This is a genomic window from Segetibacter sp. (genome assembly GCF_025963695.1).
Lineage (GTDB): Bacteria > Bacteroidota > Bacteroidia > Chitinophagales > Chitinophagaceae > Segetibacter.
The window spans coordinates 115,343-163,235 of record NZ_JAOQAH010000068.1; the positions used below are offsets into that span (position 1 = coordinate 115,343).

General features: G+C 40.1%; 45 protein-coding genes. 17 read left to right on the plus strand and 28 right to left on the minus strand.

Going from position 1 to position 47,893, the window contains the following annotated elements; translation table 11 throughout:
• The first annotated feature begins 117 nt into the window (after positions 1 to 117).
• Positions 118 to 735, plus strand: coding sequence for a DUF4142 domain-containing protein (locus tag JWR87_RS12145; protein WP_297820339.1), 618 nt, complete (start codon positions 118 to 120; stop codon positions 733 to 735).
• A gap of 372 nt (positions 736 to 1,107) precedes the next feature.
• Here JWR87_RS12145 and JWR87_RS12150 read toward each other — a convergent pair whose 3' ends face one another.
• Positions 1,108 to 1,689 carry a DUF3347 domain-containing protein gene (locus tag JWR87_RS12150; RefSeq protein WP_297820342.1) on the minus strand — a complete coding sequence of 194 codons (582 nt, stop codon included), beginning with the start codon at positions 1,687 to 1,689 and terminating at the stop codon, positions 1,108 to 1,110.
• Positions 1,690 to 1,844: 155 nt separating this feature from the next.
• Between JWR87_RS12150 and JWR87_RS12155 the strand changes: the two genes are divergently transcribed.
• The gene (locus JWR87_RS12155; RefSeq protein ID WP_297820345.1) at positions 1,845 to 3,818 is read left to right on the plus strand and encodes an ABC-F family ATP-binding cassette domain-containing protein; all 1,974 of its coding nucleotides are present in this window, start codon (positions 1,845 to 1,847) and stop codon (positions 3,816 to 3,818) included.
• Between the two features lie 95 nt (positions 3,819 to 3,913).
• Here JWR87_RS12155 and JWR87_RS12160 read toward each other — a convergent pair whose 3' ends face one another.
• The 9 genes from JWR87_RS12160 to JWR87_RS12200 form a co-directional block, all read right to left on the minus strand.
• The gene (locus JWR87_RS12160; RefSeq protein WP_297820348.1) at positions 3,914 to 4,960 is read right to left on the minus strand and encodes a formimidoylglutamase; all 1,047 of its coding nucleotides are present in this window, start codon (positions 4,958 to 4,960) and stop codon (positions 3,914 to 3,916) included.
• A 389-nt stretch (positions 4,961 to 5,349) separates the two neighbouring features.
• Entirely contained in the window at positions 5,350 to 6,165 is an 816-nt protein-coding gene (locus JWR87_RS12165; protein WP_297820351.1) for a CHRD domain-containing protein, read from the minus strand.
• A 76-nt stretch (positions 6,166 to 6,241) separates the two neighbouring features.
• A complete protein-coding gene (locus tag JWR87_RS12170) occupies positions 6,242 to 6,811 on the minus strand; it encodes a hypothetical protein (RefSeq protein WP_297820354.1) in 570 nt (189 codons plus the stop codon).
• 127 nt (positions 6,812 to 6,938) lie between these two features.
• A complete protein-coding gene (locus JWR87_RS12175; protein ID WP_297820357.1) occupies positions 6,939 to 8,147 on the minus strand; it encodes a hypothetical protein in 1,209 nt (402 codons plus the stop codon).
• Positions 8,148 to 8,211: 64 nt separating this feature from the next.
• Positions 8,212 to 9,027 (minus strand): N-acetylmuramic acid 6-phosphate etherase, encoded by an 816-nt coding sequence (murQ, locus tag JWR87_RS12180; protein WP_297820360.1) that lies wholly within the window; start codon positions 9,025 to 9,027, stop codon positions 8,212 to 8,214.
• Between the two features lie 650 nt (positions 9,028 to 9,677).
• Positions 9,678 to 10,535 carry an N-acetylglucosamine kinase gene (locus JWR87_RS12185; RefSeq protein WP_297820363.1) on the minus strand — a complete coding sequence of 286 codons (858 nt, stop codon included), beginning with the start codon at positions 10,533 to 10,535 and terminating at the stop codon, positions 9,678 to 9,680.
• 40 nt (positions 10,536 to 10,575) lie between these two features.
• A complete protein-coding gene (locus JWR87_RS12190) occupies positions 10,576 to 11,985 on the minus strand; it encodes an aromatic amino acid ammonia-lyase (protein ID WP_297820365.1) in 1,410 nt (469 codons plus the stop codon).
• A gap of 193 nt (positions 11,986 to 12,178) precedes the next feature.
• On the minus strand, positions 12,179 to 13,666 hold the full coding sequence (locus JWR87_RS12195) for a family 43 glycosylhydrolase (RefSeq protein WP_297820368.1): 1,488 nt from the start codon (positions 13,664 to 13,666) through the stop codon (positions 12,179 to 12,181).
• Positions 13,667 to 13,709: 43 nt separating this feature from the next.
• Complete coding sequence (locus tag JWR87_RS12200; RefSeq protein ID WP_297820371.1) at positions 13,710 to 14,792, minus strand: glycoside hydrolase family 43 protein; 1,083 nt, start codon at positions 14,790 to 14,792, stop codon at positions 13,710 to 13,712.
• Positions 14,793 to 15,376: 584 nt separating this feature from the next.
• On the opposite strand from JWR87_RS12200, the gene JWR87_RS12205 reads away from it, so the two are divergent.
• A complete protein-coding gene (locus JWR87_RS12205) occupies positions 15,377 to 15,658 on the plus strand; it encodes a DUF721 domain-containing protein (protein ID WP_297820373.1) in 282 nt (93 codons plus the stop codon).
• A gap of 331 nt (positions 15,659 to 15,989) precedes the next feature.
• Here JWR87_RS12205 and JWR87_RS12210 read toward each other — a convergent pair whose 3' ends face one another.
• Positions 15,990 to 16,754 carry an SDR family oxidoreductase gene (locus JWR87_RS12210; protein WP_297820375.1) on the minus strand — a complete coding sequence of 255 codons (765 nt, stop codon included), beginning with the start codon at positions 16,752 to 16,754 and terminating at the stop codon, positions 15,990 to 15,992.
• A gap of 27 nt (positions 16,755 to 16,781) precedes the next feature.
• Entirely contained in the window at positions 16,782 to 17,291 is a 510-nt protein-coding gene (locus tag JWR87_RS12215; protein WP_297820378.1) for a GNAT family N-acetyltransferase, read from the minus strand.
• A 170-nt stretch (positions 17,292 to 17,461) separates the two neighbouring features.
• On the opposite strand from JWR87_RS12215, the gene JWR87_RS12220 reads away from it, so the two are divergent.
• On the plus strand, positions 17,462 to 18,775 hold the full coding sequence (locus tag JWR87_RS12220; protein WP_297820381.1) for a gluconate:H+ symporter: 1,314 nt from the start codon (positions 17,462 to 17,464) through the stop codon (positions 18,773 to 18,775).
• 433 nt (positions 18,776 to 19,208) lie between these two features.
• Here JWR87_RS12220 and JWR87_RS12225 read toward each other — a convergent pair whose 3' ends face one another.
• The 5 genes from JWR87_RS12225 to JWR87_RS12245 form a co-directional block, all read right to left on the minus strand.
• Positions 19,209 to 19,670 (minus strand): YqaE/Pmp3 family membrane protein, encoded by a 462-nt coding sequence (locus JWR87_RS12225; protein ID WP_297820384.1) that lies wholly within the window; start codon positions 19,668 to 19,670, stop codon positions 19,209 to 19,211.
• A 93-nt stretch (positions 19,671 to 19,763) separates the two neighbouring features.
• Positions 19,764 to 20,585, minus strand: coding sequence for an MOSC N-terminal beta barrel domain-containing protein (locus JWR87_RS12230; protein WP_297820387.1), 822 nt, complete (start codon positions 20,583 to 20,585; stop codon positions 19,764 to 19,766).
• Positions 20,586 to 20,598: 13 nt separating this feature from the next.
• On the minus strand, positions 20,599 to 21,645 hold the full coding sequence (locus JWR87_RS12235; protein ID WP_297820390.1) for an ABC transporter permease: 1,047 nt from the start codon (positions 21,643 to 21,645) through the stop codon (positions 20,599 to 20,601).
• A 199-nt stretch (positions 21,646 to 21,844) separates the two neighbouring features.
• Complete coding sequence (locus JWR87_RS12240) at positions 21,845 to 22,963, minus strand: BT_3928 family protein (RefSeq protein ID WP_297820393.1); 1,119 nt, start codon at positions 22,961 to 22,963, stop codon at positions 21,845 to 21,847.
• A gap of 2 nt (positions 22,964 to 22,965) precedes the next feature.
• The gene (locus JWR87_RS12245) at positions 22,966 to 23,505 is read right to left on the minus strand and encodes a DUF1599 domain-containing protein (RefSeq protein ID WP_297820395.1); all 540 of its coding nucleotides are present in this window, start codon (positions 23,503 to 23,505) and stop codon (positions 22,966 to 22,968) included.
• Positions 23,506 to 23,612: 107 nt separating this feature from the next.
• Between JWR87_RS12245 and folP the strand changes: the two genes are divergently transcribed.
• Complete coding sequence (gene folP, locus JWR87_RS12250; RefSeq protein WP_297820398.1) at positions 23,613 to 24,443, plus strand: dihydropteroate synthase; 831 nt, start codon at positions 23,613 to 23,615, stop codon at positions 24,441 to 24,443.
• Positions 24,444 to 24,691: 248 nt separating this feature from the next.
• Here folP and JWR87_RS12255 read toward each other — a convergent pair whose 3' ends face one another.
• Both JWR87_RS12255 and JWR87_RS12260 read right to left on the minus strand, forming a co-directional pair.
• Positions 24,692 to 25,708, minus strand: coding sequence for an FKBP-type peptidyl-prolyl cis-trans isomerase (locus JWR87_RS12255; RefSeq protein WP_297820400.1), 1,017 nt, complete (start codon positions 25,706 to 25,708; stop codon positions 24,692 to 24,694).
• 6 nt (positions 25,709 to 25,714) lie between these two features.
• Positions 25,715 to 26,722, minus strand: a complete 1,008-nt coding sequence (locus tag JWR87_RS12260) for a bifunctional oligoribonuclease/PAP phosphatase NrnA (RefSeq protein ID WP_297820402.1) — start codon at positions 26,720 to 26,722, stop codon at positions 25,715 to 25,717.
• 131 nt (positions 26,723 to 26,853) lie between these two features.
• Here JWR87_RS12260 and JWR87_RS12265 point away from each other — a divergent pair, with 131 nt between their 5' ends.
• Positions 26,854 to 27,270, plus strand: coding sequence for a nucleoside-diphosphate kinase (locus JWR87_RS12265; protein ID WP_297820404.1), 417 nt, complete (start codon positions 26,854 to 26,856; stop codon positions 27,268 to 27,270).
• A 63-nt stretch (positions 27,271 to 27,333) separates the two neighbouring features.
• Here JWR87_RS12265 and JWR87_RS12270 read toward each other — a convergent pair whose 3' ends face one another.
• The 6 genes from JWR87_RS12270 to rpmB all read right to left on the minus strand — a co-directional run bounded on the left by JWR87_RS12270 (position 27,334) and on the right by rpmB (position 31,111).
• The gene (locus JWR87_RS12270) at positions 27,334 to 27,651 is read right to left on the minus strand and encodes a hypothetical protein (RefSeq protein ID WP_297820407.1); all 318 of its coding nucleotides are present in this window, start codon (positions 27,649 to 27,651) and stop codon (positions 27,334 to 27,336) included.
• Positions 27,652 to 27,899: 248 nt separating this feature from the next.
• The gene (locus JWR87_RS12275; RefSeq protein WP_297820409.1) at positions 27,900 to 29,111 is read right to left on the minus strand and encodes an MFS transporter; all 1,212 of its coding nucleotides are present in this window, start codon (positions 29,109 to 29,111) and stop codon (positions 27,900 to 27,902) included.
• 145 nt (positions 29,112 to 29,256) lie between these two features.
• Positions 29,257 to 30,219, minus strand: a complete 963-nt coding sequence (gene ftsY / locus JWR87_RS12280) for a signal recognition particle-docking protein FtsY (protein WP_297820412.1) — start codon at positions 30,217 to 30,219, stop codon at positions 29,257 to 29,259.
• A 203-nt stretch (positions 30,220 to 30,422) separates the two neighbouring features.
• Positions 30,423 to 30,596: a DUF4295 family protein gene (locus tag JWR87_RS12285; RefSeq protein WP_297820415.1), complete on the minus strand. Its 174-nt coding sequence runs from the start codon at positions 30,594 to 30,596 to the stop codon at positions 30,423 to 30,425.
• Positions 30,597 to 30,670: 74 nt separating this feature from the next.
• Complete coding sequence (gene rpmG, locus JWR87_RS12290; RefSeq protein WP_297820418.1) at positions 30,671 to 30,853, minus strand: 50S ribosomal protein L33; 183 nt, start codon at positions 30,851 to 30,853, stop codon at positions 30,671 to 30,673.
• Between the two features lie 21 nt (positions 30,854 to 30,874).
• Positions 30,875 to 31,111, minus strand: a complete 237-nt coding sequence (gene rpmB, locus JWR87_RS12295) for a 50S ribosomal protein L28 (RefSeq protein ID WP_297820421.1) — start codon at positions 31,109 to 31,111, stop codon at positions 30,875 to 30,877.
• 138 nt (positions 31,112 to 31,249) lie between these two features.
• Between rpmB and rocD the strand changes: the two genes are divergently transcribed.
• Positions 31,250 to 32,482, plus strand: a complete 1,233-nt coding sequence (gene rocD, locus JWR87_RS12300; protein WP_297820424.1) for an ornithine--oxo-acid transaminase — start codon at positions 31,250 to 31,252, stop codon at positions 32,480 to 32,482.
• 49 nt (positions 32,483 to 32,531) lie between these two features.
• Positions 32,532 to 33,233 carry a VIT1/CCC1 transporter family protein gene (locus JWR87_RS12305; RefSeq protein WP_297820427.1) on the plus strand — a complete coding sequence of 234 codons (702 nt, stop codon included), beginning with the start codon at positions 32,532 to 32,534 and terminating at the stop codon, positions 33,231 to 33,233.
• A 78-nt stretch (positions 33,234 to 33,311) separates the two neighbouring features.
• Here the strand turns inward: JWR87_RS12305 and JWR87_RS12310 are convergent, their stop codons facing one another.
• Positions 33,312 to 33,695 (minus strand): hypothetical protein, encoded by a 384-nt coding sequence (locus JWR87_RS12310; RefSeq protein ID WP_297820430.1) that lies wholly within the window; start codon positions 33,693 to 33,695, stop codon positions 33,312 to 33,314.
• 294 nt (positions 33,696 to 33,989) lie between these two features.
• On the opposite strand from JWR87_RS12310, the gene JWR87_RS12315 reads away from it, so the two are divergent.
• The 9 genes from JWR87_RS12315 to JWR87_RS12355 all read left to right on the plus strand — a co-directional run bounded on the left by JWR87_RS12315 (position 33,990) and on the right by JWR87_RS12355 (position 42,494).
• Positions 33,990 to 34,175: a hypothetical protein gene (locus JWR87_RS12315; RefSeq protein WP_297820433.1), complete on the plus strand. Its 186-nt coding sequence runs from the start codon at positions 33,990 to 33,992 to the stop codon at positions 34,173 to 34,175.
• A gap of 176 nt (positions 34,176 to 34,351) precedes the next feature.
• On the plus strand, positions 34,352 to 35,695 hold the full coding sequence (locus JWR87_RS12320; RefSeq protein ID WP_297820436.1) for an APC family permease: 1,344 nt from the start codon (positions 34,352 to 34,354) through the stop codon (positions 35,693 to 35,695).
• Between the two features lie 171 nt (positions 35,696 to 35,866).
• Positions 35,867 to 37,045, plus strand: a complete 1,179-nt coding sequence (locus JWR87_RS12325) for an aminotransferase class I/II-fold pyridoxal phosphate-dependent enzyme (protein WP_297820439.1) — start codon at positions 35,867 to 35,869, stop codon at positions 37,043 to 37,045.
• Positions 37,046 to 37,077: 32 nt separating this feature from the next.
• On the plus strand, positions 37,078 to 37,416 hold the full coding sequence (locus tag JWR87_RS12330; protein WP_297820442.1) for a VOC family protein: 339 nt from the start codon (positions 37,078 to 37,080) through the stop codon (positions 37,414 to 37,416).
• A 134-nt stretch (positions 37,417 to 37,550) separates the two neighbouring features.
• Positions 37,551 to 38,018, plus strand: coding sequence for a nuclear transport factor 2 family protein (locus JWR87_RS12335; RefSeq protein ID WP_297820445.1), 468 nt, complete (start codon positions 37,551 to 37,553; stop codon positions 38,016 to 38,018).
• Positions 38,019 to 38,368: 350 nt separating this feature from the next.
• Entirely contained in the window at positions 38,369 to 39,505 is a 1,137-nt protein-coding gene (locus JWR87_RS12340) for a Gfo/Idh/MocA family oxidoreductase (protein WP_297820448.1), read from the plus strand.
• Between the two features lie 144 nt (positions 39,506 to 39,649).
• The gene (locus JWR87_RS12345; protein ID WP_297820452.1) at positions 39,650 to 40,948 is read left to right on the plus strand and encodes an acetylxylan esterase; all 1,299 of its coding nucleotides are present in this window, start codon (positions 39,650 to 39,652) and stop codon (positions 40,946 to 40,948) included.
• A 115-nt stretch (positions 40,949 to 41,063) separates the two neighbouring features.
• On the plus strand, positions 41,064 to 41,912 hold the full coding sequence (locus JWR87_RS12350) for a sugar phosphate isomerase/epimerase (RefSeq protein ID WP_297820455.1): 849 nt from the start codon (positions 41,064 to 41,066) through the stop codon (positions 41,910 to 41,912).
• 66 nt (positions 41,913 to 41,978) lie between these two features.
• Positions 41,979 to 42,494, plus strand: a complete 516-nt coding sequence (locus JWR87_RS12355) for a glutathione peroxidase (protein WP_297820458.1) — start codon at positions 41,979 to 41,981, stop codon at positions 42,492 to 42,494.
• 114 nt (positions 42,495 to 42,608) lie between these two features.
• Here JWR87_RS12355 and JWR87_RS12360 read toward each other — a convergent pair whose 3' ends face one another.
• Both JWR87_RS12360 and JWR87_RS12365 read right to left on the minus strand, forming a co-directional pair.
• Positions 42,609 to 44,447: a RagB/SusD family nutrient uptake outer membrane protein gene (locus JWR87_RS12360; RefSeq protein WP_297820461.1), complete on the minus strand. Its 1,839-nt coding sequence runs from the start codon at positions 44,445 to 44,447 to the stop codon at positions 42,609 to 42,611.
• A gap of 22 nt (positions 44,448 to 44,469) precedes the next feature.
• Positions 44,470 to 47,685, minus strand: a complete 3,216-nt coding sequence (locus JWR87_RS12365; protein ID WP_297820464.1) for a TonB-dependent receptor — start codon at positions 47,683 to 47,685, stop codon at positions 44,470 to 44,472.
• Positions 47,686 to 47,893 lie beyond the last annotated feature (208 nt).

Consider the following 47,893-nt stretch of genomic DNA (forward strand, 5'->3'; position numbering starts at 1 on the left):
GACTGTGTAATCTTTTCCTTGGTAATAATGAAATCCTTTTGTCAAAATTCGAAATAGTATCCATATAGCTTAGTGGCATACTTCTTTAGCTATCAATTTCCGATAAAAACATTGATCATGAAAAAAATACAGCCTTTGGGCCTGCTGGTCTTTCTTGTTTTCGCAGTTAGTTGTGGTGGTGGTGACAGTACTGAAACAACAAACAGCGACAGCACTACAACCATAAGTAAAACAACCGATACATCTACAGACGCATCATCGTCGAACAACCCGATAATAGGTTCTGATACCGATACCAGTATGGCTGCTGATAGAGAATTTGTAATGGAAGCAGCTAGCGGAGGGTTAATGGAAGTTGCCCTTGGAAAGCTTGCAGCTACCAATGCATCATCAGTCCAGGTAAAAGAATTTGGGCAAATGATGGTGGCCGATCACACGAAAGCAAATGCAGAATTAAAAGCTGTTGCCGCCAGGAAAGATGTAATGATTTCTCCATCACCAATCGAGAAACATCAAAAGCACATAGACGAGTTGAAAGCTAAAAAAGGTGCAGATTTCGACAAGGCTTATGTTAAGCTGATGGTTGAGGACCACAAAGAAGATATCGAACATTTTGAGGATGAGTCATCCGAGGGAAATGACGCAGACGTTAAAGCGTTTGCTACAAAAACTTTACCGGTTCTAAAAAAGCACCTGGAGCATATTCAAAAAATTCAGGACGGCATGAAGAAGTAGGTTAGTTACTTTCTATGAAGTTTTAGTTTCAGAAATGAAAAGAGGACAGATACCCGTCCTCTTTTCATTTCAATCAATACTTGTTTTCGCTCTATCATAATAGCAGCTTACTCTACGCCGGCGCAGTAAGATACTGTGCAAAAGCTACCCGTGTGGACACATTTAGAACAAAGAAATCTTCCACTCCTACCTTCTAAACGTTCCGCTGGAACATTTACATCTGATATCACGAAAATATGTCCACGGTAAGTACAAGAAAGTTGACACAACAAAAGGTTCACAGAAAACAAACGCCTGCACAAAAAAGCCCTGTCTTTAATAGACAAAGCTTTAATCTATCTCGATATAATTCTTTACAATAACTCTATTCACTTATTTCCCCCTGAAATCTATTGAATCTTTAACCTCGCCACAAGTCAGCATTTTTTTTCCGAAGTAGGGATTTTTAATATCAGCAGTAGCACTCAACCAGTAGGCTCCGGCATCGTTAAAAGCCATTGGACAAAACTGGTGATAAACAACATCTTTGTCAAAACGAACGGTTCTTACAAGGTCGTACATCGCGTCGCTAATCATTTGAAAAGATTTGCGCTTCGCCTCAATATCCTTCTCCTGACTTAAAGCTTTTGCTTCTGCAGAAACGGTCTGCAAGTACCCCTTAGCCATTTCGACTATACTACTATCTGCCTTTACTTCCTCTACTTTAAAACCGTCTGCGCTGCTAACAAGCAATTTTGCCGAAGAAGTGGCCATTTCACTATTTGATAGCACAAACGCATCTTTTAAGTGGTAATAGTTATTTAATAAATCAGTGAATTTTAAGTTGAAGTCAGACGAATTTTTTGATTGAGCCAAGGGCTCATCCTTTTTAGTCTCCTCGACAGGGCTATTTGCCGAAGATCCACCGCAGGATGTTAAAACAGCGAATGCTGCTATTGCTACATATTTTCTCATGTTAAAAATCGTTTACACAAAAGTAAATGAATTTGCTTTCCAAACTCGTTGCCATACTTTTGCAAATTGCCCCTAAAACCGTTAAAACGGAAATAAAGTGTAAGGGGATATTATTATCAATCTAAAATTTAGATCCTTGATGGGTCAGGGTAATTATGTTATTAGGTCTTCAAAATGTTACGTTTGAATTTGGTGCCAGGGTAATTGTAAGTGATGCAACATGGCACATTCAGCCGGGGGATCGTATTGGTTTGATTGGCTACAATGGTACAGGGAAGTCAACGTTGCTGAAAGTATTAGTAGGTCAATATTCCCCTTCAGCAGGAACTGTTGAAAAAGGCAGGGAAACTACGATCGGCTACCTGCACCAAGACTTGCTAAGCTTCGACACCAACGATAGCATTACAGGTGTTGCCCTTGGTGCCTTTGAACGGGTACAACAACTTGAAAAAGACATTGAAAGGCTGGGAAAGGAACTGGAAGCCAACCCTGAGAGTGAAGAAATACTACTGAAATATACAGACGCTCTACATGAAATGGACGTATTGGACGGATACAACGTTCACTACAAAGCAGAGGAGGTATTGCATGGGCTTGGCTTCTCAAATGAGGACCTTGATAAACCATACAAACAATTCAGTGGTGGTTGGAGAATGCGCGTGCTGTTGGCGAAAATGATCTTACAGGCTCCCGATGTTTTACTCTTGGATGAACCGACTAACCACCTTGACTTACCCTCTATCGAATGGCTTGAAAAATACCTGCTGAACTACAAGGGAAGCGTGGTAATTGTGAGTCACGATAAGTTTTTTCTAAACCGGATGGTAAATAAGATAGTAGAACTCTACCAAAGACAGTTGCACATCTACTCTGGCAATTACGATTATTACGAGCGGGAAAAGGACATCCGAATAGACATGCAACAGCGTGCCTTTGAAAATCAGCAGGATTACATTCGCCAGCAGGAAAGGTTTATTGAGCGATTTAAAGCCAAGGCAAGTAAGGCGGCCCAAGCGCAAAGCGTACAGAAGCGATTAGACAAGCTTGATGTAGTCGAAGATGTTCAGTTGGAACGACCAGATATCAGGATCAATTTTCAAATGGATAAAACACCAGGTAGAGTGTTGGTTTCTTTAAAACATATCAATAAGAAGTTTGGTGATAACGTAATTCTTGAAAATGCCTCCGCTGAGATTGACCGGGGAGATAAGATTGCGCTAATTGGTGCAAATGGTAAAGGTAAATCTACTCTTCTACGCATAGTTGCCGAAGTTGAAACCTTTGAAGGTGAAAGAATTTGGGGTCATAATGTAGATGAGAGTTTTTATGCACAGCACCAGTTGGAAGCATTGAACCTTAACAACACTATTCTCGATGAAATGAAGGAATGCGGAAGCCAGAAAACTGAAATGGAATTGCGCAGCCTGTTGGGCGGATTTTTGTTTGGCGGTGATGATGTAGAAAAGAAAATAAAAGTATTGAGTGGAGGTGAAAAGGCTCGTGTCGCCCTGGCAAAGACAATCATTAGTAAAGCAAACTTTTTGATGCTGGATGAGCCTACGAACCACCTGGACATGCACTCAGTGGAGTTGTTAGCTGGTGCGCTAAACAAATACCCCGGTACTTTTATTCTCGTGAGCCACGACCGTTTTTTCATTTCTAAAACTGCTAATAAGATTTGGGAAATTGTTGATCATAAGATCAAAGAGTTTAAAGGCTCTTACCAGGAATGGGTAGAATGGAACGAACGGATGACGAAAATGGAAGCTGAGAGAAAAGCTGAGAATGGAAAATCTAAACCTGAAAGTGAAAAGAAAGCAGAAGTGAAGCCAGCTCCTGTCCAGCAGTCCGCTGTTAACAATGCTCCTGTCAATCGCGAGCTTCAGAGAGAATTGCAGAAGCAACAAAAAAGATTAATAAGCCTTGAAGCAGAAATAAGCAAAGCCAGTAACGAGAGAACGAAATTGGAGCAGGCACTCGGTGCTCCGGAAAATTATTCTGACAAAAAGAAATTCGCGGCTGCCGAAAGTGATTATAAGAAAGCAAACCAGATGTTGCAGTCTTTGAATAAAGAATATGAATCGCTTTTTGAAAAAGTGATGGAGCTGGAGACGCAAGCAGCGGGATAGGAGAAGTTGTAAGTTGTGAGTTTGTACATGACGGCTGCAAGTTAGACGGATACAGTCTAAGCTTGCAGCTGAAGGCTAACACCTCGAAACTTTCCTTACTCTTTTGCCTTTAGAAAATCACTTACCAGGTATGCTATTAACTTACCTGTAGTTTCGCTGCTGCGTCCGTCGGATAATCTCGAAGCTCCTTCGCAAATATGCAGGTAAGCAGTTTTACTGTCGGCAGAAGCATATGATATAAATTGACGCGCGTGTAAAGGTTCAACGCCGCTTGGAGTAGCGGCACTACTTAAAGTATTTTCTATACAATCCAAATCAAGTTCAATACCCGTATAAGTATCCTCTGTAAAAGTGGTTGCATGGGCAATTGCTTCTAAAAAGTTTTTCTTTTCGTGAATGAAAATGTCTTCATAAGTTATAAAGTCTATGAAAGGATTATTTACAACATCCATCCATATATTTTGAGTAAGGTAGTTTTCATGTATCCCAATCACACAGTACTTCTGAAGAAATCCATCTTCCTCAGCGTATGAAAAAGCATTGCCGCTGTGACGACCTTCTAAAGGCCTGAAATCAGCATGCGCATCGAGGTTTATACAATTGATAGATGCTAACGGAATGAGACCAGATTTGTATAATCCTTTTGCAGCACCTTTGATGAGAGGATATGCGTTATTGTGTCCTCCTCCAATAACGATGGGAATTTTATTATACTGCGTAATTAGCTTGACTAATGGTTCAACAGCTTCATCTACCTCATTAACCGCATGGCGATAAGCATCTACTTTTTCTTCAAAGTTGTGCGCATTGCTTTCTATTAATGCTTCTATTTCAGTAAAATCAAATCTTCCAAGTAATAGTATTTCACTGCCTTCCAAAAAGTCATTGCTTTGAATATTGACAAAAGAAGATAGAAAAGGTTGCCATGCCGTTCCTGTTCCGCCCATGCCAAAATTTGCTCTTACACCAATATCTTCCGGAACACCAAAAATTACAAATTTAGCTTCGGACTCTTTCAGTGACTCTTCCAGCCTTTTCGGGTCCGAAATGGCTTGTAGCCGTTCTCCTAACTTAGTTTCAAAGCGGCGGGTATTGGTAACAGACAAAATATCCTGCTTATTGTAAAATTTGAAATACTTCATATGGTTGATTTGGCTTTGCTTCTACTGGAATTTACGAGCTTTATCGGCTTCTGTAACAATAATAAGCAAGTAAATGTATAAATTTTATGACATCTCCCTTTACTATAAAAGAAATTCCAATCCATATGAAATATGTAGGGCAGCAACAGACGTATACTCCGAATCCTTTGTATTTTTTTGAAACACATCCAGGAGCCGCTATGCCCTTAATGCTTTAATTCAGAGTAAAAAAAAGCATTAAAAAAACAAGTTAGCTACGCACCAAGCTTCACTAAAAGTGAAACCTGTGGCTGTAGAAGAGTATATATCGAGCATATAAAAAACCAGCAAATTTCCTATTTACCGTGGAGGAACGATGGCAATCTGATAACTAAAATACTACGTTTTTTTTATCTTATCTGCCCCCTCAATTTTCCACCTGGTCTAAGCCCTGAGCTTAGCGTAACATATGTGCTACTACTTAAAAGCGCAGAATAAGCCGAAGCACTTACTGTAGCTTTTTTGCCGACTCCAAATTCCTGGGGAGTAGATGCAAGAGTCAAAAGCACCGGGCCCGCAGCTGTAGAAATCCCTTGATTAATAGTTGCAGCGGTAACAGGATCAGAAGGATCATTATTGTTTACAATAATTTTACTGTATAAAACATTGTCGGCGGTAAGCCGGAGAAAAGCTATACCCGTTGTTGTTGTGGACACAGCCGGCAGCACAGAACTTCCTGATAAAACAACATTTCTTGATAGTACCAGGTTGGAGTTTAACTGGCCGCGAACTAAACCGAAAGGAGCTTTATTAGTTGTAATATTTATATACTTTTCTATGTTATTATTAAGTAAGGTATCCATCAGGCCCGAACTTAAACCAGTTAAAATTCCACTGGCATAGGTACTATACACTCTTACAGGAAGATTTACCAGTAAATTACCATTGCTAACGGGGTCGCCTAATTTTATGTGTGCAGCAACAATTCTGTCTGCACTATCTATTTGTACATCGTACCTAATGCTGTTATCGGCCAGGGCAACCATGTGAAAAGTGGCATTTGTCTCAATTGGGGAGGTCGCATGGTTTTCATTAAAAGAAGAAAGTGCAAATTTCCATTCTTTTATAACTTCAACATTTCCATTATAATCATTTTTTTTATTACAGGAAGTAGTTAGAGTAATGCAGGTAAGTATACATGTTAGAGTGTAAAGCCCGGTTTTCATAATTCCTTTATTTAGAAAGTATGGACAACAATTTTTGAAAAAAAGTTGCCTTTACTATAATTACTACTGCTGCCTTCTACACATTTCCGATTCTGTTGCTAATATCGGTATCAATCTTGTCAAATAGATGCTGCGGCTTATACACGCGCCAATTAGGAATATTTATAAGTTCTATAAAATAATTCAGCTTTTTTCTTTTAAAGTCATACTGGGTTTGTTCGGGCATATTTATGGCGACTATCCAACCACCTTCATCGGTGACCTCTTCGAACCACTCTTCATAATAATCTTTATCGCCGCTGTGAAAGTTTAGCACGTTTTCAGTAATTAGAATAAACTTCGTAATATGCTCAAAAAACATCTCATCTATAACGTCGCGCTTCAATGTCATTATATCATTCTCTATAGCGTCGTTCCATTCACCAATCAGTTCAATTATTGCGAAGTTCTCTGAGTAGTCGGCATACAAAACTTTTAGATACAGTGTCTTGCTTCCGAATTCATCCCATTGCGGGTGGATGTAATAGTTATAAACAGATTGAGAATATTCAAACTCGCTGTAAGTACGGCCAAAGAAAGGAGACTTCTCGTCTTCCTCCGCTGCGTACATATGCCTCCAGTTGAAGTATGGTTCTATATTGTGCATAAAATTCTATCGCCTCATTTCTTAATACAAATCTCTATTTCCTTTCTTAATTAAACAACTACCATTCTGGTAGATAAAACAAAAAAAGGGCCGCTTTTACGGCCCTTACTTAACCAACATCCTGAACTTACTGCACCATTAATTTCTGGTTATATGCGGCATTACTGGCCCCGCCAATTAATTTTACAAAGTAGGTTCCGCCACCAGCGGTGCGCGGAAGAGTAACTTTTTCAACCTGGCCTTTCATGGCGATTATTAATGATCTTGATAAAACAGTACGGCCAGAAGCATCAGCTAACAGCAGGTTATACCGGCCCAAAGGCACCTTATCGAACTGAAGATTAAAAAATTTACTTGTAACCGGGTTAGGAAACACACTTAGTGCGTCATTCGCTTTTATATTATTAAATATATTGGCAATCCCTTTCTTCTCATACAACAAATTCTTGTTCGCTAAATCAGAACTATTGAAGACAGTTGATGCTTTTTTCTGAATAGGCGTTGCGTCGAGAGTCGAAATGTTTACACGATAATAATTATCTGTTACCGTTGCGCTGCTTACTATAAGCTCACCTTCATCGTTTACAACTGCTCCGTTGCTCGTAAACGGCTCGGGAATACCTTTTAACTGACCCAGGTAATCTGCGACCCTTGTAATGGGATTGATCTTAAATAAATGGTTTCGATAAGTCACCAGGTATAAATTACCGTAAGCGTCGCCTACCATATCTCCACCCCAGCTTGTAGCCTGGTCGTGAATACTTACTTTACCGTTTTTAGTGCCGTTAATTAATTCGCCCAAATTAGTTACAGCTGATTTTTCCTCGGTTGAGAAACGAATAAAACCTTTCCCGTCATTTGAAATTGCATAGCCAAAACCATCTGAAGCAAATGCCATACGGGTAATTACATTTCCCTCGTTGTGTTTAACACCTGTATTAAATGTAGGATTGTCATCAACTACAACATTCAACTCGTTTGAACCAAGATCAAAATACTGCAAGGCGTTGCCGCGCATATTGGTAAAATAAAGGCGGTTATGCAATGCATCAAAAGCCGCAGCCGCAACACCTGCACCAGTCGCTGAATGACCCATTGTATTCTGCTTTAACTCGGTTCCCTTTGCCGGCTTGTACTTAATATTTCTGTTGATGGATGGGTCATATAACGTTTTAATAACTTCGCCCGTAGAAAGATCGATCTCGCGAATTACATTCCAGTTATAACTTCCTTTGGTTGCTGCTGTAACAGCAAATGCAGTATTTTTTTGTGCATAGGATTGAGAACAAAGTAAAACTGCAGCAATTGAAAAAATGGGTAAAATTCTTCTTTTCATACCGATGTTTTTAGTTACTCTAAAGTTACAACTATCTACACAAGTATCGGGAACTGTGAAAATTTTATTCCGCCCTTTCTACTGCTTTCTTTACGCTGCCATTCTCCAGCAAAAGTTGCTTCGCTTTATCATAGTCGTTAAGGTTCAGCTGTTCTATCACCATCTTTACACCGCGGTCCACAAGTTTTGCATTCGTTAATTGCATATTTACCATGCTGTTATCTTCTACCCTTCCCAACTGTATCATAACGGATGTAGAAAGCATATTTAGCACTAATTTCTGGGCTGTGCCACTTTTCATTCGTGTACTGGCTGTTACGAACTCTGGCCCCACAATTACCTCCACGGGGAAATCTGAGTTAGCAGCTACCGGACTGTTTGGATTACAAACAATGCACCCTGTTATGATCCCATTTTTGCGGCACTGCGCTAATGCTCCTACAACATACGGTGTAGTACCGCTTGCCGCTAAACCCACCACCACATCCTTTTCACTTACAAAATGTTTTTGCAAATCATTCCAACCCGCTTCGAGGTCATCTTCTGCAAACTCTACCGCTTGTGTTATTGCCTTTTCGTTACCTGCAATCAAAGCAATCACAAGCCCATGAGGAACGCCAAATGTAGGCGGACATTCACTGGCATCAACTATAGCAAGGCGGCCACTTGTTCCGGCACCAAGGTAAAAAAGTCTTCCACCTGCCAGCATTCGATCAGTTATTATACTCACGAGTTTTTCAATTTGCGGAATGGCCTTCTCTACTGCAAGCGGTACCGTTTTATCTTCGTTATTTATGTTTGTAAGAAGTTCTTTGACAGACATTTTTTCCAGATGCCTGTACTTTGATGGTTGTTCAGTTATTTTAATAAACTCCGACATATGCTGCAGCTTAAAGAGTATTAATGACGGGTCTCTACATCTTCTTTAAAAACTGTACTACAAAGTTAATTTCTATTGTGTTACCAGCTTTTGAATAACAATGAAACATTCTACCAATGCCTGCCTTTTTAAATTTGATTCTAATTTGCTTTTAAATACCAGCTTTTTTTACTTCAAGCAGCATCGTTGCGTCGCAATCCTTTCATCGGCATTGCTTATGGCATCATTTAGGAACAAAACGTTGAAAAGTTTTTACGTTATAAATATGATCTTAAGATCTCAGGCTACCAACACCGGTCTTTGCATAAGGGACCTCAAGCAGCTGCGTGCCAGGCAAAGGGTTGCAGAACATGCAAAGCAGCTTTCGGAAACAAGCGGGTAAAGTGCCGCTAAGACGAAGCCCGGCAGCCGGGCTATAACTCAGGTGAAATTGAAGTTCACTTTGCATGCTTTTGCAGCACCACCAACGTTTCTTGCGTGCGCCCTTTAACTTTTAATTTACGGTATCAGGTAAAAAAGTATACCAGACCTTCGATTTTTTTAGCAAAAGGCAGTTCATGTTTCAGCAAGAACATTTCTTAAAGGTTTAAAGAAGACAAAGCAAATAAGTAAGGAGCAACAACTAAACGGGCTAAACCCGATGCGAATATTTATGATAATGATGTAGCATTAGCATGAAACTTCACTAAACCTTCCATCGGAGCTTTTAATACTTTTCCTAACTCTAACTGATAGCTGTTACAAAGTTCCTGCAACACATCTTTAAACCCAAAAGCAACGCTGCCAACAAAGTTTATGGGCGAAGTCCAGCTTTCGCCGTACTTATTTAAATGATTGAAGAAAAAGTCGTTCAAGCCATCTTCAAGTATGTTTTCAATCATGTAATGACCCCGGTTCTCTGCAAGAAAAGCGGCGAAACTTGCCAGGTAACGGTTAGGAAAAGGTTTCTGATAAACGTTCTCCAAAATCTCCAGGTAGCTAGTAACGAACATCGCATCGAACCTTGATCTTAAATCTTCATCAAATGTGTTATAGAGATAATACTGTATTACTTTTTTACCCAGGTGTGCCCCACTCCCTTCATCACCTAAAACGTAACCAAGGCTGGCAATATTTTTCGAGACTTCTTTTCCATCGTAATAGCAAGAATTTGAACCCGTACCTAAAATGCAGGCAATCCCTTTTTCGTTGCCACAAAGAGCGCGGGCAGCAGCAAGCAAGTCAGTGTTCGCTTCAATATCAACAGCAGGAAAGACCATTTTTAAGCTATTAACAATGGTGGTAACATTTTTAGGGTTGCCGAGGCCGGTTCCATAAAAGTGTAGTTCGTCAATCGATACGTCGCTTAGTTCAGGTAAAAGGTTTGTTCTTAATAATTCAACAATTTGTTTTTCGGCTAAAAAGTAAGGGCTAATGCCGGTGGTAAAAACTGTTTTATCTATTTCATTATCGACAAGGCACCATTCACACTTGGTAGCTCCACTATCTGCAATTAATTGTATTGGCATAAACTCTTATATCTAATTGTTTAAATAAACTGACCAGTCACTACAATTTGTAGCTACTTATAAATTCTATCGCTTTTTCTAACTCAATGGAAAGATCAGTTTTAGTTGAAGGTGAAGTGTGCTTCCGAAAAGCTATGACGAAGCGGTTCAGCAGTTCAGAAACTACACCTGGTTTACTTAACTCCCGGGCCTGAACTGCGGCCAAAAATTCTATAGCTAAAAGTCTGTTTACATGATCGAGTAACTGAATGCACCTTCTAGCTGAGTTATTTGCGGTACCTGGGGTCCCAGGTTCAGATCTATAGTCAACAGATGTTGGAGTGGAAAGTTGTACAACCTCAGCTCTTATTGTAGCAGCAGCAGTTTGCAGTTGCTGACAACTTTCAGAAAATACCTCCAAATTTTTTTGATCATTTATCAAGTGCTGGCTTCGCTCCAGGGAAGTATTTGCAAGACCACTTATTGCTAAAGCCAGGTAATCTAAGGCAAGTGTTAAGTGATACCGGTTGCAACCGCCCTCCACCACCAAATCTTCATCCGGAAAAACAATTGGACTTTCTGTTACTGAATTTGCTTCTTTCAGAAAAACATTCAAAACATGTTCGAAGGCATCTTTTGCTGCTCCGTGTATCTGTGTGGTGTAGACGGGTAAATTACCGGCTGGGTTAGTTTCTTTATTTTCTGCTACATTGCCGCCATCATTTAAATATTTTAAAATAGCTGAGGCAGTTTCTGCCTGTCCTTTCTGGGCGCGTAAAGAATGAATATTCGGGTTTAAGCTTTTTGTTGAAGTACCAGAGACAGCAAAAGTGAGCGCTGCTATTACATCAGCTAGTTTCAATGCGTGCTCCGCTTTTTTAAGTGCAAATAACCCATATGCGCTTGTGAATTCTGTCCCTGTTGTCAGCGCATAGCCTTCATAATTTTGCAGTGTTATTGGCTGCCAGTTTAATTTCTCTAAAACTGATTTCGCTTCCCACTTTTGCCCTTGGTAATAAACTTCACCCCACCCAACAAGCGGTAGTGCCAATTGGCTAAGAGCAGCAACATCTCCTTGCGATCTTTCGGGACTTGAAGTATATACAACCGGAAGAATGCCGTTATTGTACATCTCCATCAAACGCTTTACTGTTTCAATTTGAACCCCCGAATGTCCCCATCCCAGCGACTTAATCTTAAGCATCATCATTAGCTTCACTATCTCCGCTGGCAACTCTTCGCCTGTTGCAACTACATTGCTTTTTATTACATTAATTTGGGCTTTTTGAATGTTGTCAGTGGTATCCTTAGTATCAACAGCACAGCAAATATTATCGACGTAACTGCTGCATTTCAATATTCTTTCATGTGCATCAAAAGTGATTGAAACCAGCTGATCGTAATCCAACAGGTTTTTCACCTGTTGAAAATGTAACCACTTTCTATCGAGCGGTAAATAATTGTAGCTCATTAAGGATGATTATAAATTCTTTTGAGAGGACAAAGTAAATGATTAAAGCAATACGTATGGGGCACCCCCACTGCTGATATGCACCGTTGAAATAGATTTAAAAGTACAAGGGTGCGACGCAACAATGATTAATAGTAGCACAAAAGCCAGTCCCATAAAAAAAGCTCACAAACTTACAGCCTCCTGAGCTACGCTAGTCACCCGCCATCTGGAAAGAGGCAAACTTCGCTTTGCCATTGCCTTTTGATACAACGCCGGCACGCACAGCTCTATCCCACGGTGGAAGAAAGAGACCGTCGATTGGCTTAGTGTTGACAGGGGTAAATGAGCCGTTATCTGCGGCCACGGAGAAAGTATAATAGCGACCACCGGTGGCCTGCATTTTAAAGTTTACCGCTTGCTTTGCAGTAAGTGGCAAGGAAGCCAATACCGTTGCTGTGTCGTCCTTTAATTTTATCAACCTCACTGAGTCGCCGGAGTACAAAAGGCTGAGTGTATTTTTATCATCGCCTATGGCAGCTATGCCTGCACTCGGTTTTGTTCCTTTTTTAAGCAAATCAACTCTAGCGGTAAAATCGCCGGTAAGAATTTTTTGCCCCATAAATGCGCCCGCTGAAACATTGGACCCTTTCAATTCGAGATGGCCCTTCCTGAGCTTATATTTTATTTCTTTTTGAAAAACGCTCCATTGCCAGTTTACTGACAATTTACGATTGTTGAAGTCGTCGGCAACAGGGGCGGGTGTAGCAAAAGGCTCAGGAATGTTCACAAACTTCACCCATCCATCAGGCGTAAATTTAAACTCACTTAGCACCCCTTGACGTCCTGTAAATGCATTTGTTTTTTTGTCGTACGCATGGTGTAAGAAGTAATATCGACCGTCTTTTTCAATCGGGGTTCCATGGCCGGGGCAAATCCATTGCTCATTATTTTTCAAAACAGGATTAGCAGGGTCTTTTTCCCATGGCCCTAACAAATTTTTTGACCTTGCAATACCGACAATATAGTTACAACCAACGCCGCAACAGCCGGCAGCGGCATAAAATGCATAGTAATATCCGCCATGTTTCATCATTGAAACACCTTCTACAAGATTTTCTTCCCAGGCAACTTTATTTCTGAATAATTCATGCTTTTCGCCAATTAAACCTGTTCTATCTTCCTTCATTTCCATTGCCCAGATAGGTGTCGGTTGCTTTATACTATTGCCATCTTCTTTCCAGATCAGGTACAACTTCCCATTCTCATCACGCATAGGAAATGCATCTATCGAGCCGGCTTCCTCGCACATCATTGGTCCAAGATCTTTGTACGGACCTTCTGGTTTATCGGCCGTTGCAATGCCAAGACACAAGTTGCCGCCCTTTTTATGCGCCGAATAATAGACATACACCTTACCGTTTTCGTATGTTATCTCGGGAGCCCAGAAGTAATAATCGGCCCAATCAGGAAGCTTATTAAAAATATATCCTTCCGTTGTCCAATGCACCATATCAGCAGATTTTAGTATGGGGTACGCGGGCATCCAGTTAGAGGTAGTGGCGCTCGCCCAATAGCTGTCTCCAATCTTTATGATAGAAGGATCAGGGTAATCGCCGGGCAGAATTAATCTTTGCGAAGACGCAAAAAAGCACGCAAATACTGCTGTAAGGGACACGATCAGACTTTTTACTTTTTTCATAGTTGGCTTTTTACTTCAATTTTTCAGGCTATTGTTATCTATACTACTGTGGAGCCCGTATCGGAACCCCTTCTTTAACAGGTTCTCCAAAATCAGGTGTTCCATCTTTTTTCCAGGTAAATTTTTGTGCCCGTGGCGACCGGTTTCCGCCACAACCCATGTTGGGAGCGCGGTTAGCATGATATAAAATCCAATCTTCTTTGCCATTCGGCGACTTAAAGAAAGAATTGTGTCCCGGGGCATACACACTGTTTAGCGATGATTGTTTAAAGACCGAAGCCGGCGATTTCACCCATGAAGCGGAATCGAGCAAATTATCCCCTTTTCCTGTAAAAGTTAACATACCGAGTCCATAGTAGTCCGTCCAGCATGCACTGGCCGAATAGACCAAAAAAAGTTTGTCTTTATGCTTCAATATTTCCGGTCCTTCATTTACATCCACATGTGCAGGATTATCTGATGCTGAGTCTGCTATAAGATCGCCATATTTCTCCCAGTCGAAAGTGGGTGCAGAAATACGAAACCGTTTGCCGTCTATTGTCCAGGGGTTCGACATTTTAGCTATGTAAATATCCTGCGAGCCGTTCTTGTGCGCCTCCCACCCGGCCCACGTCATGTACCATTGTTTTTTATACTCAAACACAGAGCCGTCAATCGCCCACCGGTCCGTACTGTCAGAAATCTTTCCCTTAAAAGTCCACTCGCCCTCCAGCGGATCCTTTGAACTATTTTCAATAACGTACAACCTGTGATTAACGTTTCTGCCGTTGTCGGCTGCAAAATATACATACCATTTGTTATCAATAAAATGAATTTCAGGCGCCCAGAGATTTTTGGACCATGCCGTTCCAGGTGGCGGAGTCCACACCGTTTTATGAGGAGCGGTATTTAATTCCGAAATATTTTTTGTTTTCCAAATCTCTATTCGGTTACCCATTGTTTGGGTATAATAATAATAGCCATCCTTGTAAATGTTCCAGGGGTCAGCACCGCGGGGCAAGAGCGGGTTGGTAAAAGTTTCATGTGAACTTTGTGTCGCTTTAAAAACGCTACAAGAGGCCAGCATCAAAGCCATAAAAGCTATGGACAAATTGGTAGAATAATTTCTTTTAGAGGCAATAATCATTGTGTCAAAAATAATGATACCGTAATAACCGCTTTTGATTTTTTTTAGGCCGGCATTAGCCCTTTTTTCTACATTGTTGTGTCACACCCTGCAACCGTCTCTTCTTTATTCAGCTTATTAAACCCGCCTTTTTATAACTATCAGCGCTACCGGCATAAGAACTGATTTAAATATGTAAGACATATTAACACCCGTCGTGGCAGCACTTTTAGGTTGCTCGACGCTTACCTATATTAAGCCTGGCGTGCTGGTATTTGTATTTGCGCTGCACCAAAACTTCACGAACCAGTTACCTGCCAAAATAATAAAAGCAGGATTAATTGTAGGTACGCCAGGCATCTTCTCAGCCTGTTTGTATTATTATCTAAATAGCGCCGTTTGCTGGTGTTAATTCATTTATCAATGCTGATATGCAGATTATTGTCCGTGAACTATAAGATTTCAATGAGACACTCCAGGCATGATAAAGAAGCAAAGGAGTGGTTGAAGCAGTTTACATCGCCTGTTATTTAGCGGGCATATTACCAACGCTGTTTCATTATCCACAATTTACCAGTTAGCTAGTTTTGATTTTACCTTTACTTATGTCTGAAATTTCAATCGGCGATGCAATAAAAGCTTTTCTTAAAAAAAGCCGTTTAAACAGCGGTATACAAGCCCTTCAAATCGAACAGATCTGGGAAGATATGATGGGTAAAACCATTGCTAAATACACTGACAAAATTCAAATCATCAATCACACCCTTTTCATTCGTACCAATGTCGGCCCGCTGAGACAGGAACTGATGTATCAGAAAGAAAAAATTATTGAAAGAGTGAATGAAGCCTTAGGCGAAAAGGTGATAAAAGAAGTCGTTATACAGTAAGGGTTGACAGATGTTGGATGACCATTTCGCTTCGTTAAGAAGTTTCACGTAAAGAAAACAAAGGAGCAAAGACACAAAGCTGGTTTTCTTCTTTTTTGCGCCTTTGCGTGCATTACCTTCCGTTGGGGCGGGAAAACTTATAACTACTAAAGTAAACGACTTTGAATGATGAATGACCAGGACAGCAGAAGTTGCTGCAAAGAGTTACGGCGGTTCAAGGGAGCGTCGCAACAATGATGCTATAAGGAACAACCGCTGGCTTCATAAAATAACGGCGTCAAGTTAAGGTAACTTGAAACACGAAACTTTAAACGGGTGACGGGCAACAGGCCTAGCTCCTCAAATAAGAAGCTCCGTTCAAATCTACAATTCCGCCCGTCATAAATGCTAAACCTTCGCTGGCAAAAACAGCTACAACTCTGGCTACTTCTTCAGGTGTCGCCACACGGTTAAGCGGACTTTGTTTCTTAACCAACTCACCGGCGTCGCTATTGAGGTAAGGAGCGGCCATATCTGTTTCTACAAAACCAGGAGCGATAACACCTACAATTACGCCATGCTTTCCAAGCGCTACTGCCAGCGACTGGCTCATTGCATTGAGACCTGCCTTGCTTGCAGCATAAGCAGGATGATCAGGTTCGCCTCTAAAGGCACCGCGTGAAGAAATATTTACAATTTTACCTTGCTTTCGTTCGCTCATGTGTCGCCCTGCAAAATAACAGAGATTGCTAACACCGATTAAGTTAGTAGTAAGCGTTTCTGTCCAGCTTTGTTGCCATTGACCATACGAGATTTCATTTATTTTATGCTCAATATAAATCCCCGCATTATTAACCAAAACGTCTACTCGTTTATATTTTTCAACTACCGCCACAAAAAATCGCTCTATTTCTTCGGGCTTCGATATATCCAGTTGATACATGCTGTTGTTCTGCTTCGGGTTCAACATGTCAAGTGTGTTTTGCGCTTCGTCCTTATTTAAGTTATAAGTAAAAATGACATTCGCATTAAGGTCAGAAAACAGTTTAGCACAAGCTCTCCCTATTCCACGAGAGCCGCCCGTTATGAGAACATTTTTATCTGTAAAGTCAATCATAGTTTTGTTGCTATCAATTACCTGTAACTACAAGCTTTTTTCCATTACCAGAAATTCCAAGTGCATCTTAGGCTTGCCAAATCGTTCGCTTGCAGGAAACGGCTGCCTTTCGCCTGTTTCATAATAACCATGTCTTTTATACCAAGCTATTAATTCCGTACGGGTGGTAATAACTGTCATTACTATGCTTTTGCATCCCATGTCCTTTGCCTGTTCTTCAGATGCTTTCAGCAGCAATTTACCTATTCCTTTAGCTTGCAATTCCGGCGAAACGGTCAACATCCCCAGATATAGTTGATCCTGTTTCTTTTTCAGGTATACGCTACCAATGATCTCTTGATTATCATTTGCACACTTTAAAATTATTGAATTACCGTCTCCTAAATACTCCCGTAGCATCTCTTCATCTATACGAATCCCATCCAATAAATCGGCTTCCGTTGTCCATCCTCTGCGCGAAGTATCGCCCCTATAAGCGCTGTTTACCAGAGAACAAATTGCAGGCACGTCATCAATCGAAGCTCCTATTATCTGCATCGGTTCATTTTTTTACAAAGCAATATCAAAAGAAAGAACGAAGATTAAGAGATTATAAAGGATAGGAAGAAATAGTTTCATTTCCTCCTATCCTTTATAATACATCAATCCCGCTTCTTTTTTTATCTCATATCCAAAACAACATTTATCTTTCGGTTCCAAACTAACGCATGTCATTCATCATTATCTTCTTTTGCATTGTCGGTCTTATTTTACTAATCTCGTGGGGGAAAATCCATCCGTTTCTTGCTTTTTTAGTTGTTTCAATAACTGCCGGTCTGCTGCTCGGTATTCCTTTCAATAAAATAATGGGCTCTGTTCAAAAAGGCATTGGTGATACACTTGGCTCACTGGTAATCATTATTGTATTGGGGGCAATGCTTGGAAAACTTGTGGCAGACAGCGGAGCTGCACAGAAAATTGCAGCAGTGATGATGAAGGCGTTCGGAACAAAATATATACAGTGGGCACTGGTTGTAACAGGGTTTATAATAGGCATTCCGCTTTTTTACGGAGTTGGTTTTGTTTTGGTTGTACCGTTGATTTTTTCGGTTGTTTATCAATACAAGCTGCCCGCGGTATACATCGGCTTACCCATGCTGGCAGCCTTATCGGTCACTTTCGGATTTTTACCGCCTCACCCCTCGCCCACTGCGCTTGTAGTTCAGTTTAACGCCAACATGGGATTAACCCTTTTATATGGATTGATTCTATCGGTACCCGCTATTGTAATAGCCGGCCCCATTTATTCAAAAGCATTAAAAAATATTCACTCAGTTCCGTTATCGACTTTTCAGCCTCATACGCTTACTGATGACCAACTTCCCAGCACTGCCAACAGCTTTGTTTCTGCTCTGTTACCGGTTATTTTGTTAATGGTAACAACACTTATTCCGCACCTGATTGCATTGCCACCTCAGCTTCAGCAAATCTTTGCATTCATTTCTGAACCTGGAACGGTAATGCTGCTGGCTCTTGTATATGCAACTTATAAAATAGGCATACAGCAAGGTAAAAAGATAAAAGACCTGATGGCCACCTACGCAGACTCTGTAAAAGACGTTGCAGGTATATTACTTATTATTGGCGCTGCAGGCGGCTTGAAACAAGTGCTTACCGATAGTGGAATAAGCCAACAAATTGCAGGGCAACTAAATAACATCAGTATTCACCCGCTTATTCTTGCCTGGCTCATTGCAGCGATCATAAGGATCTGTGTAGGTTCAGCTACTGTTGCAGGTTTAACTACCGCCGGTATCCTTGCTCCGGTAATTGCACAGTCTCATGTAAATCCTAATTTGATGGTGCTTTCGATTGGTGCGGGTAGCCTGGCCTGTTCACATGTAAATGATTCGGGTTTTTGGTTATTCAAAGAATACTTCAACCTTAGCATTAAAGATACTTTACGCTCCTGGACAATGATGGAGACAATTATAGCAATAGTGGGGTTAATTGGTGTAATGCTATTAAACCTTATAGTATAGTGCCTGAGTTGCTTAAAAGTTGCTTTCGCTGCATAATTTGTGGCAGAAGTGGGAAGCATCTTAAAAAATAAAACTCTATGCTGGACCCGGGCTTTATACTTTTCACAATTCTCTTACAGAAAAGTATAGTTGACAAAATATTGGTCAGTAATATATCGCCCCTTAATTTTGGCAAAACTTATAACAAATGGAAACAACAAAATCTACCGGAAAATATTGGATGTATTTCTTGATTTCAATTATAATATTGGTTCTATTCTGTCTATTTGCGCCAAAGTTCTTTTGGGTAGTGCTTCCATTTAATTTTACTTATTTCGCTAAGGCAATGGACTTGTTGTAATTGGTTTGATCATGTAAGAAAGAATAGTCTTATATAAAAGAACCTCCTAGATTGGAGGTTCTTTTTTTTATTTAGATAATTTTGAGAGATCTATTAACTTCCTAAGATAACTATAAGAGCGTAAACAATAGCAGGCAACGTTCCTAAAAACAATATTCCACCGAAGTTGAATAGCACGAGTCCAAGTATTGTCAGCAATACCGAAATCCAAAACCTGTTATTCGTTTCACCTTCATGTAAATACACTGCTAATGGCGGAATAAATAGTGCAAGCAGTACAAGTAACAACGTGTTAGTACTAACGTCGCTTCCCGCCTTTTTTTGTTCCTTAAATTCCTTTATCGCTTTCTTCATCTCTTTAAACCGGCTTTTCTTTTCACGCCTTGAAAGGCTGTTAAACTCTTTTAACCCCTCCTGTATACTACCTATAGCAGGTTCGGGACTAACAGCAGAAGCAGCCTCTGTTATAACTTTTGAAGTTGTAGCAGCCACAGAAGTCATAGAGGGCAATGCTAATAAAAGAGGAAAAGAGAAGAGTAAAATTGTTTTTCTCATAATGTTTCTAGTTTTATACGTACACTTTTTATTCTTACAAAACAACTATGCCAATTCTTTAATGTGTTGTTAAAGAATGCGGGCAAAAATATCTTAACTTTTGTTAGAAGCAGATAAAATTTGAAGGTTATCGCCCGTTTTAATGATACCCAAATTACTATAAAGTACATTTTGCCCAAACAGCACTTTAGTTTTGTGCGTTCGGTAAGTAGCAAGTGTTCTTAGAGGCTCCTGTCCTTTTATCCCATCTTCCTGGTTTATGGTTGTCATAACGCACCGCCCGCATGCCTTAACCGCATGGAAAGCAACCTCTCCAATTCGAAATTCTTTAAAAGTATCTTCACAAAAAGGCATCCCGCCCCTAAAAACCAAGTTAGGTCTGAAGCGGTTCATAGGAACAGGAGTTTCTAACCGGCTATTAAGATCATTCAATGAAGATTGCCCAATTATTAAGATCGGATAACCATCAGCAAAACTTACCAGCTCGCTATCTGAAGCATAATTATTGTCAACGAGGCGCCGGGTAGTTTCTGGCATGTAAACCAATTTGGCTTTCATACCTAAAGCTTGTGTGAACCACGCGTCTGCCTCAGCGCTGACTTCTAAAGCCGTACATACATCATCCCAAATTGTAACTGTTACTTCCCTTCCTGTACTTAGTGTAAAGGGAATGATAAGTGGTTGAAGTGTTTCATTTTTGTGAGTAATTAATAATCCGTCTTCAACGAAGCTTACTTGAAGCATTGCCATCCCCGGAAAAGTTCGTTGAGATAAGAAGTGTCCGTCCTGGTCGGTAAGCATCCATCTTCGATCGTACTGAAGGCCTGTCGGCTGTACTTCTGCCTGCTGCACCACAATTCCCCCTAATGACTTTATTGGGTAAACGTAAATATCCTGTAGACATAATTTGTGCATAAATACTTTCAATTTATTTCGTCCCGATTCTGGGATCTATAATTGCATAAAGCAAATCGGCTAAAAGGTTGATGGCAATAAAGAAAGTGGCTGTAACCAAAACGCTTCCCATTACTACCGGAAAATCCAATTTCTCCAACGCATCAACCGTAATTTTTCCGATCCCTTTCCATCCAAAAATATATTCTACAAAAAAAGCCCCGGCAAGTAATTCAGCAAACCAACCTGTTATGGCAGTGATAACAGGATTTAAGGCATTTCGTAAAGCATGTTTGAATATTACGGCCCTCCTGCTTAATCCCTTTGCATAGGCGGTCCTTATATAGTCCTGGTCTAGCACATCCAGCATTGCACTTCTTGTAAGCTGAGTTATAATTGCCAGCGGTCTTATACCTAAGGTTATAGCAGGCAAAATAAGATTCTGCAACTGCATTTGCCGTCCTTCAAAAGGGTCAATATTATATAGGCTACCAGTCATGTTAAGACCGGTATAATGGGTAAGGAGAAAGCCAAATACATATGCGATAACAATGCCCATAAAAAAAGAAGGTGCTGAAATGCCTAATACGCTGGCAAAAATTGCAGAAGTATCCCACCATGTATTTTGCTTCACGGCGGCCAGCACGCCGAGCAAAATGCCTACGATTGTTGCAATTAACATGGCGGAGAAAGCAAGCAGTATCGTACCTGGTAATGCGTCAAACAATACTTGTGACACATCCCTTTTACTTTGGTAAGATCGCCTGAGATAGGGCATTTTTATTCCAATCCTGGTATCCCCTCCTATAAATATTCCTTTCAGCTTTTTATTGTCAATGTCCTGCTTTGTATGTAGGCTAAGTGGAGAGACATCATTGAGATAAAGTGCAAACTGCTTCCATTTAGGCTGGTCGAGGTAGAGATCTTTTCTAATATTATTCATCGTGGCACTGTCACCCGTTTGACCAACAATCAATCTTGCCGGGTCTCCAAATCCCTGGAACAAAAAGAAAACCAATATGACCACGCCAAACAATACCAGCAGGCCATATAATAATTTCTTGATTAAGTACGAAAGCATATTCATTGTAAGCTTCAAGCGGTATGCTACAAGCTTTTGTGTTATGTTTTAATTTAAAAGTAGCTTTCAGTTGCCAGCTGCAAGCCTTTGTTATGTTTTAGAGGTTCCACATTTCAATGCTTAAAAAATCATTTTTTCATCTTTCGGAGAAAGATAAAAAGTTGAGGTTAAGCATGAGGCTAACGGCTTGCAGCTTGAACTATTGGCTTGCAGCTATCAGCTTAATAGCTTTTTCATAATCAACATTTGCATACTTTCCTTGAACCGTAGCTTGCTTCATTATGAAATAAGTTGGATTTACTCTTCCGGCGGTTTTAATTACGGTGGCGTCACATTTCAAGTATTGCACATTTTGCACGTTAGGTAGTTGATTTCTTGCAGCCTCAGTTGTGGCCGTAACAATAAAAAAAGGAATTTTCTTTTCAAAACATGCAGCAGCAACGGATGCGGCATTTTTGGTCCAACCGGTTTCCGCCTGGTTCGCATCTTTGGTGAACAACATAACATAATAACCAGGCTGGTTTAAAATAGCAAGGGTTGTATCTTCACCGCTGTCGCCATATAATATAAAATCATTGATTGGTGCTGTAGCAGTTCCCGGCCTTATTAGTTCCTGCACCCGATCGACAAACGTGTACGTATTTTCATCAAAGTCATCAGGAAAGTGGTCACTATCAAACACCACTTCCTTACCGGCTTTTCTATATTTAAACTTTATAGCAAAACTATCACTCACGGCTCCTTCCGGTATTTTCATCTTCTCAATAATATCATTTCCTGTTTTGTACGCGAGGCAATCAACTACAGGTAAATGTTTAAGCACATACCATTGTGAAATGATGCAGAAGAGAATGGTAAGGGCAACGATGGAGGTGCTGACTACATTTTTAAAGAGAGGGGTTATCGCATGGCGGGCTATAAAAATAACTACGATCAGCAATAGCAAAATCAGGTCCTTTATAAACGATTGTTTTGCTGTAAGCGGAATACAATCCCCAAAGCAACCGCAGGTTTTTATCTTACCCGAAAAAAGGGCGTAACCGGTTAAGAAAGTAAAAAAGATAATTAGTAACAATAAGAGCCAGCTAAACGTTTTCATTCGCCAACCTAATAGCACTGCTACACCGGCGACAATTTCGAAAGCATTCATGATGAGTGCAAAAGCAAGTGTATAATCGTTTAAAAAGTGCAGGCCCCACACTTCAAAAAACTCCTGCATTTTGTAGCTTAAACCGGTAGGATCATTTGCTTTAATAAGCCCGGAGAAAATAAACAAAACCCCTACAACAATTCTGATAATGGAAATTACAATCTTCATATTTAATGTTTTCCTTCAGCAATTAGTATCAATGCAAAAATGGAATAGTTGATGATGTCTGCAAAATTTGCATCGATGCCTTCGCTGATGAGCGTTCTACCATCATTGGCAAGAATTTGTTTGATACGCAATAGCTTCACTAATATTAAATCGACGAAGCTTTCCTGGCTCATATCTCTCCATGCTTCACCATAATCGTGATTTTTATCTTCCATTAGGCTCCTCGTAATGCCGATTTTCTCATCATATAACTTTGCCGCTTCATCAACCGGAAGTTCTTCAACGATGTATGTAGCTTTATCAATTTGTATTAAAGCAATCACCGCGTAATTTACAATCCCTTTAAACTCTCCTGCAATGTCATCGGCAATTCGTTGATGTTTCAGTTCCTGTATCGTTCTTATTCGCAGCGCTTTGATAAAGATCTGGTCAACGATGGAGATCATTCTTAAAACCCGCCAGGAGGTTCCGTAATCGTGGGCTTTTTTAATAAAGATCTCCCGGCAATTATTTACCGACTGGTCATATTGATTAATAGTCAAGTTTTGAGTTTTGAGTTAGATGTTTTGGGTTCGAAGTATGATTATGGCGTTAAACCTGAAACGATAAACTTTCTTCTACCTTCGCCAAAAATAAAGGAAACGACCGAATGTTTACGCTCAATTGTAAAGGCAGAATGTTGGTAATTGATCAGCCAATTGTGATGGGCATTATAAACGTTACACCTGACTCTTTTTATAGCGGCAGCAGGAAGACTGTAGTAGATGAGGTATTACGACAGGCAGAAAAAATGATTGGTGAAGGAGCGGCTATTTTAGATATTGGCGGACAAAGCACACGCCCGGGAAGTGAAGACATTGGCATGGAAGGAGAATTAGCCCGCGTTATTCCGGCAATAGAAGCAATAAAAATGCGCCTCCCCGAAAGCACTATATCAATTGATACTTATTATTCCAGGGTTGCATTAGAAGCAGTGTCTGCAGGTGCTTGCATGGTAAATGATATCAGCAGTGGTACTTTGGACAATCAAATGATACCAACGGTAGCAGCATTAAATGTTCCCTACATAGCAATGCATATGAAAGGAACACCTAAAACAATGAACGACTTTGCGCATTATGAAGATGTAACACTGGAAGTGCTTGACTTTTTTATTAAAAAAGTAGAAGAATGCCGGGAGGCCGGAATAAAGGATGTAATTGTGGATGTTGGTTTTGGATTTGCAAAAACAATAGCGCACAATTTTACTTTATTGAAAAACTTGTCAATTTTTAAAATACTGGAAAAGCCTCTACTAGTTGGTCTTTCACGAAAGGCAACTATTTATAAAACATTAGGAACTTCACCCGAAGAAGCTTTAAACGGAACAACTGTATTAAATACGATTGCATTACAACATGGTGCAAGTATATTAAGGGTTCATGATGTAAAGGAAGCGGTGGAGGCAGTTAAGTTGACCAGGGAATTACAGGTTGGGTAGTAAATAGTAGTTGAGGCAATGAGAGGCTAAATAAAAGTGTTACAAGCTGAAGTGTGCGACGCAACAATGATTCTCAAAGTATCTATAGCTGGTAACAAAAAAGTACAGCATTTGATTACAATTGAAATTGGAGAATTAGCAAAGCTGCTTCACATAGGCATCCTTCTCCTTAAGGAGAAGGAACCAGGATGAGGTAACGAAAAAAGCCCCTGAAAAGGAGCTTTTTTAATTTTCACATATTGATAAAACTATTTTGGAGCTTGCTGCTGACGTGGGTCTTGTTGCTGACCTCCTTGCTGCTGCTGCATCTGCTGCTGTAATTGCTGAATTTGCTCAGGAGTAAGATTATTCATTCCACCCGGTTGACCTGTTGGAGCTGTCTGCTTAGGTGCATCTTTTACATCTCTTACCTCGATATCAAAAATCAGGTTGGCATACGGGGGAATTGCACCCTGGCTTCCTTGCGGGCCATAAGCTAACATAGCAGGCACAAATATTTTTCCTTTACCACCTTTACCGAATAAAGGCAACGCTTCTTCCCATCCTGGAATTACCTGACCCTGTCCAACAGGAACATCAATGGGGTCGGTGTGTCCTTTTGATGGATCCATATTGGTATCGAAAACCTTTTTCGTGTCGTTAAGAAAATACCCTTTGTACATAATAGAAGCTACTTTGCCCGGCTGTGCTTTTTGAGCATCTCCGGCATTTTCTATTTGCACAAAAGCACCGTTCTTAGTTTGCTCAGCTTTAATGCCTTGTTTAGAAAGGTAATCTTTGATATCTTTTACTTCACGGTCTTTCTCACCAGCCATTTCCTTTTCATAGTCAGCTTTAATATCATTCTCGTTCGCAAATGTTTTCAGAATGCTCATTTTGCATTTAATCTGATCGCCCCTTTTAAACATTTCATTGTAGTCAGGAATGGCTCCTTTTGATTTTAAGCTATCTACACTGATTGTGAAAATAACACTGTCGCCTTGTCTAACCTTTGGCAACAACTCCATAAAAGAGTAATCGGTTTTTGCACTGGTATCAACGGCTGTAAAAAGAGGAACTTTTCCATAAGTGCTATTTAGAATAGTATCCTTTGGACTTAAAAGATACTCGATGTTCAACTTTGCAAACATTCCAGCTTTTAAAGGTGTACCACCACCTTTACCTTTAAAAATCTTATAAGTTAGACCAGACTTGGTCTTCTCATAATTTGTGTTGCACGATGCCATTGCTACGGCAAGCGCTGCAAGCGCTAACATTTGTTTCATTTATAATTATTGTAATTGTTCCTGATATTGTTTTAAAACCTTTTTAAATTTCCAGACAGTAGCATCAAGCGATTCGTCGGTTCGACCACCTGCAGCGTTAAAATGTCCTCCACCCTCAAAATGCGTACGGGCAAAGGTATTCACATCAAAATCACCTTTACTTCTAAAGCTCCATTTGCGCTCTTCGTCGCGGTCTATAACCAGTGCTCCCAGCTTTATGCCCTGAATGGTTAACAACTGGTTTACCAATCCCTCAGTATCGCCGGTTTTAATACGAAAACGCAAAAGGTCATTTTTTGAAACGGACATAATCGCAGTGTTGTATTCATACAGCACTTCCATGCGGTTTAGTAAAGCATAACCAATAAAGCGCACCCTGTTTTCAAGAAAACTGTCGTGTATATTTTCGTGTACAATGGTATGATTAAAGCCGGTATCTTTTAAACGAGCAACCATTCTATGAACATCCCCGGTCGTAGACGGAAACCTGAAAGAACCTGTGTCAGTCATGACACCAGTATATAAACACTGTGCAATTTGTGTATTTATCTTATCGCCAAAACCACTCCCAACAATAAAGTCAAACACCATTTCACAAGTACTGCTTTTAGCCGTATTGCTTACACCGTAAGTAAAATAATCTTCCTGGGGTTGTTGATGATGATCAATTAAAACTTTGGTGCAGTTGAGTTCTGCCAAAAGAGGTTCCAAATTTTTGGTTCTATGCAACACATTGAAGTCGAGGCAAAAAAGCAACTCAGCTTCCTTGATCAAGGCTATGGCCACTTCTTTTGAAGCCTCAAAGTCAACAACATTTGCTACACCCGGCATCCATTTTAAAAAACTTGCCCAATTGGTAGGAGAAACAACCGTTACTGAATGACCAAGACTAGTTAAGAAATGATATAAGCCTAATGAAGAACCCATAGCATCGCCGTCAGGTTTCTGGTGAGTAGTTATAATCACCTTTTTAGGGTCGGTTAGTTGAGGGTAAAAGGCGTGTATAGATTGCATAGAAAGGCGGCAAAATTGTATTATTTGCTTAACAACGTCAAAATAATTTTACACTCTTAACAAAAACCACTATAAATATTAGGCTTTTCAACCTATTCACCCCACTTTTGCGCAGCAAATAGAAATAGGTTATGACAAACAGAACTTTTACAATGATTAAGCCTGATGCCACCTCAAAAGGACATACAGGTGCCATTTTGGACCAGATAATTAAAGCCGGATTTACCGTTAAGGCATTGAAGTGGACCAAACTTTCAACCGAAAAAGCAGGTGAATTTTATGCAGTACATAAAGAAAGACCTTTCTACGGAGAGTTAGTAGATTTTATGAGCAGTGGTCCTATAGCAGCAGCAATTCTTGAAAAAGACAATGCTGTGGCAGACTTTCGCAAATTAATTGGAGCAACTAATCCTGCGCAAGCCGAAGAAGGAACTATCCGCAAAAACTTTGCAGCATCAGTAGGTGAGAATGCAGTTCACGGAAGTGACAGTGATGAGAATGCAGAAATTGAAGGAAACTTCTTTTTCAACTTTTTCGAAAGATTTTAATCCCTCAAAAATATCTTTAAAAACAGCCTGATTTCGTCGGGCTGTTTTTATTTTACGAATTTCCTATAGTTCAAAGTCCTCATTATCTTCCATATCGAATTGGTCGAATTGCTCCTCAAGCGTTGCATCAAAAACTTCAAAACTAAAATCTAAGCCGGCTTTTGCAATTCCATAAACGAAAGCATAATTCAGGTCGAACAGATCATTTTGGGTTAGCCAGTCCTCAGTAGTAGCACGCAAGATCCAATCGTAAAAAACAGTGTTATCTGTAGCGTCTTGTCTTGTGGCATTCAGTTCGTTTAGCGGCACCGAGAACTTGTTAATTCCGCCGCCCTTCCATTCTATATTGCTGTCTGTAACCTTCCAGTTTCCAAAGTCCATAGCTTTTTTTTCAAATGTAAGTATGTGCAACGAAACAGGTTGTATTTTTTTGATACGGGCACTGGTATTTTATAGCGGCATTCTTGCGACGCTCCGTTGAACCTTTGGTTTTTCAATTGTACCGTCAGCTTCAAAAGCTACAATTGTCACCTTAATAAAATGCATACTCAGTTAAACCACCAGTCCGAGCTTTACTATGAGATTAAACAGCGATGTTAGAAACGGAAACTTTATTGAAATAAGTAAGATTATTGTCTCGAGGCACGCATGCGGGTTTGAATTACAAAAGCCGAAGCCAATGTAATAGATCCTACTATAATGATTGCAATTTGTAAACTAAACACATCGGCTAAAACGCCGGTTAAAATAGCACCGATGGGATACCCTAAATCCCGCCAAAGGCGAAAGATGCCTATGCTTTGTGCTCTTTGTTTAGGATGAGAGTTTTCAGCGATTGCGGCAGGAAAAATGGGATATACCATTGCTTTTCCAATGCCTAAAATGACAGATAGTACAATAAAAAATTCGAAGGCAGAAGCTGTTGATAACGCCAATAAAGTAAATGCCTGTAAAAACATACCCGAAAAAAGTAATTTCTTCTTAGGCAAATAATCTCCTAATCGCCCCGAAAACAACTGCCCAATTCCCCAGCACGCGGGGTAAATGGCCGTTATTAAACCTACCTGTGCTACAGAAAATCCTTTGGCGTGTAGTAATAACGGATACAGTCCCCACAGCATTCCATCATTTAGATTATTGGCTAAACCAGCCTGGGTAACAGCACTGAGGTTTTTATTATATAGAGTAGTTCCCCAAAAAACGTTTTTCAATTCGCCTTCACTTCCTGCAGTAACTGCGGCTGCCGTCATGTGAGTTCTTGTGTCCTTTATGAAAAATATGCTCATCACCAGTCCAATTATTGAAAAAACAACTCCGACAAAAAACGGGTATGGGCGTAAGCCATAGGTAGAAGCCAGGTAAGCAACAAGGAAGGTTACCATTCCAACTGCGAAGTAACCTGCAAATTCGTTTAAACCCATTGCCAATCCTCTGTCTTTGTCTTCAGCCAAGTCTAATTTCATTACAATGGTGCTTGACCATGCCAGGCCCTGGTTTAATCCAAGTAAAATATTTGCAGCAATAATCCAACTCCAACTGGGTGCGTACATTAGCATCCACGGAATAGGCAAGGCAAATAACCAACCTATAACAAGAAGCTTTTTACGTCCGAACTTATTGGCAAAATAGCCTGTGTAGTAGTTTGTAATTGCTTTCGTGGTTCCAAAGGCAACAATGAAAGAAAACATGGCAGTTTTGGAAGCAATATGAAATATTTTTTCAGCAAGTTGAGGAATAAGAGATCTTTCCATACCAACCATCCCCCCTATAAAGGCGGTAATGGTAACAAGTAAAATAAACTGCTGCAGGTTTTGACGAATTCCAACCTTTACGTGCTCCATCCGTTGAAGTAGTTATTGATACTTTTTTCAAAAAGCGAAAAAAGCAGGCCTGAATGTGATGGTTATAGGCTGAAGGCAAGGCTATGTTATAAAAGATCGGGCTACAACTGGTAGCTACATTTAAAGCTAATATTTCCCGATTAGGCTATTCCTCCAATTTGAACAGACTGTCTACAAATTCATGCTTATCAAAAATTAATAAGTCTTCCATTTTTTCGCCAACACCAATAAATTTAACCGGAATCTTAAACTGGTTTGCGATAGCCAGTACAACTCCGCCTTTTGCGGTACCATCAAGCTTTGTTATGGCGAGGGCAGTTACATCGGTAGCAGCAGTAAATTGTTTGGCTTGCTCAACCGCGTTTTGCCCGGTTGATCCATCTAATACCAATAGCACCTCATGTGGAGCATCCGGAATAACCTTTTGTATTACACGTTTAATTTTTCCCAATTCTTCCATCAGGTAAATCTTATTGTGCAATCGTCCGGCAGTATCTATGATAATTACATCACTTCCTCTTGCTAAGCCGCTTTGCACTGTATCAAAGGCAACTGCACCGGGGTCGCTTCCCATTGGCTGCTTTACAATCGGCACTCCTGTTCTCTCGCTCCAAATAGTAAGCTGATCAACGGCGGCGGCTCTAAAGGTATCGGCGGCACCCAACAACACATTTCTCCCAGCCTTTGAAAAGTTGTAAGCAAGTTTACCAATAGTGGTCGTCTTACCTACACCATTAACGCCCACAACTAAAATAACATAAGGCTTTTTACCGGCAGGAGTAGAAAAATCTTTGTAACTGTTTTCGGGCGAAACAACAAGCATCTCGCGGATTTCGTCCTGTAGGATGGAATTTAATTCGCTCGTATTTACGTATTTGTCTCTCGCAACACGGTCTTCTATCCGCTTTATTATTTCTATCGTCGTATCAAGCCCCACGTCTGCTCCAATAAGTGCTTCCTCCAACTGGTCAAGTACTTCTTCATCCACGGTACTTTTACCGGCGATGGCTTTGGTTATCTTGGTGAAGAAATTTTCTTTGGTTTTTTGTAAACCCTGGTCAAGACTCTCCTTTTCTTTCTTACCGAATAATTTTCCAAAAAAGTTCATGCTATAGTTGGTTTATGGTTAGCGGCAGGTCTCGCTGAATATAATTACTGTAAGTTGAAGTGTGCGACGCAACGATATTTATAACAGGTACACTGCCGGTATCCAAAAAAAATAATAATAAAGATTGCAAGATAAATAAGTAAAATACAAAAAGCCATCCCTGGAAGGACAGCTTTAATTATTTTAAACCAGGTAAGGCACAATTATTTGCTGGATAAAAAATCCTTAACCTTATCCTTGTGTACGATAGCTTCTTTAAAAGTGTAAGCACCGGTTTTAGGGCTGCGCACAGCCTTAATAACCTTGCTCCAGTTTTTAGCTTCTGATGCTGCTTTTTGGTCTTTAGTCTTAATCGCTGTTTTAGCTGCTTTTGCCATGTTATAAGTTTTGTGTCCGAAGTTTTAGGTTTTGAGTTAAAAAAAACTCAAAACCCAAAACTCAAAACGCTCAGTTATTTAATTTCTTTATGTACAGTTACTTTCTTCATGATCGGGTTGAATTTCTTCAACTCCAAACGCTCGGGGCTGTTCTTTTTATTCTTCTCAGAGATGTAGCGGCTTGTGCCTGGCAATCCACTGTTTTTATGTTCAGTGCATTCCATTATTACCTGCACCCTGTTGCCTTTCTTTGCCATTATATAAAAAATTTAAGGTTGTTATATTTTTACGCCGTTCGCTTTCATTTCTTTTAACACAGAAGAAAGACCATTTTTATTAATGGTACGTATAGCTTCTGAAGAAACCTTTAAAGTGATCCAACGATCTTCTTCTACAAAATAGAAACGCTTGGTTTGTAAATTAGGTAGAAAACGACGTTTGGTCTTAATGTTTGAGTGAGAAACAGTATTTCCAACGATCGGCTTTTTACCGGTTACCTGACATACTCTCGCCATGATTTATTTTTTTTCGGAGTGCAAATGTCATTAATTTCATTAAAAGAAACAAAAGAAATTGAGTCTATTTTAAAAAAGACAGCTCGCAGACTTAAAATTAACTTTTACAATAGACAATTTTCAAATAATTAAACCGCTATGACAATTAATACTGCGGGTTCTCAAACTGCTACGTTTCTGGATCTCGAAGAAAAATATGGTGCACATAATTACCACCCTCTACCCGTTGTACTTAATAAAGGGCAGGGTGTTTTTTTATGGGACCTTGAAGGAAAACAATACTTTGATTTTCTAAGTGGCTACTCTGCTGTTAACCAGGGACATTGCCATCCAAGAATAATTGCAGCCCTGGTAAAACAAGCACAAAAACTAACACTTACAAGCCGCGCATTTCATAACAACTTATTAGGTGAATACTGCAAGTACATAACCGGATATTTCGGTTATGACAAGGTCTTGCCGATGAACACCGGCGTAGAAGGTGGTGAAACTGCAATTAAGCTTGCAAGGAAATGGGGTTATATAAACAAGGGAATCGCTGAGAACAAAGCAAAGATCATTTTTGCAGAACATAACTTTTGGGGAAGAACACTTGCAGCCATATCCTCCTCCACCGACCCGGACAGTTACACCAACTTTGGTCCCTACATGCCCGGCTTTGAACTGGTTCCTTACAACAATTTGGCGCAGCTTGAAAGAGCACTGCAAGATAAAAACGCTGCGGCTTTTATGGTAGAGCCTATACAGGGAGAAGCCGGTGTTGTAATACCCGACGATGGTTATTTGAAAGGCGTACGGAAGTTGTGTGACGAGCACAATGTGCTGTTTATTGCGGATGAAATTCAGACAGGATTATGCCGCACAGGAAAAATGCTTGCGTGCGATCATGAAAATGTAAGGCCTGATATCTTAATACTTGGCAAAGCCTTGAGTGGTGGTGTATTGCCCGTCTCTGCAGTGCTGGCCGATGATGAGATTATGCTAAACTTAAAACCGGGAGAGCATGGATCAACCTATGGTGGAAACCCATTAGCATGTGCAGTTGCAATGGAAGCTTTGCAGGTATTAAAAGATGAAAAAATGGCCGAAAATGCTGAAGAGATGGGACAGCTTTTAAGAAGTGAATTAGAAAATCTGCAGTCGCCCGTTCTACAAATTGTGCGTGGGAAAGGACTTTTGAATGCGATAGTAGTTAATCATACTGACCCTAATGCAGCCTGGTGTTTGTGTTTGGAATTAATGAAACACGGTTTATTGGCGAAACCAACTCATGGCGACAAGATTCGGTTTGCTCCACCATTAATTATAACAAAGGAGCAAATATTGGATTGTGTACAAATTATAAAACAGTCATTAAAAATACTTGAATAAAAAGCTCCAATTCGTTCACCTTTTTAAAATTGCGTACTAACCCACTTACATGCACGATCATCATTCGCACGAAGAACATTCTAAAAGTTCCGGATTTTTAAGAGATATTGTTATTGGTATGAGTGATGGATTAACTGTGCCGTTTGCATTGGCTGCAGGACTAAGCGGTGCCATTAGCAATACAGGCCTTATTGTAATTGCCGGTTTAGCAGAAGTTGCAGCAGGTTCAATTGCGATGGGCCTAGGAGGCTACCTTGCCGGGCAAACCGAAGTTGACCATTATAACGCTGAACTAAAACGCGAATACGATGAAGTAGAGCGATTACCTGAAAAAGAAAGAGAAGAAGTAAGAGACTTTTTTGAAGGTCTTGGCCTTAGCACAGAGGTACAGGAAAAAGCAGTGCAGGAACTTACGAAAGACAAAGATGTGTGGGTAGGATTTATGATGAAGCATGAATTAGGTCTTGAGCGACCCGACGAAAAAAGAGCCGGAAAAAGTGCGTTTAATATTGGGTTCTCATATATTGTCGGCGGCCTTGTTCCTCTACTACCCTATTTTTTTACTGATAACACTTTCCAGGGATTAAAAGTTTCGGCTGTTATCACCCTTATCTGCTTGTTTATTTTTGGCTATTATAAATCTAAAATGACAGGAGTGTCTCCATTACAGGGAGGCATAAAAGTAATGTTTATCGGTGCTGTGGCTGCAAGTGCCGCATTTGGTATTGCAAGATTAATTGAAGCCCATTAGTTGCTTTCGAATCTCATTTCATCGTACTATTTGACCTAAGTCAACAATGACTTCACTTATAACACCTCACATAAATAACTATTTTAATTTCACCTTAGGAATGGTTGTCATAACCATAATTACAAGAGAAAGTAAAAGAATAGCGTAGATCCCGATTCGCTTCTGCGGACATTCTCCGAATTCACAATGAGTAATTATTAAGAAATTCCTAATGCCCCAGGCAAAGTTAAAAGCTCCTATAAAAAGGTTGGTCCGCTTTGCCCACAAAGCAGGTATTAGAAAAAATATTATAGCAAGGACGCAGAAAGCTATATGTAGAATTCCCGGCTTGCCGTAACGGGTAGGATCAGTTTGCAAACCCGTTATAGTAGTTTTAATAGAATCTATATACACCCATGGCAAAAAACAACAACCAATCAATATGAGCGCTGCTATAACGCCTACGTAATTTGAATACTTCATGATAATATAAAAAAGTAAAGATTTGAAATAATGAAATGGAAAGAGCTTAGTAAAAGCAAATAAGATTAGCTGAAACTTTTGTTGCAAAAGTATATCTATTACCCTCTAAACATTTTTTACAACATTTACTTTTTAACCAAATCATACAAGTCTAGCCATCCCTTTTACAATTGACCGCTTAGACATGATGATGCTTACAACACCAATATGTCTTAATCGGCTAATGGTTTAACCTTGGGAAGTACCAGAGTTTCTTATTGAAGGCCAACTTTGATCCATCTCAATAACTATACAATGACTGTAAAACAACCGGTTGCCGGGGCAGGATACGAAAAGAGCTCTGAAGTTTCCATTCTTCTATTTAGTTTTATAACAGCTTTTGCTGCAGGAATAATCATTATCAGCACTTTGTTTTTTACGGTAAAAAAAATAGAAAGTAAACTGAGTGCCGCTAAAGACATTCCCTATTCAAAAAAATAAATCTTCACCCGCTCCTTAAATCAACGCCTCTGTAAAGCACTACTCCCGGCCGAATTGCTATACGATTACGCGCATGCACGTAATCGTATGCCTAGAACTATTCTACCACATGCACGTTTTAGCCGAATAAATGTTACTTGCCTTTTTATTAATAAATTACCGGCCTAATCTTCTGCATGCAAACTAAAACAAAGCTGAACATTTTCGACTTCACCATGATTGTGGTAAGCCTCGTAATTGGGATGGGTATTTTTCGAACACCCGCTAATGTTGCAGCCGCAGTTCCTACCCCGTTTGCTTTCTTTGTGGTTTGGCTTGCTGGTGGGTTGGTTGCTTTATGTGGCGCGCTAACTTATGCCGAAATTGGTTCCAGATTTCCTGTTACCGGCGCTTATTACAAAATATTCTCTTACTGTTATCATCCTTCCATAGCGTTTGCCATCAACTGTATCATACTTGTTTCAAATGCAGCTTCACTTGCCGGCGTTGCCCTAATTGGTGCGGAGTATATAACAAAAGTGATAGCACCAAATGCAACTGATGCTCAGTTTATACAAATTGGTATCGCCATATTTTCAATTGCAGTTTTTTATGGTGTTAACCTGTTAGGCCTAAAAATGAGCGCTAAAGCTCAGAACGTACTCACCATTATAAAAATTTCAATGATCCTGTTGCTAATGGCACCTTTGTTTTTTGTAACGCCATCAGTCAGCCTAATTCCTGAAACGCTGCAGCATGTTAGCCCTGCTTTCACCGAATATATAAAAGCATTTGGAATAGGACTAGTAGCTGTTTCTTTCACTTATGGCGGCTACCAGCAAACGATTAATTTTGGTGCTGATGTTGAAAATCCGCGCAGAAATATTCCCCGTGGAATCTTTATCGGCATTTTTGTTATTATTACTCTTTACCTCGCTATCAATTATGCTTACATAAGGGTAATAGGATTCGACAATTTAAAAGGCGCAAAAAATATAGCGGCTATTATGGCCTCGCATGTATTTGGAGACGCAGCCGGAAGAATACTCTCCGTCCTCTTATTTCTGTCTGTACTGGCTTACGTGAACGTACTGCTTATGAGCAACCCAAGAGTAATGTATGCGATGAGTGAAGACAACGTGTTACCTAAAATTTTTGGCGTAAAAAACGAACGTACAAATGTATTAACTACCTCCCTTTCTGTTTTTGCAGCTATCTGTATTTTAATTGTTTTCTGGGCAAAAGAATTTGACGAGATTCTTAGCTTTACCATTTTTCTTGATTGCATCGGAATGGCCACTTCTGCAGCAACTATTTTTATCCTAAGAAAGCGCACAGCGCATTTAGATGAAACAAAAATTTATACAGTTGGCCTCTACCCTCTTCTTCCATTGATATTTATAGCTGCTTATATTTTTGTAGCCATCAGTATCTTTATCGACCGGCCTGCTACTGCGCTTACTGCTTTAGCGGTCTTGGCTGGTTTTACCATTTTATACTTTATTACAAAAGGCACTCAGAATCAGCCAAAGCAAGTGTAGATCTGGGTGTTACTTTTTGGTACGTGCATTTGTTCATGCATCATCATTTGTTGCGTCGCACTTCGTTCATCGGCAAATCTTTGTACAACTATTCTTAAAGCGTATTCTGCACAGTAGTACCAATGCGTCTACAGTTAAAAGCTATTTATTTATCTTTCTAAAAATTTCACTTTGGATACATCTTTTCTTATAAATGAGTTTGCAGAAGAAAGAGCCCTTTATTTTAATGCGGTTGCTCCCCCAATTATGCAAACCAGCAATTTCGTTTTTAAGACGGTTGAAGAAATGCGCAGCGCTTTTAAAGACGAGTATTCAACTTACCTCTACAGCCGAGGCCTAAACCCTACAGTGGATATGCTTCGAAAAAAGCTGGCAGCTTTAGACGGTGCTGAAGATTGTCTTGTTTTTAATAGTGGTGCCGCCGCCATTTTTGCTGCTGTTTTAGCAAATGTAAAATGCGGTGATCATGTTGTTTCAGTTAACCAACCTTACGCCTGGGCACAAAAAACTTTTGATGTCGTTCTCGCCCGTTTTAATATTACTACCACCTATGTTGATGGAACTGATATTGCCAATTTTGAAAAGGCTATAACAACAAACACTACCATTATTTACCTGGAGTCTCCCAATAGTTGGGAGTATGCCTTGCAAGATCTGGGGGCTGTTGCACAACTTGCCAAAAAGCATAACATTGTTACCATTTGCGATAATAGTTATTGCACTGCCATTTATCAAAAGCCAATCAGTTTGGGAATTGATCTTGTTGTACAATCAGCCACAAAATATATTGGCGGACACAGTGATACAGTTGCAGGAGTTTTAAGTGGCAGCAGCGAAATGATCGCAAGCATTTTTAATAGCGAATACCTAAATATCGGAAGTGGCATTCAGCCTTTCAATGCATGGCTACTGTTGCGCGGACTACGTACTTTACCTGCAAGACTAGACAGGATTTCAGCAACAACCTCTACAGTAATTAAATTCCTGAAATCGAACCCCAGCGTTGAAAAGGTGATTTATCCTTTTGATGAAACCTTTGGTCAGTATGAGCTGGCAAAAAAACAAATGAAAGGCGCCGGAGGGCTTCTGACCTTTGTGATAAAAGCTGGAAGTGCACAGCAAATTGATAACTTTTGCAACTCCTTGCAACACATTTTAATGGCGGTCAGCTGGGGAGGTTATGAGTCTTTGATCATACCAAAAGTAGCAGGGATGGATCCAGGAGCATTTAATGGCAATGTTGCAGAGCACCGAATGGTCAGGTTGTACGTAGGGCTTGAGGAAGCTAACTACATAATCGAGGATCTTAGACAAGCTTTCGCTAAAATGGAAGGAAAAAACTTTAGTTAAACGACTTTCCTTTAATTAATAAAAAACCAGCTATGGAAATAAATAAAACCTTTTTTGCTCCCCGGCTTTACATTAGAAGTGGTGTTACAAACATCGGCTTTTATGCAACCGGTCTTCAGGCAATCGAGTTGAGAAGGTGGTCAAATAACGACGGTACTTTACATGTTGCAGAGCTATCAATAAACGGAGCCATTTTTCACCTTCGCGAAGAGTCGTCTCTTAAACCTGGCAGGTTCAGTCCTGAAAAACATAGCGGAACTACTGCAGCTATCGGACTTTTTGTGCCAGATGTAGATGCTTGTATAAACAGAGCGATAGCGGCCGGTGCAACAGAAATTTCACCTGCAAAAGACTATGATTACGGATATTGACAGGCGGAGATAAAAGACCCCCTTGGTCATCATTGGTTAATTGAAAACAAAATCTGGTTCGAATAACTACAACATCTGTAATAAGAATGTAAATTACAAAGCGATTAAAACGATATACTTACAAAGATTTTAAAATGAAAATTACTGTTATGCTAAAAAGAAGTTGCTTGTTTTTGTTTTTGTTTCTATCCACAATGCTCACGTTTGCCCAGTCTAAAGAAGAGCAGGCAGTTGGGCAACAAGTAGAGAAATTGAAAAAGGCTATGATTGATGCCGATCAATCAACGTTGCAAAGCTTAACATCAGACAAATTAACGTACGGTCATAGTACCGGCACTATTGAGGATAAGAAATTGTTTGTTGAAAATATACTTAACAACAAATCAGACTTTGTTACCATCAATCTATCAAATCAAACAATTAGTATTAGTGACAATGTTGCCCTTGTTCGCCACAAGTTAGATGCGGTTACTAATAACGAGGGCAAGCCAGGTGAAGCGCATTTATTCGTTCTGTTGGTTTGGCAAAAAACTTCCGGTCAATGGAAACTAATTGCAAGGCAGGCAGTAAAACAACCTGTAGAAACTCCTGCTAAATCGTAAGAAGGATACAAAACATAAATTAAAGAGGCAGTCTTACAATGAGGCCGCCTCTTTGATTTATGTTACCATCTATTTCGTTGCCTGGCATATTTATCTTTATGCCGGTTTCAAAAAGAGCTTGATTTACTAACTTCATTTTTAGTATGATTTATCTATTTTAAAATATTGCAACATTGCAATTGAACGGATAGATACCCCGCACCAGAAAGTTGCTTTCTTACAAAAAGTACAAGTGAGTGACACAACAATGTTTAATTGAAAAGCAGAAGTTTGCATAAAAAAAACAGATACTAAGCTGGTCGTAGAGAGTAGCTTCAATACAACCACGAAAGAAACTTTAAAAATTAAGTATGAAAAAGGAAATGTTGAGTGAAGAATTAGGGTCAATAATATCACCTTCGAGAAGAGATGTAATTAAAACCCTTGCTGCTGCCAGTGCCGGGTTGCTATTTTCTCCCAATACTTTATTGGCCGCTACAAGGCAGAAGAAAGATAAACTAGGTGTAGCTCTTGTGGGTCTTGGCTATTACAGTACCGACCTGTTAGCACCTGCACTTCAGCAGACAAAGAATTGCTACCTGGCAGGGGTGGTTACGGGCTCACCAGCCAAAGCGGAAGCCTGGAAAAAGAAATATAACCTGGCCGATAAGAACATTTACAATTACCAGAATTTTGACCAGATTGCTAATAACCCTGATATAGATGTAGTGTATGTAGTGCTGCCACCATCGATGCACAAAGAGTACGTTATACGGGCAGCTAATGCTGGCAAACACGTTTGGTGCGAAAAGCCTATGGCCATTTCTGCTGCAGAGTGCAAGGCAATGATAGATGCATGTAAAAAGAATAAACGTACGCTTGCCATTGGTTATCGGCTTCACCACGAACCAACTACCCAGGAATACAGGAAATTGATAAAGCAAAATAAGCTGGGTAAAGTGCTAAAGGCAAGCTGCGCTGCGGGTTATGTTGAAAACCGTACCGATCATTGGAAACAAAATAAAGCATTAGGCGGTGGCGTACTTTACGACATGGGCGTATACGCCATTCAGGGCGCGCGGTTGGGAACGGGTTTAGAACCGGTAGGTGTAATGAATGCAAAAACTACCACCAACCGTCCGCACATTTATAAAAATGGTCTTGATGAAACAACAACCGCTACCCTTGCATTTCCGGGAAATATTATGGTGGATATTAAAACGAGCTTTGGCGAAAACATAAATTACCTCAACATCAACTGTGAAAAAGGCGAGATAAAAGTTGCACCATACCAGGCATATGCCGGAGTAACTGCCGACAGTCCGTTAGGCGAAATAAAACATGCTTACAACGTACCGTGGCAGCAAGCCAAACAGATGGACGATGACGCCACTTCAATTATGCAGCAAAAGCCAATGCTGGTACCTGGCGAGGAGGGTATGCGTGACATTAGAATTGTAGAAGCCATTTATAAATCAGCAGCAACAGGAAGACCTGTTGGAATATGATGATACCGTTTTTATTGTTACTGTACCTGATGAATCAGATCGGCTGATAAAATTTTGGTAACCGGCGGATGAATTAAAAATTAAGCTTTGTTGCGTCGCACGCTTGTACATTTTTCACTTTTTTCAACTTTAAATTAAACCCATATGAACAAATCGAAACTAGTTTTCTCTAACCTGCTAATCTTAATACTTTTTACTTTCTGCGCGTACAGCCAACCCAATCAGTTGGTAAAGGTGCTGGTTGCCCCCGACCATACGAACTGGGTTTATAAAGCAGGAGAAGAGGTAAAATTTACCATATCAGTTATACGCTCCGGCAATCTAGTCCCTAATGCAAAAATAAAATATGAGATAGGGGCCGAAAAGATGGAAGCATCTAAAAGAGATTCATTAAATCTTGCTGATGGAAAAATTACCGTAAGCGGTGGCACTATGAAAGCCCCTGGTTTTTTGCGCTGTATCGTTACTGCCTATGTAGATGATAAAGAATACCGAAACCTTGCAACTGCCGGCTTTGAGCCTGAAGCCATAAAACCGACTGAAAAAAATCCTGCAGATTTTGTTCAGTTCTGGGAGAAGGCAAAATCGGACCTGGCAAAAATTCCGATGGATGCAAGAATGACTTTATTACCAGAACGTTGTACTGAAAATGTGAATGTCTATCATGTAAATCTTCAAAATTATAGGGTTGGTACAAGGCTATACGGAATATTATGTGTACCTAAAAAAGAGGGCAAATATCCTGCATTGCTAAGAGTTCCTGGAGCTGGCGTAAGACCATACGGAGGAGATATTAGTACTGCCGAAAGAGGTATCATCACATTTGAAATTGGCATTCACGGAATTCCTGTCAATATGGACCAATCTGTCTATGCCAGTATAAGCGCTGGTATCCTCAATGATTATCCAAGCCTTAATCTCGATGATCGTGACAAGTATTTTTATAAGAGAGTGTATGTAGGCTGTTTGAGAGCAAATGATTTTTTAAGCAGTCTTCCACAATACGACGGTAAAAATTTAGGTGTTGCAGGCGGCAGCCAGGGAGGCGCTTTATCGATAGTAACTGCTGCATTGGATAAGCGGGTTAAATACCTGGTTTCGTTTTATCCAGCTATCAGTGATCTTACTGGTTATTTAGAGGGACGTGCAGGCGGCTGGCCTCATTTGTTCGCGAAAAATAATGTGGCTTATAATAACACCAAAGAGAAATTAAATACCGTACAGTATTATGACGTGGTGAATTTCGCCAGGCTGTTAAAAGTGCCGGGCATGTATTCCTGGGGGTTTAACGATGAAACCTGTCCGCCTACTTCAATTTATTCAGCTTATAATGTTATCACTGCTCCCAAACAGTTGTTTCTTGCACTAGAAACAGGCCACTGGACTTTCCCCGAACAAAATGAAAAAACCAATAACTGGATTGTTGAACAATTGAAAAAATAATGCGGATTAGACCAGACTTCTATCAAGCGCGAATATTTAATACGGCGGAAGAATTTAAAATTTCGTGATAGATCTTATTAATAGTTACATTCAAATTGCTTAAACAAAATAAAATATGAAAATTAATCCTGTTGTTACCAGGGCACTTGCTATCTGCCTTGCCTTAAGTGTTTCTTTCAATGCGTTGCTTGCCCAAAACATAGGCTTGCAGTTGTATAGTTTGCGGAACGAATTTAAAAAAGATGTACCCGGTACCCTGGCTAAAATAAAAGAGTGGAAAGTAACGCTGATAGAAGGGGGCGGCTCTTATGGGCTTCCTATGGAAGAGTATAAAAATTTGCTGAAGAAAAACAACTTGACGATGGCTAGCGTAGGTGCCGGATTTGAGGAATTAGAAAAAGATCCGCAAAAGGTTGTTGACAATGCAAAAGCATTTGGGGCAAAGTATGTGATGTGTGCGTGGGTTCCTCACAAAGAAGGCAATTTTACGATGGAAGAAATTAATAAAGCAATAGACGTATTCAACTCTGCGGGAAAATTGCTGGCCGACAATGGCATCAAATTATGCTACCATCCACACGGTTACGAATTCAGACCATATGAAAATGGAACGATGTTCGACTACATGATAAAGAAGACAGATCCACGGTATGTCAATTACGAGATGGATGTGTTTTGGGTAAAACATCCGGGGCAAGATCCGGTAGCGCTACTTAAAAAATATCCAAAGCGTTTTTTGATGCTTCACTTAAAAGACCGGGAACACGGAACAAAAGGAAACCAGGAGGGGCGCGCACCGGATGAGACAAACGTAGTTCTGGGAAAGGGAGATGTGGGTATAGAAGCTGTAATGAAGCAGGCAAAGAAAATAGGAGTAAAATATTATTTTATTGAAGATGAATCGCCAAAGGCTGTAGAACAAATTCCTGAAAGCTTAAAGTTTCTTAGCAATATAAAATATTAGCGGTCTTGTGTTAGTTGACAACAGCATGCTATTAAACTAACTTTATATCTACAAAAAACTTCAATCATGAAAACATTACTCTTTATTGCTGTTACATCTTTCTTGTTTGCCTCTTCTATTTATAATTTTAAAGTGTCTGGCCTCGGCGGAGAAACTATTGACTTTAAAAAATATAAAGGAAAGAAAATAATGATCGTAAATACTGCTTCCAAATGTGGCAACACTCCACAGTATGCGGAGTTGGAACAGCTTTATAAGAAATATAAAAACAAGCTCGTTATCATTGGTTTCCCTGCAAATAACTTTAAAGAACAAGAACCAGGAACAAACGCAGAGATCCAGGAATTTTGTAAGAGAAACTATGGAGTTACTTTCCCTATGGCTGAAAAGGTTTCTGTGAAGGGAGATGATATTGCGCCTTTATTTCAATATCTGGTAAATGAAGCTAAAAAGAAGGGTATTGAAGACCCGATTAAATGGAACTTCACAAAATTTCTTCTCGATGAAAAAGGAGAATTAATTACCGTTATTCATAACAAAACAAAACCAATGAGCGAAGAGGTTCAAAAATACTTCAACTAAAAAAAACCTCCCATTTGTTTCCAGTTTAGTACGTTACATTAAAAGAACTAGCCGCCTTTCTTGGGCGGCTAGTTCTTTTAATGTAACGTTTGTCCAGTTAATTGTTCCAACCTATTACCAACCCGCATTTTGTGCAAGAGCAGGATTAGTTGTTCTTACTGCTTGAGGTATGGGATAGTAATAATTCTTCTCTTCCCATTTTCTCTGAATATTGCTGAGCCATGTTATTTCTCCAAAAGTATCATTCTTCAATCGTTGAGCGTTTGCAGCACCACTAATAATAGGTGATACATTTATATACGTGACTGTCGAAGGAACAGAAGCTGGTCTTGTAGTTGACTTACCAAAAGCGACATCCATCACGCCATCTTCATTCAAATCAAGCGGTGTATCAAGCGCAGGAACATACATACCGTTCCATTCCATCTCCATCAACTCACCTCTTTTCCACCTGACAATATCGTAAAAGCGGAACCCTTCCATAGCCAGCTCTATCCCTCTTTCTCTGCGAACTTCTAACATAACCGGGTCAGATATCCCCGGAAAATATTTAGTTTGTAAATAAGGATCTACAAGGGTAGGTTTCGCTGTTAACCCAGCTGTGATACCTGCTCTTTTACGCAAGGCTCCAATTGTAGCTGCCCATTCAGCATCGGTCAACGTTCCGAGTTCGGCTTTCGCCTCAGCATAATTCAGCAATACTTCACCCAACCTGAATATTGGAACAGCATTGTTATTTAAATCCCTTGTATCATAATAAGTATCATCAAGGCTGAACTTGATCGGCATGTACCCAGTGTATGAATAAGTAAACACGGGTGGCGCTGCGACAAGAGTTGTTCCGTTTAACCTTTTATAACTACCGACCCGGATTGTTTGCTCGAGACGCCTGTCTCTTCCTTTTACTTCATCCTTAAATAGCATCGTCTCGTAACCAGGCTTGCTTGTGAACGGAGTTCCGTCAATATTCAAATAAGTATTGATAAACGTTCTTATAAAATTAAACCTTACCCCGGTAGTCGCGCTCGTGTTATACCAGTTAGCAGCATGAAGAACACTCAAAGCAGGGTCAGCAAGTGCCGCAAGCATTACCTCTTCAGGCACTGGACCTGGGTTGGTAAATACCTTACGATATGATCCGGTAGCTCCTGCACCATCGTACACTTTAAACCCAGCCTCATCCATTATTTTTTTTGAAGCACTCGCAGCCTGTGTAAGCCAAGCGGCAGAAGATGCGGTAAGATTTAGATTTGTATGATACTTTCTGAATGTGCCCTCAAATAAACAGACCCGTGACTTGAGCGCATAAGCAACCCATTTGGTAACAAGGCTGCGTGATGGGTCAGTGGCTAGTTTGATATTTTCGCAGGCAAAATCGAGATCTGCTAAAACAGAGTCCATAACCAGTACGCGGCTGTCACGGCCTTTAAACAAATCCGGATCGTTTACATCGTAAGCCCTGCTAACCCATGGAACATCACCATATCTTTTTACCTTTTCAAAATAAAAGAATGCCCTGAAAAACCTTGCCAAGCCCATGTAACTCTTTCTTACATCTTCGGGCACTTTTGGATCTACATTGTTTTCAATAAAATAATTAACGTTTCTAAGCGACCGCCATCCCCAATTCCAATCATCATTTGTCATCATTCCAAGGGCTACAAGGTCGTAGGCTGAAGCGGATGTATTGTCTGATATATTAGAGCTATATGCACCGGGCCTTATAAACCTGGGAACATCGCGACGCGCCGCATAGTCCGACATGGCGTCGGCTGTATGAATATTATTAGCAGTCGGAAGCATTCTATAAAATGAGTTGGCATAGAGTTCAAGCCCTTTCTCGCTACCAAATACCGCTTCTTTAGATGCTGTAGCCTCTGGTAATTGTTCAAGCTTTTTACACTGCACCAGAAGCGCAGTAAGAAGAAAAAGCAGCAAATATTGTTTTTTCATGATTATAATTAATTAGATCAAATTAAAAAGTTACAGATAAACCGAAAGTTCCACCTTTCATGATAGGATAGTTATAACCGTCACCTGCGTTACCGCCCGGGCTAAAAACCTGGTCAGAAGGACCAGTACTTTCGACATCTAAATCCCTGGTAAGTTTGTAAAGTGGAGACCATGCCCAAAGATTTTCGGCAGAAAAATAAACCCTTACATTACTTGCACTGATTTTTGAAATTAGTCTTTGCGGAAGATTGTAACCCACCTGTATGTTTTTAAGTCGTAAATAAGCCACGTTTTGTAAATATTTTGTTTGAGCTTCCCTTAATATACCGCCCGCTCTATTAGCAAGGCGCGACACATATCTTGGAAGGTAAGCATCAGGATTATCAGTAGTCCAATGGTTATCAAGATGCCAGCGAGGTAATTTATTGTATGGCCTGTTGTACTGTCCCCAGAAAACCCCTGCTTCAGTACCCGGAAACCAATCCTGACTGCCTACTCCCTGGAAAAAAGCGGAAAAGAAAATACCATTCCAATCAGCACTTAAATTAATACCGTAGGTGTAGCGTGGTGAACTGTTTCCAATAATGGATCTGTCGCCAGGCTTGTCAACAGTATTTGTACCGAAATCGACAACCCCATCATTATTGCTATCCAACAACTTTATGTCGCCAGGAAAAGTTTGACCTGAAGCAGTAGATAGAAATAATTTTTGGTTTGCGTGTTTGGCTATATCATCCTGTGAAGTAAAAAATCCTTCAGTTGTATAACCCCATATCTCACCGATCCGTTGTCCGACGTAATAATCGTTTAATCTCTTTTCAGGATTATTAAATTTGGTAATGACAGCAGTATTGTCTGCGAGTGTTACCCGAACATCATAGTTGAACGGTTTTGAAGCTACAGTAAATTTATCACCCCATGACAAGCTGGTTTCCCAACCTTTTGTTTTTAGGTCGGCGTAGTTTCCACGTGGTGCTATTGCTCCAAATACAGCAGGAGGAGTTACCGCTGTGGTAAACATATCAGTAGTGTTTCTTACGTATACATCACCTGAGAAACGTAAGCGATTAGAAAGCATATTAAAGTCAAGACCAAGGTTTGAAGTAGTAGAAGTTTCCCACGTCAGACCTGCAGGGAGAACAGATGGATTATTTGTAAATGACGGCCGGGCTCCATTTAAAATAATACCTAATTGACTCACGGCAAGCTGTTCCTGGTAAACGTAAGAACCTATATTTCCATTTCCTAGGGAACCATAAGACGCCCTGATCTTTAAGTCAGAAATAACTTTGCTTGAGACGTTCCAGAAAGCTTCTTTTGAAATGCGCCAACCTGCGGAAACGGAAGGAAAGAACCCATACCGCTGATTAGTAGGAAACTTGGAAGAACCGTCATAGCGGCCATTTACTTCAACCAAGTACCTGTCTTTATAGGAATAATTTAGACGGGAGAAGCCCCCAAGAATAGCCCACTGCTCATAACCACCCTGGGTTAAAAAAGATGAACCTAAAGCAAGGTTCAAGTCATTAGCATTTTCATAAATCAAACCATTCCGCTGGGCAGAAATTGCATTAAAAGTTGATTGTTCATAATTATAACCTACAAGAGCTTTAAAATAATGAGCATCTTTAAATGTATTCTCGAATTCAGCGTAAATATTTGTTGCCAGGTAATTTGTTCTTTGCCTTACTTCCCTTAGATCGTTGGTGGTAGTTCCCAGGTAAGCTATTACGCCAGGCTTTAGACTGTATGGAAGGGGAACCTGCTTGCGTTTCTCAACATTATTAGTAGTTTGGAAAGTCACATCACTTTTTAGCCTTAATTTATTTTTAAAGAACTCCGCTGTCATTCCCGCCCTGTTTCTGAATATACCTCTTTCCTGGTTTATCCCGCTCTTGCCATAATAAAAGTCGCCAACCGAATACGCAGAAGATGCCGTCAAGGTGCCATCAGGATTTATTAAAGGAGCCAATGGATGTCCTTCGTCTGCAATATTTCTCCATATACCGCCACCTTCTCCCACGTTCAATGGGTTGTAATAGGTCATGTTTGAAAAATCGGTGTTGTTATCAAACCTTAACCAGGGATACAACTGAATAGATCCTTTTGCCCGAAAATTCATCATCTTGTAATCGTCAGAATTGTACCGGAACAAACCATCCTGACCGAAGTAGCGACCGGTAAGCATAAAGGTGGTCTTATCGCTGCTACCGGAAATAGTAATGTTATGCTCGGACGATTTAGTGCGTTCTTTATATAATTCCCTATACCAGTCGGTACTTGCATAATACACATACTCTCCTGTTACCGGGTCAATCTCCACATCGGGTAAGCCTTTGCCTTGCCTTCTTTCCAATTCTGTTAAGTACTGCTGCGAGAATCTAAGAGTCTTATTTACTGCTTGTGGAAATGAACCGTCCCATGCTACAGATGATTCGGCAAACATTTTAGCAAACGTGTACGCATCATTTACAAAATCAGGCACAGCGGTGGGACTTTTTACTGATAAATTTGTAGTATAGGTAATGCTTGTTTTACCTCTTTGTGGATTTTTTGTTGTGATCAATACCACTCCAAAAGCTCCCCTTGCTCCATAAATTGCGGCAGATGCAGCATCTTTAAGAATAGAAACAGTTGCGATGTCATTAGGGTTTATGATGCTGGGGTCACCTTCTACACCATCAATCAATACAAGTGCATTTCCGCCCTGGCCAATTGAAGTTGCTCCCCTTATATTAAATCTCGGAGACTGGTTCGGCTTACCATCCAGCATCCTGATATTTAGATTTGGCAGAACACCTTGAAGACCTTGGCTCAAGTTAGTGATTGAACGGTTCTCCAACACCTCTGAGGTTACCTGGTCAACGGCACCCGTTAGATTTGCCTTCTTTTGAGTACCATAACCAACCACAACGACTTGTTGTAATTCCTGGCTTGTTGACGCCATTTGTACATTAATTGTACTGCGTCCTCTAATAGTCTCTGTTCTGCTTTCCATACCGGTAAAAGTAAAAACGAGGGACGTTGCGTTGCCGGGGTTTGCAACAGTAAAATCTCCATTTTCATTTGTTGTCGTTACAGGTTTCTGCCCGGAGGTAGTATTTACCGTAACGCTAACGCCGGAGAGTGGCGCGGCGGTACTTGCATCAGTCACTCTTCCTTTAATGCTGTTATTCTGGGCAATCATTTGAAAAGGAAGAAAGACTAGTAGCATTAGCCAATAGTAAATTTTTTTCATACTTTTTTTTTAGCAAGTCTTAAATAAATAAAATTGATCTGGGTTGGTAAAATGAGAAAGTCGGGATGTCTTGTACACTGGAATTAAAAAGGGTAAAGAAAACAATAGGTTTTCATGGCAATCATTTTAATAAAGGAGAATTATGGCAATAGAAATTAAAGAAGCTGAAATATTTCAAACCTCAGTATGTAAACAACAATTTATAGTA

Bases quoted from the DNA above. Each gene is read 5' to 3' on its own strand.
- JWR87_RS12145 (WP_297820339.1), top strand. From the start codon at position 118: ATGAAAAAAATACAGCCTTTGGGCCTGCTGGTCTTTCTTGTTTTCGCA.
- JWR87_RS12150 (WP_297820342.1), bottom strand. From the start codon at position 1,689: ATGAGAAAATATGTAGCAATAGCAGCATTCGCTGTTTTAACATCCTGC.
- JWR87_RS12155 (WP_297820345.1), top strand. From the start codon at position 1,845: ATGTTATTAGGTCTTCAAAATGTTACGTTTGAATTTGGTGCCAGGGTA.
- JWR87_RS12160 (WP_297820348.1), bottom strand. From the start codon at position 4,960: ATGAAGTATTTCAAATTTTACAATAAGCAGGATATTTTGTCTGTTACC.
- JWR87_RS12165 (WP_297820351.1), bottom strand. From the start codon at position 6,165: ATGAAAACCGGGCTTTACACTCTAACATGTATACTTACCTGCATTACT.
- JWR87_RS12170 (WP_297820354.1), bottom strand. From the start codon at position 6,811: ATGCACAATATAGAACCATACTTCAACTGGAGGCATATGTACGCAGCG.
- JWR87_RS12175 (WP_297820357.1), bottom strand. From the start codon at position 8,147: ATGAAAAGAAGAATTTTACCCATTTTTTCAATTGCTGCAGTTTTACTT.
- murQ (WP_297820360.1), bottom strand. From the start codon at position 9,027: ATGTCGGAGTTTATTAAAATAACTGAACAACCATCAAAGTACAGGCAT.
- JWR87_RS12185 (WP_297820363.1), bottom strand. From the start codon at position 10,535: ATGCCAATACAATTAATTGCAGATAGTGGAGCTACCAAGTGTGAATGG.
- JWR87_RS12190 (WP_297820365.1), bottom strand. From the start codon at position 11,985: ATGAGCTACAATTATTTACCGCTCGATAGAAAGTGGTTACATTTTCAA.
- JWR87_RS12195 (WP_297820368.1), bottom strand. From the start codon at position 13,666: ATGAAAAAAGTAAAAAGTCTGATCGTGTCCCTTACAGCAGTATTTGCG.
- JWR87_RS12200 (WP_297820371.1), bottom strand. From the start codon at position 14,792: ATGATTATTGCCTCTAAAAGAAATTATTCTACCAATTTGTCCATAGCT.
- JWR87_RS12205 (WP_297820373.1), top strand. From the start codon at position 15,377: ATGTCTGAAATTTCAATCGGCGATGCAATAAAAGCTTTTCTTAAAAAA.
- JWR87_RS12210 (WP_297820375.1), bottom strand. From the start codon at position 16,754: ATGATTGACTTTACAGATAAAAATGTTCTCATAACGGGCGGCTCTCGT.
- JWR87_RS12215 (WP_297820378.1), bottom strand. From the start codon at position 17,291: ATGCAGATAATAGGAGCTTCGATTGATGACGTGCCTGCAATTTGTTCT.
- JWR87_RS12220 (WP_297820381.1), top strand. From the start codon at position 17,462: ATGTCATTCATCATTATCTTCTTTTGCATTGTCGGTCTTATTTTACTA.
- JWR87_RS12225 (WP_297820384.1), bottom strand. From the start codon at position 19,670: ATGAGAAAAACAATTTTACTCTTCTCTTTTCCTCTTTTATTAGCATTG.
- JWR87_RS12230 (WP_297820387.1), bottom strand. From the start codon at position 20,585: ATGCACAAATTATGTCTACAGGATATTTACGTTTACCCAATAAAGTCA.
- JWR87_RS12235 (WP_297820390.1), bottom strand. From the start codon at position 21,645: ATGCTTTCGTACTTAATCAAGAAATTATTATATGGCCTGCTGGTATTG.
- JWR87_RS12240 (WP_297820393.1), bottom strand. From the start codon at position 22,963: ATGAAGATTGTAATTTCCATTATCAGAATTGTTGTAGGGGTTTTGTTT.
- folP (WP_297820398.1), top strand. From the start codon at position 23,613: ATGTTTACGCTCAATTGTAAAGGCAGAATGTTGGTAATTGATCAGCCA.
- JWR87_RS12255 (WP_297820400.1), bottom strand. From the start codon at position 25,708: ATGAAACAAATGTTAGCGCTTGCAGCGCTTGCCGTAGCAATGGCATCG.
- JWR87_RS12260 (WP_297820402.1), bottom strand. From the start codon at position 26,722: ATGCAATCTATACACGCCTTTTACCCTCAACTAACCGACCCTAAAAAG.
- JWR87_RS12265 (WP_297820404.1), top strand. From the start codon at position 26,854: ATGACAAACAGAACTTTTACAATGATTAAGCCTGATGCCACCTCAAAA.
- JWR87_RS12270 (WP_297820407.1), bottom strand. From the start codon at position 27,651: ATGGACTTTGGAAACTGGAAGGTTACAGACAGCAATATAGAATGGAAG.
- JWR87_RS12275 (WP_297820409.1), bottom strand. From the start codon at position 29,111: ATGGAGCACGTAAAGGTTGGAATTCGTCAAAACCTGCAGCAGTTTATT.
- ftsY (WP_297820412.1), bottom strand. From the start codon at position 30,219: ATGAACTTTTTTGGAAAATTATTCGGTAAGAAAGAAAAGGAGAGTCTT.
- JWR87_RS12285 (WP_297820415.1), bottom strand. From the start codon at position 30,596: ATGGCAAAAGCAGCTAAAACAGCGATTAAGACTAAAGACCAAAAAGCA.
- rpmG (WP_297820418.1), bottom strand. From the start codon at position 30,853: ATGGCAAAGAAAGGCAACAGGGTGCAGGTAATAATGGAATGCACTGAA.
- rpmB (WP_297820421.1), bottom strand. From the start codon at position 31,111: ATGGCGAGAGTATGTCAGGTAACCGGTAAAAAGCCGATCGTTGGAAAT.
- rocD (WP_297820424.1), top strand. From the start codon at position 31,250: ATGACAATTAATACTGCGGGTTCTCAAACTGCTACGTTTCTGGATCTC.
- JWR87_RS12305 (WP_297820427.1), top strand. From the start codon at position 32,532: ATGCACGATCATCATTCGCACGAAGAACATTCTAAAAGTTCCGGATTT.
- JWR87_RS12310 (WP_297820430.1), bottom strand. From the start codon at position 33,695: ATGAAGTATTCAAATTACGTAGGCGTTATAGCAGCGCTCATATTGATT.
- JWR87_RS12315 (WP_297820433.1), top strand. From the start codon at position 33,990: ATGACTGTAAAACAACCGGTTGCCGGGGCAGGATACGAAAAGAGCTCT.
- JWR87_RS12320 (WP_297820436.1), top strand. From the start codon at position 34,352: ATGCAAACTAAAACAAAGCTGAACATTTTCGACTTCACCATGATTGTG.
- JWR87_RS12330 (WP_297820442.1), top strand. From the start codon at position 37,078: ATGGAAATAAATAAAACCTTTTTTGCTCCCCGGCTTTACATTAGAAGT.
- JWR87_RS12335 (WP_297820445.1), top strand. From the start codon at position 37,551: ATGAAAATTACTGTTATGCTAAAAAGAAGTTGCTTGTTTTTGTTTTTG.
- JWR87_RS12340 (WP_297820448.1), top strand. From the start codon at position 38,369: ATGAAAAAGGAAATGTTGAGTGAAGAATTAGGGTCAATAATATCACCT.
- JWR87_RS12345 (WP_297820452.1), top strand. From the start codon at position 39,650: ATGAACAAATCGAAACTAGTTTTCTCTAACCTGCTAATCTTAATACTT.
- JWR87_RS12350 (WP_297820455.1), top strand. From the start codon at position 41,064: ATGAAAATTAATCCTGTTGTTACCAGGGCACTTGCTATCTGCCTTGCC.
- JWR87_RS12355 (WP_297820458.1), top strand. From the start codon at position 41,979: ATGAAAACATTACTCTTTATTGCTGTTACATCTTTCTTGTTTGCCTCT.
- JWR87_RS12360 (WP_297820461.1), bottom strand. From the start codon at position 44,447: ATGAAAAAACAATATTTGCTGCTTTTTCTTCTTACTGCGCTTCTGGTG.
- JWR87_RS12365 (WP_297820464.1), bottom strand. From the start codon at position 47,685: ATGAAAAAAATTTACTATTGGCTAATGCTACTAGTCTTTCTTCCTTTT.